Consider the following 55,595-nt stretch of genomic DNA (forward strand, 5'->3'; position numbering starts at 1 on the left):
TTCGCCGTGGCCTCACTGGCGCGAAGCCCGAAGCGGTCTGCCATTGGGCGTTCGAGATGGTCGCCGCGCGCCCCGAAGACACGCTCGACGACCTGTTTCCCGGCAGCGGCGCGGTCGCGGAAGCATGGCGCACATGGCGTCTCAAATTCGCATTGCCGGACGAGCCAGCAGCGCGGGTCGCGGCATCCATCGGTGTTCGGAATCAGGCAGCGGATGGAGCAGAACCGTGAAGGCAGGAAGCGGAGAAAGGGCCGAAGGAGCGGAGGGCAAGATTAAAGAAGCCGGCACCATGTCGGGCCGCTTCTGGAAATTGTTGTTGTCTGCACACTGTTTAGGGGAGCCGCGAGCGGCACCGTGTTTTTGGACCCCGCGAGCCGTGATCTTGTGCAAAGCCTTGGCTTTGCTGGGTTTCGACCGGCACCATGACCGCCGAACGCCCGATTTTCTTGGGTTTAGGCCGGAGGCGCTGGCATGAGCGCCGACGACGAAAACCGCTTCCGGCCGAAGCCCGGTCGCATCCGATCCGATGCGCCACGCGCGGGCAAGACAAGGAGCTTCTTCACCCAGGCGAAGAAGATCGCCCGGCAGCAGCGAGCGGCCGTTTCCCATGCGCCCGCCGCGCCATCGTCTTCCCGGTCAACAGCGTCGCGCGGCTCCCGCGCCATCATCGCCAGCGGTAAGGGCGTGAAGCGCGGCCGGGGCGCGAGCTTCGTCCGCGCCCGCAACATATCCGGCAACTGGCATCACCGGCAGCCCGGCAGCCGGCGCGTCATGGTCAAGCAACGCAGCGTTCGGGCCGCGTGGAAGGACGGTCGCGCCCGCGCGCATCTTCGCTACATCCAGCGCGACGGCACATCGCGCGATGGCGAGCGCGGCCAGCTCTATTCGGCGCGTGAGGACCGCGCCGATGGCGACGCCTTCCTTGATCGCGGCAAGGAGGATCGCCACCAATTCAGATTCATCGTCTCGCCGGAGGATGGCGCGGACCTGTCCGACCTTACGACCTATACCCGCGACTTCATGCGCCAGGTGGAGGCCGACCTTGGCACGAAACTCGATTGGGTTGCGGTCAATCACTACAACACCGGGCATCCCCATGTGCATATCGTCGTCAACGGCCGCGATGACACAGGCGCGGATTTGGTCATCAACGGCGATTATCTCTCTGCCGGGCTGCGCGAGCGGGCGAGCGAGCTTGCGAGCCTCGAACTTGGCCCCGTCACCGAGATCGAGCAGGCTCACAAACTGTCGGCCGAGATCGACCAGGACCGTTTCACCCGCATCGACCGGGCTATGGTCGAGGAAGCCGACGACAGGTTCCTCGACCTTCGCCAAGAGCCGGCCGCGCCGCGCCGCCAGTTCAATCGCGCGCTGCGCCTGCGCCGTCTTGCCAAGCTGGACAAGATGGGGCTGGCGACCGAGCACGCGCCGGGCGTTTGGGAGTTGAGCGAGCGCATGGAGCCGACCTTGCGCGAGATGGGCGAGCGCGGCGACATCATCCGCAACATGCACAAGGCGCTAAGGGCCGATGGCTTGGAGCGCGACCCGCTCACCTTCCAAATCCATGACGGGCCGCCCGAAAAGCCCCTCGTCGGCCGCGTCGTCGATAAGTATCTATCCGACGAGTTGGGCGAGAACCTGACCGTTGTGGTGGACGGGATCGACGGCCGGACCCACCATGTAGCCGGCATCGACCCGGCGCGCGTTGAAGATGCGCGGATCGGCAGCATCGTCGAGATCGGCCCGGCCGACACCGCGCAGCGGCCATCCGACCGAAGCATTGCCGCCATCGCCGAGGATGGCGTCTATCGACCGAGCCGCCATCTGGAGCGGGCGAAGTTCGAGGGCCGCGTTCCGGGCGGCGATTATGAGGGCTATGTCGATGCTCATGTGCGCCGGCTGGAGGCGTTGCGCCGCGCCGGGATCGTCGAGCGGATCGACGCCGACCAATGGCGCATCCCCGAGGACTTCGAGAGTCGCGCCGCCGCCTACGATGCCGGCCGCAACCGGCAGGCCAGCGTTCGCGTCCTGTCGGTGCTCGATCTTGAAAAGCAGATCGGCGCGGACGGCGCGACGTGGCTCGACCGCCGATTGGTAGTGCCTGACGCATCCGACCTTGCTTCGGCCGGCTTCGGCCAGCAGGTGCGCGAGGCGATGGACCAGCGCCGCGAGCATCACATCGAACAGGGCGACGCTACACGTCGGCAGGACGGCCGCGTGTTCTATCGGCGCAATCTTCTCGCGACATTACGCGAGCGCGAGGTCGCCAGCGTCGGAGCGGAGATCGCCGCGAACAAGGCGCTGCCGTTCCGCGCCGCCGCCGATGGCGAAACCGTCAGCGGCAAGTTCACCGGGACCGTGCAGCTAACTAGCGGCAAGTTCGCCATCGTGGAACAGGCGCACGAGTTCACTCTCGTCCCATGGCGGCCAGTCATCGACCGGCAGCTTGGCCGCGAGGTCGTAGGCGTCATGCAAGATGGGTCGGTGTCGTGGCATCTCGGAAGAGCGCGTGAGATGGGGCTCTAAATGTCGGTGTGCAATTTCTCGCTGACGCTGAACAGATCGCAAAACGTCTAAAGAGGTTGCGGCGTTTGCCGGCTTGGTTAATCACCCGCAATCTCATTCAGCCAATCGTCGCTCCGCAATGGAATGTGATGCTTTTAGGTGAGAATGCCTGCACCTGATCTATCGGCAATGGTGGCGCTAACCTTGTGAGCATATCGCTTTAAGTGCGGACAACGTGTGTCTGAGACCCGTATCCACACGCTTGTCACGACGAACCACGACAGCAAGCTGACGAGAGAGCTGTGGAGAGAGGGAGCGAATGGCCAAACTCTGCCGGGCTTGTTCATTGCGTAGAGCCATGCTCGGAAGAATGGCGCAGCCAAGTCCCACACGAACAATCTCCTTGATAGCTTCCACGCTCCCAAGTGACATAGCAGGTTTTAATGATACCCCACCACGCAGGAACCAATTATCCGCAATGCGCCGTGTATTGCTATTTGGCTCGTAGAGGATGACTGCCTTCGCCGAAAGAACGCTAGGCGTAATGCGGAGCGGAAGCACCATGTCTGTCGGTGCAATCAGCACGAACTCGTCTTCGATGACAGGCATGATCTCGAACATTCGCCCTGACAGCGGCAAAGTAACGAGCGCAACGTCGATCGTATTCTCTTCCAACGATTTGGCGATATCCGCTGTGTTGCCTGTGACAACGGTGATTTCAAGCGCGGGATATTTTTTTCGCAGTTTTCCGAGAATCGACGGCAACAGGAAGATACAGGCGGTTGCGCCGGTGCCGATACGCACACGACCTGCAACGCCCTTGGTTCGGCTGCCGACCGCCTCCAGGGCGGCGGCGACGGCATCCTGAATCTGACCGGCATGGCTGAGCAACTCGACGCCGGCGGCTGTCGGCCTCGCCTTCCGCCCGACGCGTTCGATGAGCCCCGCTCCGAGCGTTCTTTCAAGTTGGCGAATCTGCAGGCTGACGGCGGGCTGCGTAAGCTGCAGGCGCTCCGCCGCCGCCGAGAAGCTGCCGTGCTCGACGACGATGACGAAGGTTTGCAGGTAGTCGAGGTTGAGACTTCTCATCAAAGCATCTCTTATGCTTCGTATAATTCCTAAAATCTTCTTTTATATAGCCCGATCTGGCATGGTCAAGCAACGGCGGCCATAGGGGCCGCCGCTTAAGGTCGGCGACAGACGTTGTGGCGAGTCAAAACGTTTTGCGGTTTCTGGATCGAGCTGGGGCGATATCTCGCCTGCTCGTCACGGTCGCGAATCCGGCAGTTGCAGCAGTTGCGAGAGCTCGACGACCACCTGCTTGCGGACATCGGCCTCTCGCGACGGGAAGCGCGGCGGGGACGCCGCGATCCAGACGACTAAAGCCCGCGGCCTGCGCAGAACGACGTGAAAAGGAAACTCAGATGAGTCGTTGGGGGCGAGGAAAGTGCCGATGAATAATGCTGTGATCGTCCGGGATGCAAACGAGGCCGATATGACAGCGATCCAGGCCATCTATCAGCATTATGTGCTGAATGGCCTGGCGACCTTTGAGGAGATTCCGCCCTCGGCTGAAGAGATGGTGTCGCGGCGTGCCTCGGTGGTTGACGCCGGTCTGCCGTATCTGGTCGCGGAAGCCGACGGACGGATTGTCGGCTATTCCTACGCAACCTCCTACCGGCCGCGTCCGGCCTACCGCCACACGATCGAGGATTCGGTCTACGTCGCGGATGGGCTGGGCGGCCGTGGCATTGGCGCGGCCCTGCTTCAGGCGCTGATCGTGCGCTGCGAGGCTGGTCCATGGCGGCAGATGCTGGCCGTGATCGGCAACAGCGGGAATGCCGGATCGATCGCGCTTCATCAAAGACTGGGCTTCCAGCATGTCGGCACGCTTCGCTCGGTCGGCTTCAAGCTCGGCCAGTGGGTCGATACGGTCCTGATGCAGCGCGCGCTTGGGCCGGGAGATACGGCGCTTCCCTTGACGGTCCGGCAAGAGCGAACGAGGTGATCGCGCGCCGGACCGTCGTTGCGCTCGGGTTCAGCCAGCTCATCTCGTGGGGCATCACCTATTATCTGATCGGCGGTTTCGGCGAAGAGATCGCGTCGGACCTCGGCTGGACCCGTGATATCGTCTATGGCGGGTTCTCCGCCGCATTGCTGGTGATGGGGCTGACGTCGCCCGTCGCTGGCCGTTGGGTGGATCGCCATGGCGGCCGCAGAATCATGAACGTCGGCGCGGTCATGAACGCCGTGGGCTGCTTTGGGCTTGCGTGCTCGCACACCGTCGCGATGTATTTTGCTTCCTGGATCGTTCTCGGACTCGGCATGCGTCTGACACTCTACGACGCGGCCTTCGCCGCCCTGGCGCGTATCGGCGGGCCGGAGGCGCGCGGCCCGATATCTCAGATCACGCTGCTGGGCGGATTGGCGTCTTCTGTCTTCTGGCCCTTCGGGCATCTGCTATCCACGCAGTTCGGCTGGCGCGGCGCACTGGTCGGATACGCCGTGCTGGCGATCGCGACGATCCCGCTGCATCTTCTCATTCCGAACGCGAGCTATGACCACTCGCCGGATCGCGTGTCAGCCGCAGCGAGCGTCCCCCTCGCGGTAGCGCGTCGCGATATCTTCGTCGCCGGCACTCTCTATGCGGTGATCACGACGGGGGCGAACTGCCTCAACGCGGGCATGTCCGCACACATGATCCCTGTGTTGATCGGTTTAGGAATCGGCGCGCCGGTGGCCGTGTGGATCGCGACGTTGCGCGGCATCGGACAATCAGCGGCGCGGCTTTGCGAAATATTGTTCGGACGTCGGGTCGATCCGGTCGCTCTTAATCTGCTGGCGTGTGTCATCATGCCAATTTCCTTTGTTCTTGGCTTGTTTAGCGGAAGCTCTGTGGCGATTGGCCTCGGATTCGCGTTTCTATATGGGGCCTGTAACGGCATCCTGACGATCACGCGAGGCACACTTCCACTCGTGTTGTTTGATCATCGCAGCTACGGGCGGCTCGTTGGCGTTCTCATTATCCCGAGTTTCATCCTGTCGGCGGCAGCCCCGCTCATCTACGCCATGTTCATGAGTTGGTTTGGTGATGTCGGTGCGCTTTACGTATCAACAGGCATTGCGCTGATCGCGCTCTTCGCGGCATTGCTCTTGAAATGTCTGTTTCCACCTTCATCCTCGAACGGTTCTGCCGATATGAAAGGCAATTAAATCGAGATACCGTCGGGGTGCTAAGCGTTTCGTTGCATCGCCTGATGACCTGTGTGTGCGTTCTAACGAAAGCATCGCTTATTGAGGTCATAAGACTGAGTCCCTTTCAGTATTTCTATATGATCTTATAGTGGGTTCATTATCGTGTATGTCATGGCGAATGTAGAGATGTCTCAAGATAGACAACCATATGCGACAATTGCGATCCAAATTAAACGGCACATTTGAAAGAAGAATTCCTCCTTTATTAGGAAGCAGAATTCCACTGGCAGCACTGATTCAGACTCTCGCCGTTGCTGAGCACTTGAATTTTCGCCACGCCGCCAATGCGCTCGGCGTCAGCCTGTCGAGCGTCAGCGCCCGCGTGAAGACGCTGGAGGAAGACCTTGGCATCCTCCTGTTCGAGCGTCATGCGCGGGGCGTCCGACTGACAGAGGCCGGTCGCCGCTTCGTCGAGCATGTCGCGGCAGGCGTCGATGAACTCGACCACGCCGTAAAAACGGCGGGCATGGCGGCAGCAGGGGAATGCGGCCGTTTGCGTATCGGCGTCCACGCCCTCATTCCTGGCAGCTTCCTGGCAGAGTTGATCGAGCGATACCGTAACGAGCATCAAAGTATCGAAATCGAGATCACGGAGGGCACGGCCCGAGAGGCGGTCATGCAACTGCGCGCAAACCGGCTCGACATTGTATTCGTAGCCGGAACACCCGAATTGCCCGATTGTCACACGCGGCGAATCTGGACAGAATCGCTTGCCGTCGCGCTTCCGGAGCGGCATCCGCTCGCCGAACAGTCCTCTGTGACCTGGGCTAATTTAACCGAGGAAACATTCCTTGTCCGCTATGGCGGCACCGGGCCGCAGGTGCAGGACCATATTGTGCTGCGTCTCGCCGGGCGATGGTCTGCACCGTCGATCCTGCGTTTCAATGTCGAGCGCGGCACGCTGCTTTCGATGGTCGGTCAAGGCTTCGGCATCACCATCGTCGGGGCGGCCACGTCGCTGCTTCAAACGTCCGGCGTGGTTTTCTTACCCATCGCGGATGAACCCGAGCCGGCGTCGTTTTCTGCCGTGTGGTCGCCATTCAATCAAGGCGCGGCTCTCCGAAACCTGCTCACTCTCGCCAGTGAAATAGGCCGGGCCAATCCGACCGGATTGAGCCGTCGCGATTCGATTCAGCCCGTTGCGCAGCAGTAACAACGCGGGCGATAACTAAAGCGCAACCCATCCTATTCGCCGCCGATAGTATCCGGCAGCCCTCCCGCATCCTCTTTCCTGTTGCCTGTCCCATAATTGCCTACTCTCTGATCGGCTCCGTCCCTTTTCTCGACTGGAGCCTTTATGCGCGGAGGCCGAATCCTTTGGGGTCAGATCGCCGTGGTCTTCACCATCGTTCTGGTGATGACCTGGGCGGCGACGCAATGGACCGCATGGCGTCTCGGCTTTCAGGCACAGCTTGGCAATCCGTGGTTCGAGCTGGCCGGCTGGCCGATCTACTACCCGCCTGCGCTGTTCTGGTGGTGGTATGCGTTCGACGCCTACGCGCCTTCGATCTTCGTCGAGGGCGGCGCTATCGCGGCATCGGGCGGCATCATGTCCATCGCCGCCGCCATCACCATGTCCATCATCCGGGCGCGGGAGGCGCGCAACGTCGCGACCTATGGTTCAGCACGATGGGCGGAAGACAAGGAAATCCGCGCCGCCGGATTACTCGGTCCCGATGGCGTCCTGCTCGGCAAGCAGGATCGGGAATATCTGCGCCACGATGGGCCGGAGCATGTCCTATGCTTCGCGCCGACCCGCAGCGGCAAGGGCGTTGGCCTTGTGGTGCCGACGCTGCTGACCTGGCCCGGAAGCTGCATCGTCCACGACATCAAAGGGGAGAACTGGACGCTGACGGCGGGCTTTCGCGCGAAGCACGGTCGCGTCCTGCTGTTCGATCCGACCAACGCCAAATCGTCGGCCTACAATCCGCTGCTGGAGGTCCGGCAAGGCGAATGGGAAGTCCGCGACGTGCAGAACATCGCGGATATTCTGGTCGATCCCGAAGGCAGCCTCGACAAGCGCAACCATTGGGAAAAGACCAGCCACAGCCTGCTTGTCGGCGCGATCCTCCATGTCCTCTATGCCGAGGCCGACAAGACACTGGCTGGCGTCGCCAACTTCCTGTCCGACCCGCGCCGTCCCATCGAGGCGACGTTACGGGCAATGATGGACACGCCGCACCTAGGCGAAGCCGGCGTTCATCCCGTCATCGCATCGTCAGCGCGCGAGCTGTTGAACAAGAGCGAGAACGAGCGGTCGGGCGTGTTGAGCACCGCCATGTCGTTCCTGGGACTGTATCGCGATCCGGTGGTGGCGCGCGTCACGGCGCGCTGCGACTGGCGCATTGCCGATCTCGTCGGAAGCAAGGAGCCGGTCAGTCTCTATCTCGTCGTCCCACCGTCCGACATCAACCGCACCAAGCCGCTCATTCGCCTGATCCTCAATCAGATCGGCAGGCGGTTGACCGAGGAATTGAACACCACCAGCAAGCGCCATCGGTTGCTGTTGATGCTCGACGAGTTTCCCGCGCTCGGCCGCCTCGACTTTTTCGAAAGCGCCTTAGCCTTCATGGCGGGCTACGGCATCAAGAGTTTTCTGATCGCGCAGAGCCTCAATCAAGTTGAACGCTCCTACGGCCCGAACAATTCCATCCTCGACAACTGCCACGTCAGAGTCGCCTTCGCCACGAACGATGAAAGGACGGCCAAAAGAGTTAGCGACGCGCTCGGCACCGCGACCGAAATGCGCGACTCCACCAATTACGCCGGCCACCGCCTCGCGCCGTGGTTAGGACATTTGATGGTGTCGCGGCAGGAGACGGCCCGGCCGCTGCTCACGCCGGGCGAGATCATGCAGCTTCCGCCATCCGACGAAATCGTGATGGTCGCGGGAACGCCGCCGATCCGGGCCGCAAAGGCGCGCTATTTCGAAGACGCGCGGTTGATGGAACGCATCCTGACCCCGCCCGATCCGGCAGCCAATCCCACCGCCGCGCCGTCATCCGACGATTGGTCGAGCCGCGTGGTGTCGGCAGCGAAGCCCACAGTCGCGCCCGCGCCCGGAGCGACCGAGAGCGATCCGGCCAATGCCGGCATCCGCCGCGAGCCGGAATTGCCGGAGCATGAGGAAATCGTCGCGCCGCCACGTCCGCCCGAACAGGAGTTCGACTTGCCGGACGACGAGCCGGACGTTGACGCCGCCAAGGCCCGCGCGCTGCGCCAGCGGATGCGGGTGGTCGCGCGGCAAGCGTTGCTCGACCCCGGCGACGGTATCGAGCTTTGAAGGACACGCCCATGACCACCAAAACCCGGATGAACGTCTATTTCGAGTTTGAGCTATTGAAACAGGTCGAGGCGCTGGCGCTGCGCCGGCAAGTGTCGAAATCCGCGATCATCGAGGCGGCCGTCGCGTCCTTCCTATCCGGCGACACTTCGGATCGGCTGGAGGCGGCGATGTCGCGACGCCTCGACAAGCTCGGCCGCGAGATCCACGCGCTCGACGAGGATCTGGCCGTGCTCGGCGAAACCGTTTCGCTGTTCGTCAACATCTGGCTTGCCTCCACGCCGCCGCTGCCGGAGAGCGCGCAAGCATCCGCGCGCGCGAAAGGAGCCGAACGGTTCGAGGGCTTCATGCAGACGCTCGGCCGGCGTCTTGCGACCGGCGACAGGTTCCTCAAAGAGTTGTCGCGCGATGTCGATTCGCTTCGTGACAGTCCTACGCAAGATCAATCCGAGGCGACGGGCGATCCATCCTGAATATTCAACCCGTCCTATTCGCCGCCGATAGCCGCCGATCACCGCATCCGTTTCGATAGTTGTTGAATCGGTCCGACTTCCGCCTTTCTTAATCAGCCCCGTTGCGGGGACCGTCAATTGCGCCCCGTCAGGAAATGGGGCCGAGATTGACCACCACACATCATAAGCCGGAAGCGGTCCAGCGCGGCGCGCGCATGTTGCGCACCGCGCTCGGTGCAGCCATCGCCAGCTTTCTGGAAGACCCGGCCGTGGTCGAGGTCATGCTGAATCCAGATGGTCGCATCTGGATCGACCGACTTTCCGAAGGGCTGGTCGATACGGACGAAACCATGTCTCCGGCGGATGGCGAACGCATCGTCCGTCTTGTTGCTCACCATGTAGGCGCGGAGGTTCATGCCCGCGCGCCGCGCGTGTCGGCGGAATTGCCGGAAACCGGCGAACGATTCGAGGGGCTTTTGCCGCCTGTTGTCGCCGCGCCGGCCTTCGCCATCCGCAAGCCCGCCGTCGCGGTGTTCAGCCTCGACGACTATGTGGCGGCCGGCATCATGTCCGCCGACCAGGCCGCGACGCTGCGCGCGGCCGTCGCGTCGCGTGCAAACATCCTCGTCGCAGGCGGCACGTCCACCGGCAAGACGACGCTGACCAATGCGCTGCTCGCCGAGGTGGCGAAGGGCGCGGATCGCGTCGTCATCATCGAAGACACGCGCGAGCTGCAATGCACCGCGCCCAACCTCGTCGCCATGCGGACGAAGGACGGCGTGGCGACGCTCTCCGACCTTGTGCGCTCGTCGCTGCGCCTGCGCCCCGACCGCATTCCCATCGGCGAGGTGCGCGGCGCGGAAGCCCTCGACCTGCTCAAAGCCTGGGGCACCGGCCATCCAGGCGGCATCGGCACCATCCATGCCGGCACAGGCATGGGCGCGCTGCGCCGCCTTGAACAGCTCATTCAAGAGGCTGTCGTCACCGTCCCCCGCGCCCTGATCGCGGAAACCATCGACCTCGTTGCCGTCCTCGCCGGTCGCGGTTCCGCGCGCCGGCTCGCCGAACTCGCCCGCGTCGAAGGGCTGGGGCCGGACGGCGATTACCGCATCACCCCCGCCAGCACAGGAGAACCCGAATGATTCAATCCGTCTCGCACATCCGTCGCCGCTTCGCGACGGCCACAGCTTTCGTGACCGTCACGCTGCTCACGGCCCCGGCCGCCCATGCGTCCGGCTCGTCGATGCCGTGGGAGCAGCCCTTGCAGCAAATCCTGCAATCCATCGAAGGGCCGGTTTCCAAGGTCATCGCCGTTATCATCATCATCGTGACCGGCCTCACGCTCGCCTTCGGCGACACCAGCGGAGGCTTCCGCCGCCTCATCCAGATCGTGTTCGGCCTGTCGATAGCCTTCGCCGCGTCGAGTTTCTTCCTGTCGTTCTTCTCGTTCGGCGGCGGGGCGCTCGTTTGATGGCGGCCGTCCTCGAACAACTCGACGCGGTGCCGGGATTTTCCATTCCCGTCCATCGGGCGCTGACCGAGCACATCATGCTCGGCGGCGCACCGCGCTCCATCGCTATCATGAACGGGACGCTGGCCGGGGCCGTGGGCCTTGGCCTGCGTCTTTGGCTTGTCGGGCTGGCGATATGGGCCATCGGCCATTTCGCAGCCGTATGGGCGGCGAAGCGCGACCCGCTCTTTGTCGAGGTCGGGCGGCGGCATCTGCGCATCCCCGCGAACCTCGCAGCGTGAGGGCGCGGCCATGATGAACCTTGCCGAATATCGCCGCACCGCCAGCCGGCTTGCCGACTTTCTGCCGTGGGTGGCGCTCGTCGCCGAAGGCGTCGTTCTCAACAAGGACGGCAGCTTTCAGCGCACGGCGAAGTTTCGCGGTCCCGACTTGGATTCCGCCGTCGCGGCCGAGCTGGTCGCGGTCGCCGGCCGCATCAACAACGCTTTCCGCCGTCTCGGATCGGGTTGGAGCATTTTCGTCGAGGCGCAGCGCAGCGAAGCCGCGACCTATCCCGACAGCACGTTTCCCGATCCCGCATCGGCCTTGCTCGACGCCGAGCGCAAAGCCGGTTTCGAGGAAGCCGGCACGCATTTCGTGTCAGGCTATTTCCTGACCTTCCTCCATCTGCCGCCCGCCGAGGAAGCCGCTCGCGCCGAGACATGGCTTTACGAGGGCCGCGAGCAATCGGGCGTCGATCCCCATGAAGTCATGCGCGCCTTCATCGACCGCACCGACCGCGTGCTCGCATTGCTCGACGGCTTCATGCCGGAATGTGCATGGCTCGACGATAGCGAGACGCTGACCTTTCTTCATTCCTGCGTCTCGACGAAACGCCATCGTGTCCGCGTGCCGGAAACGCCGGTCTATCTCGACGCGCTGCTCACAGACGAGCCGTTGACCGGCGGACTGGAGCCGCGCCTTGGCGGCCAGCATCTCCGCGTTCTCACCATCGTGGGATTCCCCACCGCGACGACACCGGGCCTGTTCGACGATTTGAACCGGCTGGCGTTCCCGTATCGTTGGAGCACGCGCGCGATCCTGCTCGACAAGACCGACGCTACCAAACTGCTCACGAAGATCAGGCGGCAATGGTTCGCCAAGCGCAAGAGCATCGCCGCGATTCTGAAAGAGGTGATGACGAACGAGGCGTCCGTTCTCGTCGATACGGACGCGGCGAACAAGGCCGCCGACGCCGACATGGCCTTGCAGGAGCTTGGGGCCGATGTCGCCGGTATGGCCTATGTCACGGCCACCATCACCGTATGGGACGCCGATCCCCGGATAGCCGACGAGAAATTGCGCCTCGCCGAAAAGGTCATCCAGGGCCGCGATTTCACGGCGATGGTCGAGACGGTCAACGCGGTTGACGCATGGCTCGGCAGTTTGCCTGGCCACGCCTACGCGAACGTCCGGCAGCCGCCTATCAGCACTTTGAATCTCGCCCACATGATCCCGCTTTCAGCGGTGTGGGCGGGGCCGGAACGGGACGAGCATTTCGGTGCGCCCCCTCTGCTTTATGCAAAGACCGAAGGCTCGACCCCGTTCCGGTTATCCCTCCATGTCGGCGACGTGGGCCATACGCTTGTCGTCGGCCCGACCGGAGCGGGCAAGTCGGTGCTGCTCGCGCTCATGGCCTTGCAGTTCCGGCGCTATCCCCGTTCCCAAGTCTTCGCGTTCGACTTCGGCGGCAGCATCCGGGCCGCGTCGCTCGCGATGGGCGGCGACTGGCACGACCTGGGCGGCGGCCTGACAGAAGGTTCCGACACTTCCGTTTCGCTCCAGCCGCTCGCGCGCATTCACGACACCTATGAACGCGCCTGGGCGGCCGACTGGATCGTGGCGATCCTCATGCGCGAAGGCATCGCGATCACGCCGGAGGTGAAGGAGCATCTTTGGACCGCGTTGACCTCGCTAGCTTCCGCGCCCGTCGAGGAACGCACCATCACCGGCCTTGCGGTGCTGTTGCAGTCCAACGACCTGAAACAAGCCCTTCGGCCGTATTGCGTCGGCGGTGCTTATGGCCGGTTGCTCGATGCCGAGGCCGAGCAGCTTGGCAGCTCGGACGTGCAGGCGTTCGAGATCGAGGGGCTTGTTGGCACCGGCGCGGCCGGTCCGGTCCTGGCCTATCTCTTTCACCGCATCGGCGACCGGCTCGACGGCCGCCCGACGCTGCTCATCATAGATGAAGGCTGGCTTGCGCTGGACGACGAGGGTTTCGCCGGCCAGCTCCGCGAATGGTTGAAGACGCTCAGGAAGAAAAACGCTTCCGTCATCTTCGCCACGCAAAGCCTGTCCGACATCGACGGCAGCAACATCGCGCCCGCGATCATCGAGAGCTGCCCGACGCGGCTGCTCCTGCCGAATGAACGCGCCATCGAGCCGCAAATCACCGCCATCTATCGGCGGTTCGGCTTGAACGACCGGCAGATAGAAATCCTCGCGAGGGCGACGCCCAAGCAGGATTATTACTGCCAGTCGCGGCGCGGCAATCGCCTGTTCGAGCTGGGCCTGTCCGAAGTCGGCCTCGCGCTCTGCGCCGCATCTTCCAAATCCGACCAGACGCTCATTGCGCAGATCGTCGCCGATCACGGCCGCGACGGCTTTCTCGCCGCGTGGCTCGCCGCCCGCGATGTCGGCTGGGCCGTCGATCTTCTTCCCGGCTTCCCGACGCTCATCCCCCAAACCGAAAAGGAGTTCCGCTCATGACCATTCGTCGTTTCCGTTCGCGCGCTTTCTGCATAGCCGCGACCGTGTTCGCCGCGCCGCTCGCCATCTCGCCCATGCTGGCGACGCCGGCAGCCGCGCAATGGATTGTCTATGATCCGACCAATTACGCGCAAAACGTGCTGACTGCCGCGCGCGCCCTCCAACAAATCAACAACCAGATCACCAACCTGCAAAATCAGGCGCAGATGCTCATCAATCAGGCGCGCAATCTGGCGAGCCTGCCGTTCTCCGCGCTCCAGCAGATTCAGCAGAACGTCCAGCGCACGCAGCAGCTTTTGAGTCAGGCGCAGAACATCGCCTTCAACGTCCAGCAGATCGACCAGGCGTTCCAACGCCAATACGGCAACGTGTCGATGTCGGCAACCAACCAGCAGCTTGTCGCTGATGCACGCGCGCGCTGGCAGAACACCGTGGGCGGCTTGCAGGACGCGATGCGGGTTCAGGCTGGCGTCGTCGGCAACATCGACACCAACCGCACGCAGATGTCGGCGCTTGTCGGTCAGAGCCAGGGCGCGACCGGCGCGCTGCAAGCCACGCAGGCGGGCAACCAGATTCTCGCGCTCCAGTCGCAACAGCTTTCCGACCTAATCGCGTTGCTCGCCGCCAATGGCCGGTCAAGCGCGCTGACAGAGGCCGAGCGAGCGGCAGCCGCCGACCAGGGCCGCGAGCAACGCCGCCGCTTCCTCACGCCGGGCAGCGGCTACACGCCCGGCAATGCGCAGATGTTCAACAACGGCAATTGAGGGCGGGCGCATGGACGGCAAGTTGCTGGCGCGCATCGGCGCAATCGTGTTCGTCGCCATCGCCATCACGGCGACAGCCATTCAGATGACCCGAAAGGAAGACGTGCCGGCAGAGGCGCCGGCACGTCCTGTCCAGCCCGACAGCGACCCGCTGCGCGCAGGGCAGCGGCGGTGCCAGCAGCTTGGGCAGAAAGCGGCCGACGATGCGGAATGCCTGCGCGTATGGGCCGAAACCCGCGACCGCTTTCTCGGCCGGACCCACGCGCCGGCCGCGCCGGAAGGGCGGTGACGCATGGGCGGCGCTGGCGTCATCGACAATTTTCTCGGCACCTTCACCCGCTACATCGACAGCGGGTTCGGGCTGCTATCCGGCGAAGTCGCCTTCGTGGCGACAACGCTCATCGTCATCGACGTGACGCTCGCTGCGCTGTTCTGGAGCTGGAGCGCGGATGACGACATCATTGCCCGGCTGGTGAAGAAGACGCTGTTCGTCGGCGTCTTCGCCTATCTTATCGGCAACTGGAACAACCTTGCGAAGATCGTGTTCGACAGCTTCGCGGGCCTTGGCCTGAAGGCGAGCGGGACGGGATTTTCGGCCGCCGACCTGATGCGGCCCGGCAAGGTGGCGCAAACCGGCCTAGACGCCGCCCGGCCGCTTCTCGACTCCATTTCCGACCTCATGGGTTGGGTGTCGTTCTTCGAGAACTTCATCCAGATCGCTTGCCTGATGTTCGCCTGGGCGCTGGTCATCCTCGCGTTCTTCATCCTCGCCATCCAGCTTTTCGTGACGCTGATCGAGTTCAAGCTGTCCACCTTAGCCGGCTTCGTCCTCATCCCGTTCGGGCTGTTCGGCAAGACCGCGTTCATGGCCGAGCGCGTGCTTGGCAACGTGATTTCCAGCGGCATCAAGGTTCTGGTGCTCGCCGTCATCGTCGGCATCGGCTCGACGCTGTTCTCGCAATTCACGCAAGGCTTCGGCGGGCAGACGCCGAGCATCGACGACGCAATGGCTATCGTGCTCGCGGCGCTGTCGCTCGTCGGCCTTGGCATATTCGGTCCCGGCATCGCGTCCGGTCTTGTCAGTGGCGGGCCGCAGCTTGGCGCGGGCGCGGCAGTCGGCACCGGCCTTGCCGTTGGCGGCGCTGCCCTTGCCGCAGGCGGCGCGGTCGGCCTTGCCGCAAAGGGAGGCGCGGCGGCCGTGCGCGGTGGCGCGACCACAGCCGGCGCGGCATCCGCCGCTTATAGCCTTGGTTCGTTCGGGCAGTCCGGCGCGGCGGGCGTCGCTTCCGGCCTGGGCGGCGTGGCGCGCGCCGCAGGCAGCGCGGCCACATCGCCGCTGCGTCGCGCGGCCGCAAGCGTCAAATCCAGCTTTGCCGATGGCGTGAAGGCCGGGTTCGGCGCGACCGGCGGCACATCGACCGCTGGCACGGTTGGCGGCGCGTCCGCATCCGCGCCGGCCGCTGGCGCATCGCCCGGCTGGGCGCAGCGGATGCGGCAGGGCGGACACACCGCCCATGCCGTTCAGACAGCCGCGCACGCCGTCCGCTCCGGCGACGGCCATGCCTCCAGTTCTTCCGTCAACCTCTCTGAAAGCGACCGCACATGAGCATCTTCAAGCGACCCGCCGTGCATTACGGCAAGACCCCACAACCCGAAACGCCATATCAGCGCGCCGCGCAGGTTTGGGACGAGCGGATAGGTTCTGCTCGCGTCCAGGCTCGCAACTGGCGCTATATGGCGTTCGGCAGCCTGATCCTATCGGCCGGCTTCGCGTCCGCCCTTGTCTGGCAGACCGCACGCGGGACTGTCGTGCCCTGGGTGGTTCAAGTGGACAAGCTCGGCCAGGCGCAAACCGTCGCGCCGGCCACCGCCGACTATCGGCCGACAGACCCGCAAGTGGCGTGGCATCTGGCGCGCTTCATCGAGCAGGTCAGGAGCATCCCCGCCGATCCCATCATTGTCCGGCAGAACTGGCTTCGCGCCTACGAATGGACGACCGACCAGGGCGCGGCGGCGCTCAACGATTATGCGCGCGCCAACGACCCGTTTGCAAAAGTCGGCAAGCAACAGGTTTCGGTCGATGTGTCGAGCGTCATTCGCGCCTCGCCCAATAGCTTCCGCGTGGCCTGGACCGAGCAGCACTATGAAGACGGCAAGCTCGCCACCACGGAACGATGGACCGCGATCCTGACCATCGTGATTCAGCCGCCGCGCGACGCCGACCGGCTGAAAGCCAATCCGCTCGGCATCTACGTCAACGCAATTTCGTGGTCGCGGGAGATGAGCCAATGAGAGCATCCATCCACACGCCCGCTGTCGCGGCCGTCCTGCTCTCCGCGACTATGTTGGCCGGCTGCGCGACCTACAAGCCGCCGCAAATCAGCTACGACGCCAACGTGCCGCCATTGCCGGCCGTGCCCGCCGCCGTCATCGACACGACGCCGAAGCCGTTGCATATCCCGCCAGCCTGGACCCCCGCCAGGGGAGGCACGGCAGCCGGCACGCCGCTTGGCCGCGTCGAGAACGCCAACGCCGCCGCCCGCGTGCAGCCGCGCCGCGAAGGCTATTACAACGCCATCCAGATTTATCCCTGGAGCGAAGGCGCGCTCTATCAGGTCTATGCCGCGCCCGGCCAGATCACCGACATTGCGCTTGAGCCGGGCGAGAGCCTGACCGGCGCGGGACCGATTGCAGCCGGCGACACGGCGCGCTGGATCATCGGCGACACGGAATCCGGCTCCGGCGTCACCCGCCGCGTGCATATCCTTGTGAAGCCGTCCCGGCCGGACCTCACGACGAACCTTGTCGTGACCACCGACCGGCGCGTTTACATGCTCGAGCTGCGCTCGGATCAGAAGCCCTATATGCCCGCCGTCGCCTGGGCCTATCCGCAGCCACCAGCCAACCAGCGGCAGGCGGTGCCGGCCACCCCCGTCATTCCGGCCGCCGCGGCGCGCAACTACCGCTATGGCCTGACCGGCGACAATCCGCCGTGGAAACCCGTCGCGGTCTATGACGATGGCCGCAGGGTCTATGTCGAGTTTCCGCGCGGCATCGTGCAGGGCGAAATGCCACCCATTTTCGTCATCGGCGCGGACGGCGAAGCGCAAATCGCCAACAGCCGCATCTATCAAAACATCCTGATCGTGGACCGCCTGTTCGGCGCGGCCGAGCTGCGCCTTGGCGGCGGCAAGAGCCAGCAGACCGTCAGGATTGTCCGCACGGACGGGAGGCCATCGTAATGACCGATACCGAAACCAACACCGCCGCTCCAATGCGGCTTCGTGCCGAACCGCCGCGCGTCACCCGCCTGTCGCGCAAGGTGCTCGCTAGCGCGGCGGCCGTCGCGCTTGTCGGGATCGGTGGAACGCTGATCTATGCGCTCCAGACCCGCGCGCCCGGCGACGGAGGCAAGGAGCTGTATTCGACTTCCAACCGCCAGCCTGCCGATGGCCTCGCCGGGTTGCCGAAGGATTATACCGGCCCGGTCCTGGGGCCGCCGCTGCCAGGCGATCTTGGCCGCCCGATCCTCGACGCGCAGAACAGGGGGCAGCCGGTTGTTCCGCCGACGATCACCGCGCCGGCCGTAGATCGCGCCGAGGAACGCCGGCTCGCCGAGGCAGAATCCGCGCGCACCAGCCGCGTGTTCTTCCAGACCGAGGCGCGCACCGCGAGTCCGCCCGGCACGTCCACGCCGGGGCTTGCCGGCCTCGACCTTGCCAACCTCACAGGGCAGCCCGGCCAGCAGACCGCGCAGGACAAGCAGCTTGCTTTCCTCAATGCGCCGGTCGATCGCCGCACCACATCGGCGGATCGCGTCACGGCTCCCGCATCGCCCTTCGTGCTTCAGGCCGGGGCCGTGATCCCGGCCGCGCTCATCACCGGCATCCGCTCCGACTTGCCCGGCCAGATCACCGCCCAGGTGACGGAGCCGGTCTATGACAGCCCGACCGGGCGCATCCTGCTCGTGCCGCAGGGGACGCGGATCATCGGCCAGTATGACAACAACGTGCAGTTCGGCCAGCGGCGCGTGCTGCTCATCTGGAATCGCCTCATTTTCCCGAATGGCCGCTCTATCGTGTTGGAGCGGCAGCCGGGCGCGGACAGCCAGGGCTATGCCGGGCTTGAGGATGGCGTCGATTATCATTGGGGCGAATTGTTCAAGGCCGCGCTGCTCTCGACCGTTCTTAGCGTCGGCTCGGAAGCCGGCTATTCGGGCAACGAGAGCGACATTGCCCGCGCTCTGCAACAGGGCGCGTCGAACAGCACCAGTCAGATCGGCCAGCAGATCGTCGGACGCCAGCTCAACATCGCGCCGACGCTGACCATCCGGCCGGGCTTCCCGGTCAGGATCGTGGTCACGCACGACCTTGTGCTCGAACCCTACAGGAGTTGACCATGACCAAGCTGAAACTCGGCGCGCTCCCCGACGACAAGCCGGTCAAGGTGTCGCGCGAATTGCCCGCGACGCTCTTTCGGGACTTGCAGCTTTACGGGCGCTTGCTGGCCGGCGCAGGACAGCCGCCAATCGAGCCGGAAAAACTCATCGTGCCGATGCTGGAACGCTTCCTCGCCACGGATCGAGAGTTTCAGAAAGCCCGGCGCGCGGCCGGCTGATCTACCGGCGGCACCCGACAGCAGGGGTGCCGCCAGCACAGCAGCGCAAATGCGGCACGCTACGCGCCGCCGATCCCCCTCCATGCTTCGCCTAATTCCGGGGCTTCCAGCTGCCCGGAATCCAGCAGCGAACCACGGAGGACTCCATGTGCGCACAACGCCGTCGCACCAGAAAGGGCCGCCCCCGGCAGCCGGCCCCGAAGACACTCCCCGACGACCTATACAGCTATGACGACGAGCCAGCGCCGACGCGCCAGCGCCGTAACTCTTTGCTTGACGCCATAGACGGGGAGAACTTTTCCGTCACCGACGATTGGCCCGATGATGTGCCCGTCACCGAGGCTGAGATAGAGGTATTCGAGCGATGGTTCGGCGATGTTTTCGATGAGCTGCTAAGCCCGAAAAAACTGAAAGACGGCTTGCCATTCCTATCACAAACTGATAGGAAAAAGGCATGAGCGAGGATCGCGATCCGAACCTCGACACGCTTCTGGACCTCGACGGCCAAGTGCTCGTTGTCGATCCCGAAGGCGGCCATTGGGTGAAGTTCATCGTCACCCGCGTTCCGGCGTCGCCGGAAAAGCCGCATGGCCTCGATTACTCGCTCACGCTTCATGGGCCTTCGGGCGAACGGCTGGTCGGCTTCGACAACGCCCATCCGGTCGGCCGAGGCAGGCGCGGCGAGCCGATGGACCATCGGCATCGCCTCCAAACCGTGAAGCCTTACGCCTACGAGGATGCGGCCACGCTGCTGGCCGACTTCTGGCAGGCGGTGGACGCGGTGTTGAAGGAGCGAGGCGTGATATGACCACATTGAAAGTCGGGATTGCCGACTACGAGGAAATGAAAGCCCGCACCATGCGGATTGCGCGCGGCGAGGAAAAGTCGGCGGCAGGCGATCCGAAGGTGTGGTTCACTTCGACCGAATCTTTCGCCAAGGTGCTGTCGGCCGGCAATCGCGAATTGCTGCGCATCATCGCCGAGAAAGCGCCTGCATCGCTTGAGGAGCTGGCGGAGATCACCGGGCGGGCGGCTTCCAATCTCTCGCGCACCCTGAAAACGATGGAAACCTACGGCCTCGTCCGTTTCGAGCGCGGCCACGGCCGCAAGCTCGCGCCCAGGGTCGTTCATGACCGTGTGGAACTGGCGTTGCCGTTGATCGGTCGCGTCGAAACGCGGAAAGCTGCGGGAGGAAGCCGATGAACTTCCACAATCCCAACGTCGCCACCCGCGCCGCGCTCTATCTGCGCGTCTCGACAGCGCGGCAGGCCGAGCATGACGTGTCGATTCCCGACCAGCGCAAGCAGGGCGAAACCTGGTGCGCCTCGCGCGGCTACCAGCTTGTCGAAACCTTCGTGGAAGCCGGCGCTTCCGCCACCAACGACAAGCGCCCGGAATTCCAGCGCATGATCGAGGCGGCAACGACCAAGCCCGCGCCGTTCGATATCGTCGTGGTGCATTCGTTCAGCCGTTTCTTCCGCGATCACTTTGAGCTGGAGTTCTACGTCAGGAAGCTCGCAAAGAACGGCATCAAGCTCGTCTCCATCACGCAGGAGATGGGCGACGATCCGATGCACCAGATGATGCGGCAGATCATGGCGCTGTTCGACGAATACCAGTCGAAGGAGAACGCCAAGCACGTCCTGCGCACCATGAACGAGAACGCCCGGCAAGGCTTCTGGAACGGCGCACGGCCACCTATCGGCTATCGCATCCTCGCGGCCGAGCAGCGGGGATCGAAGATCAAGAAGAAGCTGGAGATCGACCCGCTGCACGCCGACACCGTGCGGCTGATCTATCGCCTGTTCCTTGAAGGTGATGGCACGTCCGGCGCAATGGGCGTCAAGGCCATCGCGACCTACCTCAACGAGCGCCGCATCTTCACCCGCGACGGCGGCCGATGGGGCTTGGCGCAAGTCCATGCCATCCTGACCCGCACCACCTATATCGGCGAGCACAGGTTCAACACGCGGTCGCACAAGGACCGCCAGAAGAAGCCGGAGAGCGAGGTCGCTATCATGGCGGTGCCGCCCTTGATAGAGCGGGAGCTTTTCGACGCGGTGCAAGCCCGTCTCAAATCCCGTCAGCCGATGGTGACGCCGGCGCGCGTTTCGAGCGGCCCCACGCTTCTGACCGGCATTTGCTTCTGCGCCAAGTGCGGAGGCGCAATGACGCTGCGCACCGGCCGAGGCAGCGCGGGTGGCACATATCGCTATTACACCTGCTCGACCAAGGCGCGGCAGGGTAAGACCGGCTGCGAGGGGCGCACGATCCAGATGGACAGGCTTAACCATCTTGTCGTCGATCACATCGAGGGCCGCTTGCTCCGGCCGACACGGCTGGAAACCATCCTTTCCAGCATCATCGACCGTCGCCAGGAGCGAACCGAGCGCCGTCGCGAGCATCTTGCCGAACTGCATCGGCGAATCACGGAAGCAGACCAGCGGCTCGGCCGTCTCTTTGACGCCATCGAATCCGGCTTGGTCGATAAGGACGATTCGGTGGCGAGAGATCGCATTGCCGGCCTCAAGGCGGTCAGGGATCAAGCTCAGGCCGACGCTGACCGCATAGAGGCCGCGCTAGAAAGCGAGGGCGGCGAAGCCGTCACCGCCGACATGCTCAAATCCTTCGCCCGCAAGGCGCGCGAGCGGATACGGCTGGAAGATGGCGGCTATCGCCGTGACCATCTGCGCGCACTCGCACAGCGCGTCGAAGTTGACGACGCCGAGGCTCGCATCATGGGATCGAAGTCGGAATTGCTGCGAACGCTCGTCGCCGCCGCTTCGGGAGGGAAATCGGCGGCGTTCGGCGTTCATAGTTCTGTACTGAAATGGCGCACCCGACACGATTCGAACGTGTAACCTTTGCCTTCGGAGAGCAAACAGGCCGTCTCATGTGACGTTGTTGACGTCAAATTCTGTCTGTAATTCAATGATGCGTCGTCAGTGACGTCAGGTGCGTCTCACACATCAGTGTGAGACGCCAGTGTGAGACGAACATGAGACCCATCTCGAAGCGCAGCACGAACCCCGTCGACAGCGTCGCCAAGCGCAGAGTGCTCAAGCCCAACAAGAACCCCCTTTGGACACGCGTCGGTCGCGTGCGGGGCGGCCTGTCGCTTGGCTACCGCAAGCCGGTTCGAGGGCCGGGCTCGTGGTGCGCCAAGCTGGTTTTCAATAAGGCGCGCTTCGAAGCCCGACTCGCTCAGGCAGATGACGACGGCCATGAGCCCGGCGCCCTCGACTATGAGGGCGCCTTGGCCGCAGCCATCGAGTGGTCGCGTCGGATGCAGGCGGAGGCGGCGGCGCGAGCAGTCGCCAAGGGGCAGGCGGCAGCCCTGACTGTGCGAAGCGCCGTCGAGACACACACGGACGCGCTGGTGGCCGAGCGGGGCCAGCACGGGCGCATCGCGAAGGGCCGGCTCGCCTTGCATGTCCTGAGCGACGACGACTTCGCCGCCTTGCCGCTGGCGGAACTGGACGTCGCGGCGTTCGAAGGGTGGCGCAATCGCCGCCTGTCGGGCCAGCCTGCGGCGACGGCCAACCGCATCCTGAACGATCTCCGCGCCGCTCTGAATCGAGCGGCACGTCGGCACGCCAAGCGCCTGCCGGCGGACCTGCCAGCCGTCATCAGGGAAGGCGCTATCCGACTGCCGGTGGCGAAGGTCGAAGCGGCCCGGACCCAGGTCATGACGGAGGCCGACCTGCGAGCCGTGCTGAAAGCCGCCCTGGAGATCGACCCGGATTTCGGCGCGATGGTGGCTGTACTGGCGGCGACGGGCGCCCGCTGGAGCCAAGCGGCGAAGCTGCGGGTCCGAGACCTGATGGTCGACAAACTGCGCATTCTCATGCCGCGCTCGTCCAAGGGGCGCGCCGGTGGGGAAAAGGCAGGCGCAATCCCGTGGCCGTTGGGGAAGGATGTCGTGGACGTTATTCGGCCGCTGACGACTGGGCGGCGGGGGCATGAGTCGCTTCTGACCCGGTGGAGCTACCGGCGCGGCGAACGACTTTCGTGGATCAAGGACAAGCGGGTGCCGTGGGGCGCAGCGTCGGACGCGCGCGACTTGTGGGCGCAAGTGCTGGCGAAGGCCGGCGTGGACCAGACCCTGACTATGTACGCCCTTCGGCATACGCGTGCCGTCGAACTGATCCGAGCGGGCGTCCCTATTCGTGTCGTCGCGGACGCTCTCGATACGTCGGTCGAGATGATCGAGGCGCACTACTCTTTCGCCATAGTGAACAAGTCGGAGGACCTGCTCAGGGCCGTGCTCACCCCCCTCGCCCCGACTGTGCCGGCACCCCTCAAGGCAGTATCGTGACCGACTCATCCCCGGCGAAGGGCCGGCTGCTCACGGTGCCTGCGAGTGACTTCGACAAGCTTCGGGGCAAGAAACTCGAGGCGTCAGAAACGCCCGGCCTTGACCTGTACGTCACCGTCCCTGACGCCTTCGACATGAACGCCACAGCGGACCCGCCTCTGCAGGGGCCGTGGCGGCGGGTCGTGATGCGGTGGACAATAGACTGGTTCGCGCCCGGCTGGCAGGACGGCACGGCCCCAACGCTACGCATCGACAGACCCGGTCGCTCGTCCAACCGCACGGGGCGGCCACGTCACAGGCCGGCCGCATCTCGTCTCGTGATCGGCGAGCGCCTCAGCGACGCGGGACTCGCGGTGATCGCCGAGGGGCTCTCGCGCGACGGTCGGTCTCTGCTCGACGCCTGCAAATTCGTCGTTGTGACCTACTGCCCGAAGGTCGAACAGACGAGCAAGCGGGTGGAGCAAATTCGGCAACGCGTCATTGAGTTGCGACGCGCTTCCGCCGGAAGCCAAGACGGCTGAGATTTCTACAACAGTCTTCCTCGACGTAATTGACGTCGCTGCGGCAGGGTCGCTCCCAACACGGAGGACGACCGATGACTACTGCCGCCGCCTCAACCTGCAACAGCCCGTTCGTGACTGTGGACGCCGCCGCGCAAGCGCTGTGCGCTTCGCGAGCCACCGTCTATGCGCTTGCCCAACGCGGCGTCTTGCGGCTTGCGAAGCTGCACGGGCGGACGGTCGTAGATCGTGGCACGTTGATGGCTGCCATTGCCGCGGCCGCGCCATACAGCCCGTCGACCAAGACCCGGAAGGCAAACGAGGCACGCGCGGCGAACTCTCGCCGCGCCCTTCACCGGGCAGGCTCCGGTGCCATGATCGACCCCGTCTGACGCACGACGGCCCGCCGCGCAGAAGCGCCGGCGGGCCGTCTGAACCGCGCCGCGCCGTGCCACCGGCGCGCTCGTGAACCTCGATGACGCGAGGCCCCAAATGCCTATCACCTCTCGCTCGTCAGCCCAAGCTGGCGCTGCTGACGACGGCGAAGCCGCGGCCCGCCGGGATGCGGCTCGTATAGCAGCCGAGCTCCGGTCCGAGATTGGCGATGTCAGCCGCGACGAAGTCGCGGACCTCGTCGACGAGCTCACCGCTGCGGGCCTGCTCGACGCCAGTCTGGCGAGCCGCGCCCGGCAGTTTGACCAGAAGGGTTCGCCTGACAGCGACGCGCCGTTGCTCCGGCTCTTTGCTCTCATCAATGAGATCCGCGACGACTTGGCGGAAAAGGCCATCGTCGAGTTGGAGCGCGTGCACGGTCTCGAGGAAGTCGTCGAGATCGTCGCACTAGGCCACCACAAGCGACCGCACGGGCAGGCCGCCGGCAGGCTCGGCGACAATGACAAGCGAGCCGAAATCCGCGCGTTCATCCGGTCCCGGCTTGGCCGCGCGAACCTCTACGTCGGGACGCAGCCCCGACTTCCGACCTTCAGCGGCATCCGCCGCTCGACCGACAGCGACATTCCGGAGCACCGCCGGGTGCTGGTGGACGTTGACCGCAAGAAGGCGGGCGAAGATGACGCGGCTTGGGCGACCCGCCGGACGGAGTTGCTCGACAAGCTCTCTAGTCTCGGGCCGGTCGATCTCGTGGACACCGGCGGCGGTGTCCAGGCGGTTTTCGATGTCGAACCGACGTCCGACAGCGCCGAGATGCGGCGTCGGGCGGCCTTGGTCAACAAGATCGCGAAGGCGGTCGGCGGAGACCGCATGGGCGACTTGGTGCGCATCCGGCGGTTGCCGTGGTCAATCAACGTCCTCTCCCCGGACAAACGCGAGCGCGGGCGGCGGATTGCGCTGGCCGTGCCGGTGGAACGCGTGCGGCCGCCGCAGACGTGGGCCGTGGACGACCTTGCGGCTACGCTGCAGGGCAGCCGCGTGGATGCAGACGGGCCTTCAACTGCGCCCCGCGATGCGGCACCGCGGGCAACGGCGTCACCCTCTCGTGGCAAGCGCGGCCGGCCGGCGCCTACTGCTGACGTGCTCCGCCGCCTGATGGAGGCCCTCCCGAACGACGGCCCGTTCGACGACCGCTCCGACTTCGTGCGTGTGCTTCACGCGATCAGGGGCGCGGCGGGTGACGACCTTTCGCTCGCCGTCGAGGTGGCAGAGGAATGGGCCGGGCGGTGGCACCGCGGTGGCGACGCCGGTGAGGCGCGCCGCGTGATCGAAACGATGACCGACGAACCCGCAACGGGTTGGGACGAACTGGTGGCCATCGCACCTGCCGCCATCCGGCATGAACTCGCCGCGTCGATCTTCAGCTCCGAGCCGTTGGATGACGCGGAGATAGCCGCGGCTGCAGCGGCGGCCTGTGCGGAGGCTGCGGCTCGTGCCCCGGCGTGGATCACGGCCATGAATGCCCGCTTCGCCCTCGTCGCCGGCATCGCGGGGGTTGTCGATCTCGACGAGGGCGGCGACCAACTCTTCCGCGTCCGGAGCGTGCAGGAGTTCAAGACGTACAACGACGGCGTGAAGGTTGAGGTGCCGGGCCGGAAGGCCCCGCTGGGGCGCGGCTCAGCGTGGCTGGATAGCGCCTTTGCCCGACGGGCCGAGAGGATCGGCCTGTGGCTGCCGGGGCAGGCTCCTGCGGAGAGCATCAATCTGTTTCGCGGCCTTCCGGTAGCGCCGAAGGCTGGCGGGTGGGACCAGACCCGCGCGTTCCTGCACGACGTGATCGCGGCCGGCGATCTCAAGACGTTCGAGTTCGTGTTGAACTGGCTCGCGGCCGGGCTCCAGCAGCCGCTAGAGCGGGGCGAGACCGCCCTTGCTCTGGTCGGCGACCGGGGGACCGGCAAGGGCACGCTCCTTGGGATGTTGGGCGAGCTCTACGGCCCTGCGCACACGTTCACGGCGAGTTCCCCTGAGCACCTTCTCCACCGCTTCAACGCGCATCTGGAGGGTCGCCTCCTGCTCGTGGCGGAGGAAGCACTGTTCGGTCGGGATCGCGAACGGCTCGGCGTGTTCAAGGCCCTGGTCACGGAACCCACCCTGACCATCGAACCGAAGCACCAGCAGGTGCGGACGGTCCCGAACCGGCTCAAGGTGATTATCGCAACGAACGATCTCGCGGGCGTCCCCGTCGAAGTCGGGGACCGCCGCGTCTCCGTCCTGCAGGTCAGTCCGGCGCGACGGCAGGACAGCGCTTACTTCGCTGGCCTCCGCGCTGCCTGGGCCGGCGGCGAACGCGAGGCCTTCCTTCACGCCATGCTCACCCGCGATCTCTCGGCGTTCGACCGCCGACAGCCTCTCCGGACTTCGGCGCGGCGGGCGGTGGCCGAGGCGACGGCCAAGCCACTCACCTCATGGTGGATCGATGTCCTCGACTCGGGGGTGCTGCCGGGAGCCGCTGAGCTTGCCGTCGATCGCGGACTTGCCCCGCTGGCGGCTGACGCGTGGTCGACCGGTCCTGTCATGACGCGCTTCAACGACCTGCTCGAAGACGCGCGCACGTGGGCGCGGCGGGAGCGGGCGCGACACACGCCCTCGCGGGCCGAGCTCTCAGAGGCTCTGGAGTCCATGTGCCCCGGGCGTACGCGTCGGCAGCCGCGGGTGGCCGGACGGCAGATCGAGGCGCTGGAGTTCCCAAGCCTGTTGGAGTGCCAGGGCGCCCTCAACACAGCGCTCGGGGGCGAAGGGTAGGTGAAGGACGAGATGCGCTTTTCGGCCGTCCTTCACCCGTTTCGGCACGCGCGCGGGGAAGGACGAGACGAGGTGAAGGACGCGCCGCCGCGGCCTCATCCTTCACCTAATCCTTTATGCTGACAGGCTCCAAATCGTTGTTCTCTATTGTCTTTCTTCCTCTGAAGGATGAGAAGGACAAGAAATACAAAGAATATGACGGGAACAAATAAAGACATGACAGACAGGTCATCCACATCATCAGAGTTCACTTCTATGGAAAAATTCGACGGGCCCGTCCTTCACCCCGCCATGCCGCCCCGCCTACGCGAGACAGGCCCCTACACGGGTCTCTTGCCCCGTCCCGAGGTCTCTGACGAGGCGTGGTTTCGGCGTGAGTCGTTCCGGGTCTATCGCGCCCGGACCGCCACACTCGGGGAGATCAACCGGCTCCCTTACCCCTACCCAGTCTACCTCGATCTCGATTGGGATATCCCTATGGTGCTGACCGTCATCGTTCGGTGCACTGGCGAGCGGGTGCTCACGCGCTGGTCGCTTTGCAGCTGGGACGAACTGGTGTCCAGCGACGCCCTTTGCCGGTCCCTGTTCTGCGACGCGTGCCGTGAGTTGGACCAGCACGGGCTGCCGCTACCGGACCGCGGCCCGCTCTGATCCGCCAGCCGCCCCCGGCCAGCGTAGCGGGCGACGCGCCACTATCATTCGCGAAGAAGAACCCCGCCATGATCGACTTCCCGAACCTGCGTCCCTCTCACCGAAAGCTGAGCCGCCACGTGCGGCGCTTTCTGGATCACCTGGAGAGTACGGGCGGCGCCCAATACGTGCACGCTCGTGACATCCCGCCCCGGTTGAGGGTGGTCTGTGAAACCAACGGTATCCACGTGGGGCGGAAACGGCCGCGCGCCGGCAAGCCGTAGAGCCCGCGCCGGTGAGGGCCCCAGACGGGCCGCTGCGACTGCAGCATCAGCGACGGATCGGTGCGCCCGCGACGGGGACTGCGGCGGCGGCGGCCGGTGCCGGCGCAAGGCCGCTGTCAAGCGCTCCGCGGCACCGCCCGTCAGCCCGCCTGGAGTTCGCGCAGGAACGCCACCCAATCCTGCCACGCCTTCCCTTCGCCCCGCTCCAGCGTGGCCCGATGCGCGTTGGCGATCCGCAGGAGGGTCATCTCGTCGTCGCCGTATGGCGCGGCGATCTCGCGCAGGTCCTTCCAGTGGGCCGCGAGGTGGTCGAGAAGCGCCTCGCGCCCGTCGGCGCTCAACTTCAGGGGGTGCGGGGCCTGAGGGTTCCTCGTCTGCGGCGCCCGAGGCCTGTCGATATGGCTCCTCTTGCTGTAGGCCGTCGGGCGGCCCGCCACGAGGAAGGCCGCCGGTGACGCATCGCTGAGGCCTGGGTCATGTCCGGCCGGCGCGGGGCCGTCCGCCTCAACGCGGGGCCGTAGGACGTCGCGGCACCACGTCTCCCAGCGCTCCAGCTGCCGCCGGTCGATCATGAATCGCCGGAACTTCCACCGGGCAGTGTCCAGCGTGGCCGGCGCCATGTCCATCGTGTCCACGGACACGGCCGTGGACAAGGCTGAGGAGAACGACGGCTCGTGCTCGCCGAGGTCAAGGGTGCGCCCCGGCGTCCAGCGGTCGCGCTTCCAACGGTCGCGAAGTCGGTTAGCGGCACGCCGCGCCTCGTGACGGGCGAAATCATTTGGCGAGAGGCGGCCAGCAGCAAGGTCACGTATCTGCTCCGCTCGATAACTGCGTGCCGCGGTGGGCCCCGCGTGCCGGAGGCACCGCGCAGAGCGCCCAACGGGAGGATGCCGGCACACACCGCCCTGTCGGGTTCTCGCGCCGCATATGGCTCGCCCCGTTTGTCCAAAACGTGTTTCAGCAGAAGCCGCGTCGAGGTTTTCACGATGCCTTTCGGAGTAGATCGCACCCGGCAAGAATGACATCTCAACAGGCCCCCATCCCCGCCGTACATGGGATCAAAAACTAATATTAAACTTGTTCTTAAGATATTGCAGCACCTTTACATCGGGACTTTTTGCGACTTGAACGACACCGTGTGGATTTGTTGAAGTTCAGGAAGTTAATGGCGCATCTGACGTCACTCGCTAGCGGCGCTCTCGCGACTTGGCGGATTTGAAGTGTCTTTTGCGAGGGGAGTTCCTATCTTTCTGGGCAGGTCACGGATATCCGTGTTTCAAAATGCTGTTGGTTGAGTCGGACGGGGGGAGGTTGATGCGAGTTGTGGACAATCTCGAAAATTCGCCAATCGCCGAGGCCTTGGTGGAGTTTCGATTTTCCTCAGCCGATCTCCCCGAGGTCACCATCGGCAAGTTGGCTTCTTGCCCATTGTGGTCGGACTTTGAGCCAGTGCGTCTGCCTCTTGCTGAAATGCCGGCGCAACTTCGCGAGTCTGATCCCAATCTCAGGATTCAACCGCTCCTCGAGCTTCACGCTCAGGATCGCAAGAAAATAATAAAGGTCGGTCCTTCAGTGTTTTCTATTCATCTGCTGGCGCCTTATCCTGGCTGGACACGATTTTCGGAGTTCATAGATCCAGCTCTATCATACGCATTTGACAGTATAAGGGCCTTCTCTGTGTCGCGCGTTGGATTTCGATATATAAACGCCTTCATTGATGGAGTTCACAATGTGAATGGAGTAGATGATCTAAATCTAGAGATAAAGGTTGCGGGAGAACATTTGAGCATTCCTATGAATCTGAACTATTCAGGTAAGATTGAGGGCCACACTTATCTCGTTCGCATTGCCTCTCCTGAATTTGTTTCCGGGGCCAATATTGGCAAAATGAAAGCACTTATTGATCTCGATATCTATACAAACGAGGTCGAGCCACCCTCAACGCGGCTCGAGATTATTTCATGGATATCAAAGGCTCATGAGATGCTTAAGAGCCAGTTCTTTAGATTGATACCTGAGGGTCGACTGTCGTAGGCGGGGGAGCGGCTATGGACGCGAGTGCAATTGCAACTGTATGGCAGATTTTGACACATCCAATGGAGCCGTTGGCTTCGCGGGATAGGGCGGTTGCGGCGCAACTTGAACCGCAACTAACTCGAATTTGGTTGCCACAAGAGGTGCGGATTTCTGCTCCCGCTCCGACTGTTCTTTCGGTGAAGGAACAGCGATACCTAAGGCAAGCTTTGAAGCGTTCAGTTCGTGTTGTGCGCCCGGTGTCCAGAACCGCTTAGAAATTATGCCTGTCGACGCCCGTCAGATCGCTATTGAAGCGCACTTCTCTCGCACAATAGGAGCGTACTACGGCTCCGCGGAGGAGATTTCTTTCGGGACGGGGCTTATCTGCGCGGACATAGAGTACATACAATACGATGCAGAAGGCGATCAGTATGATATTGTTATTGGACGGGCTTTAATACTTACGCATGAATGTGATATTGATCAATCAAATGTGCGGAACTTTAACGAGTATCTTCTTATATGTCCGTTAATTGATCTTCAAGAGTATGCTGAAGTAATTGTGGAATCTGAAGGAGAGGCGGCTGCGGTCGATCGAATAAAGACATTCTGCAAAAATATAGTCCAAAGAATTTTTGTCCTCCCTCCCGATGTAACAGGGAAATTCCCGGCTCTCTCAAACGGGGCCATCCTATACTTGAACTATATAACGAGCATCCATTATTCAAAGCTCCAGAATGTAACAAAGATTTGCGCACTATCTTGGGATGCTCTGATAGCATTCGACAAAAAAGTTGAGAATCATCTTCTCAGAGAGAAATCCGATAATCTGCCGCGACTGAGTTGAATTATTATGATCAACTACAATCATCATCGAACGGGCCAAACTTAAAATCGGCGCTATTTCACACGGGCGCTCGATAACATTAATACGAGCTCTCTGGGGCGACAGGGAGGGGGTGGGGCTGGCGCTGGCGGCACGCGGGAGCCTTGCCATTCATCGGCGGCAAGTTGTCAGACTTTCCACTTGTCCAGCGCGACCCTGACCTGAGACACGAGAGCGGTTGCCCAGTCCGCACCTTTTCCGTGGCCACGCCGGCCGCGTTCGTCCTGCTCCGTCGCGCCCTGATGGCCAGCGAAAATTCGGGTGACCGACACCGGCACACTTGTCGGGCTCGTGCACATCGCAGCCAGACCGGAGTGAACACCCGATGTCCGTCGTGCCCTTCTCGACTGCAAGAGCTCTCCTGCCCGACCCCGCCGACGCGATCTTTCGCGACTGGGGCGCCGAAGAGGGCCGAGCCCTCCGCTTCCTCCACCAGCAAGGCTTCGACCTCGACGGAGACCTCAGGCCCTTGGTAGGCGATCTGCTGGTGCTTCTGGTGCGACATCCGCCCACGGTAGTCGCCGCCCGGATGGGCGTGACAGTCGAATTCGTCACGGGCCTCAACGATCCGGGTGCAGTTGGAATGTTGGACGCCTTGCGCACCCTGGTGCCGCACGGGGCGTTTGCCCGGCCGCTGCGACTACGCAGAAACCCTTATTCGGCTTCACATTCATATATTATGCACAAGTAAAGGCTCAGCTTAGGCTTGTTCGTCTGGCGATCCCGCGGCCCATCGGTCCAACAATCCAGCGAGCGCTCTTGATCGGTCATGGCGCGCCACCGGTCCTGCCATACGACAGCCTCCGCCAACGACGCCGGAGGCTGTGCAGTCGGGCAGGGCGAAGGGCGGGTGTGGCTGCCGCGGCGTCCCGCTGGCCTTCGCCTAACCTCAGCGGCAACGGAACTGAGCGCCGGCCGCGCACGCACCGTCCTGGCTTCAATTGACCTCAATCGGCGGCGCTGTGTGAGACGCCACTGTGAGACGCAGTCGCGGTGAGTACTTAACACATTGAAATTGTTGGCGCACCCGACACGATTCGAACGTGTGACCTTTGCCTTCGGAGGGCAACGCTCTATCCAGCTGAGCTACGGGTGCATGCTGCGAGGCAGGCCACGCCTGTCTAGCCGATTGCGGCGGAGGGCTCAAGGGCGGGGTGCGGGAAAGCGGGCCGCTCGGGAGGCGGGGGATGTGCGGCGTCGACGCGTCGGGCCCGGGGCCCGAGCGCGAACCAGAGGCAGGGTGTCCTAGCGCGCCTTCCTTGGCGTGAGCAGCATCCGGAACAGCACGCCGTCGCCGAGTTCGCTGTTGATCTCGCGCAGCGCGAAGTAGGGCGTCAGCACGAGCACCATCAGCAGGCTGGTCACGGCGGCCTCCATCAGGCTCCCGTCGGCGAGTTCGGACATGATCATGCCGACCGACTTGCCGTGGATCGTCCCGACGACGAGTTCCTCGATCACCGTGAGCAGGACGAGGAGCGTGGCGAACAGCAAGGCCTGCCGGGCGATGGCCACGATGGGGCGGCTCCCGCGTCCCATGCGCTCGCCGACCCGGGCGCTGTGCAGGAGCAGAAGGAACTTGCCGAGCACCAGGGCCTTGATGGCGGCGATCCCGAGGGGCACGAAGGAAACGCCCGCGTGGGAGAGCACGGCGGACTTGTAGAGAAGAAGGGCGCCGAAGCAGACGTAGAGGTAGGCGACGATCACCGCATAGGCGGCGAGTTCGTGCCGTGCGCGGTCGGCGAGGCTTTCGTGGTGCTCGCCCGCCGCGTGTGCGCCGCTGCCCGGCGCGCCGATCGTGCGCAGGGCGGGAACGTCGGCGGGCCTGCACCAGGCGCTGAAGCCGTCCGCCCAGACGAGCAGGTCCCCGTCGGGGTCGGCCTCCACCATGGCTGCGACCTCGCCCAGCGCCATCGGCCCGACGACGTCGCCGTGCCGCGCCACGAACCAATGCGACTCCATTGTCCCGCCCTCTGCCCCTCGGACGCCAACTCTCGGGCTCGGGCGTCGCCGTGACAAGGCCGGATCGCGTGGGACCGGACGTTGCGTCGCCGGCCTCGCGGGCCATGCACCGGAAGGCGATTCCGGCAGCGCGGGCGCCGCAACCGTCGCGGGAGTGGCTTGAGCTAGGCAACGCCGGATCCCTGTGCCAACGTTCCTTCAACCGATCAGCGTCACGGGAGGGAACGCATGAAGCACGGGTTGTCACGACGCCAGGTCTTGCTGATGTCGGCGTCGACGGTCGCGTCGGCGACGTTGTGGTCCGGCCACGGCCTTGCCCAGGCGCAGCAACCCGCGGACCGGATCTGGACCGGCGGCCCCATCTACACGATGAACGACGCCGCGATGAAGGCGGAGGCCGTCGCCGAGCGCGCCGGGCGGATCGTCGCCGTCGGTGCGGTGGCGGAGGTCATGCGCCTGCGCGGGCCGCAGACCGAGGTGATCGACCTGGGGGGCCGGACCCTTCTGCCTGGCTTCATCGATCCTCACGGCCACATCGTGATGGGTGGCCTGCAGGCGCTGTCGGCCAACCTGCTGGCGCCGCCGGACGGCGAGGTGACGGACATCGCGTCGCTCCAGCGGGTGTTGCGCGAGTGGGCGGCGGCCAATGCCGAGGCCGTGCGGACCGCCAACCTGATCATCGGCTTCGGCTACGACAACTCCCAGCTGGCCGAACGACGGCATCCCACGCGGGACGATCTCGACCAGGTCTCCCGGGACGTGCCCATCGTGCTCGTCCACCAGTCGGCCCACCTCGGCGCGCTCAATTCGAAAGCGCTGGAGATCGCGGGCGTCACCGCCCAGACGCCCGATCCGTCGGGCGGCGTCATCCGCCGCAAGCCCGGCGGCCGGGAGCCGGACGGGGTGCTCGAGGAAACCGCGCTCGTCACCTATGCCCTCAAGGTCGTGGCCAGCGTCGGCGCGGCCGGCATCCGCACCTTCGCCCGCGCCGGCTCGGAGCTGTGGGCGCGCTTCGGCTACACCACGGCACAGGAGGGCAGGGCGTCGCCGCAGGTCGCCGAGATCGTCAAGGCGGTGGCGGCCGAAGGCGGCTTCCGCAACGATGTCGCCATCTACGTCGACGTCCAGTCCGACCTCGACTACATCCTCGCCAACCGCAGCTCCACCTATCGCAACCGCGTGCGCGTCGCCGGCGGAAAGCTGTCGCTCGACGGCTCGCCGCAGGGCTTCACGGCCTTCCGGGACAAGCCCTACTACGACCCCGTCGGCAACTACCCGCCCGGCTACCAGGGCTATGCGACGGTCAAGCCGGAGGACTCGCTCCGGCTGATCGACTGGGCCTACCGGAACAACGTCCACCTGCTCACGCACAGCAACGGCGAGGCGGCCTCCGACATGCTGATCACGGCGCTGCGGGCGGCCACGGCAAGGCATGGCCGTGCCGACCGCCGGCCCGTCCTCATCCACGGGCAGTTCCTGCGCGAGGACCAGGTCGACGCCTACCGCGACCTCGGCGTCGTCCCGTCCCTGTTCCCGATGCACACCTTCTACTGGGGGGACTGGCATCGGGACCATACGGTGGGGCCCCGCGCGGCAGACGACATCTCACCGACGGGCTGGGTCCGCCAGCGCGGCATGATCTTCACCACGCACCACGACGCGCCGGTCGCACTGCCGGACTCCATGCGCGTGCTGGACGCGACCGTCACGCGCCGCACCCGCTCGGGCGACATCCTGGGACCCACCCAGCGCGTCGACGTGCTGACGGCCCTGAAGGCGATGACGATCTGGGCGGCCTACCAGCAGTTCGAGGAGGCGGAGAAGGGCTCGCTCGAGGTCGGCAAGCTCGCGGACTTCGTCATCCTCTCGGCTGATCCCACCGCCGTCGAGCCGGACACGATCGACACGCTGAAGGTGACCGAGACGATCAAGGAGGGACGGACGATCTTCGCCCTCTCCGCCCAGCAGCAGCGCAAGGGCGACCTGATGCTGCCGGGGGGCGGCGGCGACGCCCCGTTCCAGCGTTTCATCAACAAGGCGAGTCTCTATCGCGATGTCATGCGGTCCAGGTCGCCCTTCGCCGCGCCCGGGCTGACGCGGGCGCTCGCGTCGGCGCCGCACGACCCGCTCTGCGTCAGCGACTTCATGAACGCGCTCATCGCCGACATGGCCTCCTGACCGCCACGCGACGGCGGGCAGGGCGGTCGGGCTGGCGGCTCAGGCGGCCGGGGAGCGGAGCCGTCCGTGCCCGCTCCCCCCCTGCCGCGGCGGAGGGAACGGTCAGGAGCCTCCACCGCCGTGCTTGCGGGGCCTGCTGGATCGCGCGGTTCGTGGTAGCATCATCGCGTCGGATAGGCTTCGGGTCCTCTTCATCGGTGATGATCGCCTCTGCCAAGACGTCCCCGGTGCCCAGGCCGATCTCGTCGGCGGGGGATGCCGGAGGGTGGTCCGGCCCGAAGCTGGAGCGCGTGGTACGGGGTAAGGCAGCCCATGTCCCGAAGGATTGATCGCCGGACGTGCGTCCTCGGACTGGCGGCGCTGGGCGCCGTGCGGCCTGTCCAGGCTGCCGGCCTGCCGGTCGTGGGGTTCCTGCGCACCACGCCGGCGGCGCCGTTCGCGCATCTGGAGGAGGCGTTCCGGAAAGGGCTGTCCGAGGGCGGCTACGTCGATGGCCAGTCCGTCGCCGTCGAGCGCCGTTATGCCGACAACGATCTGGGGAGGCTTCCCCGGCTGGCCACCGAGCTCATTGCCCTGGCACCGGGCGTCATCGTCGCCAACAGCCAGGCCGCCGAAGCCCTGCGCCAGCGCACGCGCTCCATCCCGGTCGTGTTCGTCACGAGCGACGATCCGGTCACGCGAGGGCTCGCGGAGAGCCTGGCGAGGCCGGGCGGCAACCTCACCGGCATCACCTTCTTCGGCGGCGGCCAGCTTGGCGGCAAGAGGGTGGACCTGCTGCGGGAGATGCTTCCGGCAAGCCGTCGCATCGGCCTCCTCCTCGATCCAGCGTGGCCCGCGTCCGCCCAGGACCGTTCCGAGGCCCAGGCCGCAGCAGGCCGGCACGGCGTCGATCTCGTCGTCGCCGAGGCGTCCGACGACGCCGGATTGACCGCCGCGATCGGGCGCTTGCGGACCTCGGCAGTCGAAGGCGTCGTCGTGGGTGGATGCCCGTTCTTCACCAGCCGGAGAACCGCGTTGTCGGCGGCCCTCAACGCGAGCCGCCTGCCGGCGATCTTCGACGTCCGCGATTTCGTGGAGGCCGGCGGGTTGATGAGCTACGGCGCCAGTCTCTCGGGGGCGTGGTTCGAGGCTGGCCTCTACGCGGCGCGCATTCTGCGGGGAGCAGACCCCGCCACCATGCCCGTCACGCGCCCCAGCCAGCTCGAGCTGGCCGTGAACCAGTCGACGGCCCGTGCCCTCGGCCTCGCGATCCCCGCGCCGCTCCTCGCGCGGGTCGACGAGATGATCGAATAGGAGACGCGGCGCGCACCTGCGCCCCGGCCCCCCGCGGCTTGGCAAGCCTGTCCCGGCTTTTCGTGCTAGGGTGCGAACGGTTCAGGCAGCGGCGAGGGGCGGGCATGTCCACGGCATCCCCATTGCTAGCGGTCCTTCGGCAGTCGACGGCGGAACCCGTGGTCGCCGCGCTCGAGGATCTCGTGCGCGACGGAAGCGACGCCGAGCTCAACCGCATCAACGCGCTCGCCTTCGCGACGAACCGGGGCCTGCCCGAGGAGGCGGTGATCGGCGGCTTCCTCCACGCCGCGCGGGCAGGCCTGTTCGATCTCTCGTGGAACATGCTCTGCCCCGGCTGCGGCGGCGTGCTCCACTCCGGAGAGACGCTCAGGACGCTGGACCACGGCTCCTACCATTGCGCGCTGTGTGCCGCAGGCTACGAGCCCACGCTCGACGAGATGGTGGAGGTGACCTTCACCGTGAACCCGCGCGTCCGCCGGATCGCGGCGCACGATCCCCACCGCCTGCCCATGTGGGACTACATGCGGCAGGTCTTCTGGAGCTCGGGCAACGACATCCCCTCCGACGGGTTCGACGACCTCGTCCAGGAGGTGGTGCTGGACGCCGTCGAACTGCCGGCGGGCGAGAAGGCCGTGCTCTCGCTCCAGCTGCCGGAGGCGTTCGTCATCGTCTTCGATCCGGTGTCCCACACCACGCAGTTCCTCGACACGCGCGGCCCGCCGACGCGCGAGCGGCAGGCCCTCGACGTGGTGTTCAACGAGGCGGGCGTGGCCAGGGGCACCGTGCCGATGCGGCCGGGGCCGCTCCGGCTCAGCCTCGACAACCGGACGGGCACGCGCGTCCTGCCCGGCCTGTGGGTGGCGGGCGACCCCCTGCACGACCTGCTCGGGCGCCGGCGGCCGTTCCTCACGGCGAAGCGGCTGCTCAGCAACCAGACGTTCCGCGACCTCTACCGCACCGACACGATCGCGGTGGACCAGCGCTTCAAGATCACCAGCATGACCTTCCTGTTCACCGACCTGAAGGGCTCGACGGCCCTCTACGACCAGGTCGGCGACCTCGTCGCCTTCGACCTCGTGAGGGCGCACTTCTCGGTGATCCTCGACATCGTGGCGTCCGAGCAGGGGGCCGTCGTGAAGACGATCGGCGATGCGGTGATGGCGACCTTCCCGACGCCGGACCGCGCCGTCGCCGCCGCCCTGCGGATGCGCGATGCCATGGCCGCGCTGAATGCTGAGCGCGGGCGCGAGGACCTTCTTCTGCACATCGGGCTCCACGAGGGGCCGTGCCTCGCCGTCGTGCTCAACGACCGGCAGGACTATTTCGGCCAGACCGTGAACGTCGCGTCGCGCGTCCAGCACCTCGCGCGATCCAGTTCCATCTTCACGACGGGGCAGGTGATGCGCGGTCCCGGCGTCGCCGAAGTGCTTTCGTCGGCCTCCATCGTCCCCGTGCGCCGGACGATGGAACTGCGCGGCGTGACCGACAGGATGGAACTCTTCGAGATCCCGTGAGCCGCCGCGGGAACAGGCCCGCGGCGACCCTCCTGGCAGGCGGGGCGGCGGGGACCTGTCAGGCCGTCGCGCCCGGGATCGAACGGCGCAGGCCGGTGGCCTGCAGCGCCGCCATCACGAAGACGAACGCGGCCTGCGCCACGATCAGGGCGAGGCCGGCGCCCGTCGGTGAGAGCCAGCCGAGGGCGGGGGCGAGCAGGCTCTCGATGCCCCAGATGGCGTTTCCGGCAGCGACGAGCGTCACCAGCGCCGCCGCCGGCCGCTGCCGTGTGCCGAGCCAGCAGACGAAGGCGGCGTAGCCGACGAAGAAAAGGCCGCAGCCGCGCAGCAGGACCTCCGGCAGGCCCGTAGGCGCCGCGAGAGGTCCGGCCGCTGCCGCCAGCAGAAGGCCGGCGGCGCCGCTGCCCGCGGCGTCGAGCCGGAGTGCGAGGCGCAGGAGCGGGCTGGGGACCAGCGTGCCGGAGAGCGTGGACGAAGCGGTGGTGGAGGGTGCGGTGGCCATGGGGATCTCCCGTGCTGTGGACGGGATCGATGATGGCGATCCACAGCGGCAGGTCGATTACCTCGCAGGTCATTGGATCGCATCCCCATCCGCGGCAGGATCGGCGCCATGAACCAGCCCCTCGCCCGTCCCGCCCGCAGCGTCGGCCAGCACATCCGTGACTGGCGCACGCGCCGGCGGCTCTCGCAGCTGCACTTCGCGCTTGATGCCGGCATCAGCCAGCGCCACCTCAGCTTCATCGAGAGCGGTCGCTCGCGCCCGAGCCGCGACTTGATCCTGCGCCTCGCCGACCGGCTGGGCGTGCCGCTGCGGGAGCGCAACGCCATGGTGATGGCGGCCGGCTACGCGCCGGTTTATCCGGAGCGCGGCCTCGACGAGCCCGCGATGGAGGCCGCCCGGCGCGCGGTCTCGACGATCCTCAGGGGCCACGAGCCCTGCCCCGCGCTGGCCGTCGACCGCCACTGGCACCTCGTGGAGGCGAATGCCGGGGTGCAACGCCTGCTCGGCCTCGTCGCGGACGCGGACCTGCTGCGCCCGCCGGTCAACGTCCTGCGGCTCGCGCTCCATCCGGGCGGGCTCGCCCCGGCCATCCTCAACCTGTCCGGCTGGCGAGCCCATGTCCTGGAGCGTCTGCGCGGCCAGGTCGAGCTGACGGGCGACGCGGACCTTGAGGCGCTTCGCGAGGACCTCGCGGCCCTGCCCGGGCCGGCGTCGCCGGACGCCGAACCGGCGCCGCATTACGGAGACGTGGCGGCCACGCTGCGCCTGCGCACGCCCGCGGGCGACCTCGCGTTCATCACCACCACGACGGTGTTCGGCACCCCGGTCGACGTGACGCTGTCGGAGCTGGCGCTGGAGCTGTTCTTCCCCGCCGACGCCGTGACGGCCGCGCGGCTCGCCGCGCTCTGACCGCATTGCCGTCGCCGCGGAAAGCCTTTGGTGGGGCCGCCAATCGGTGCCATCGTGTCGAAGGGACAACGCCGGACGCCCCGGGAGGGCGCGATGCAGCCCGAGACCCGCTACGCCCGCAGCGGTGACGTGCGGATCGCCTACCAGGTCATGGGGACGGGCCCGTTCGACCTCGTCTTCGTGCCCGGCTTCATCTCCAATCTCGAGCACTCCTGGGACGAGCCGACCCTCGCCCACTTTCTCACGCGCCTCGCCTCGTTCAGCCGACTGATCCTGTTCGACAAGCGCGGCACGGGGCTGTCCGACCGGGTCGGCGGGGTCCAGACGCTGGAGGAGCGGATGGACGATGTCCGCGCCGTGCTCGATGCCGCCGGATCGACCCGGGCCGCGCTCTTCGGCATCTCCGAGGGCGGCGCCATGAGCATGCTCTTTGCCGCAACCCACCCGGAACGCTGCGCAGCGCTGGTGCTCTACGGCACTTATCCGCATTTCTCGTCCTACGTCCTTCCGCCGGATCGGTTCGAGGTCTTCATCGAGACCGTCGACGCCACGTGGGGCTCGGGGGCGAGCCTTCCCGTCTTCGCGCCAGGCAAGGTCGACGATGCGCGCTTCCGCGGCTGGTGGACGCGCTTCGAGCGGCTCGGCGCCAGCCCTTCCGCCGTCATCGCGCTCATGCGCATGAACACCGAGATCGACGTCCGCCACGTCCTTCCGGCGATCCGCATGCCGACCCTCGTCCTGCACCGCGTCGACGACACGCGCGTTGCCGTCGAGGGCGGCCGCACCATCGCGCGGGGCATCGCGGGGGCCAGGATGGTCGAGTTCCCGGGCCGGGACCACGTGCTGTGGGCCGGCGAAGTCGACGGGATCGCCGACGAGATCCAGCAGTTCCTCACGGGCACCCGGCGCCCGGTGGACATCGACAGGGTGCTTTCCACGGTGCTGTTCACCGACATCGTCGACTCCACCCGCCGGTCGGTGGAACTGGGGGACCATCGCTGGCGGGGGATGATGGACCGGCACGACCGGATCGTGCGGCAGGAGCTGGCCCGGCACCGGGGGGTGGAGGTGAAGACGCTGGGCGACGGCTTCGTCGCGACCTTCGACGGCCCGGCCCGCGCGGTCCGCTGCGCCGAGGCGGTGGTCGAGGGCCTGCGCCAACTCGGCCTCGGCATCCGCTGCGGCCTGCACACCGGCGAGATCGAGGTGGCGGGTTCCGACATCGCCGGCATCGCGGTGACGATCGCGGCCCGCGTCTCGGCCGTCGCGGGGGAGGGCGAGATCCTGGTGTCGGGCACGGTCCGCGACCTTGTCGCGGGATCGGGGATCCGCTTCGCCGAACTCGGGCCGCGGACCCTCAAGGGGCTCGACGAGGAGGTCCGGCTCTTCCGGGTCGCCTCGGCCTGACTCAGCGCCGCCCCGGCCTCAATCGGCGACCCAGAGCAGCAGCAGCCCCGCGAACGCGATGGCGCCGCCGAGGCCCTGCGCCCAAGCCGACCGGCGCTCGGACCGCCGGGACGCGGCAAGTCGCGCGGCACGCTCCCCGGCGCGCTCCGCCGCCCGCGCGGCGACGGTGCCCGCGAACAATCCTTCGGTCGTCTCGGCGCCGACGGGCGCATCGCGCTCGAGATCGACCCGCAGGGCCACGAAGGCGATGCCGATCCCGAGCACGGCGAGGCCGACGGGGCCGAAGAGGGCGTGACTGGCCAGCGCCGCACCGGCGGCGAGGCCGGTGCCGAGCGCGAGGATGGAAAGCTCCTGCGGGTCGAGCGGCATGGGCAGGTCCTCGATGTCCGTGGCAGGGACGGCGGCGGCGAGGCGGGGGAGCCACTGCACTTCCGGTGGCACTGTGATCCTTGCCCGCGCCGGAGTCGAGAACAGATAGGGCTTCGCGAATGCGAGATGTGGCCTGGCAGTGTCGCTTCAGCGAAGCGACGTCACGCCATGGCTCTGCAGGGCCTCGATGACGCCGTTGAAGATCAGCCCGACGCCCATCGCGGCAACGAAGAAGCCGACGATGCGCGTGGCCGCGTCGAGCCCGAGCGGCCCGAGCCACTTCGTCAGGCGGTCGGCGTAGGCGAGGCAGGCGTAGGTCACGAGCATCGTGGCGACGATCGCGGCGGCCACGGCCACCAGCGCCGCGAGTTCGGCGGACGTGTTGCGGATCGTCGACGTCATGCCGAGCACCGTCGCGATGGCGCCCGGTCCCACCATGAGCGGCATGGCGAGCGGAACGAAGGCGACGCCATCGGTCACGGCCGGCTGCTCGCCGTCCTGGTCCTTGGAGGCGGGCGGGGGCGCGAACAGGTCGAACCCGATCTTCATCAGGATGATGCCGCCGACGATGCGCACCATGCTGAGCGGCACGTCGAACAGGCGCATCAGGAGGTTGCCGAAGATCAGGAAGAAGAAGCAGAGAGCGAGCCCGTAGAGGCAGGCGCGCCGCGCCACGGCCCGGTGCGTCGCCTCGTCCTTGCCGGCGAGCAGCTTCAGGAACACCGGCAGCACCTCGAACGGATTGATGATGGCGAGGAGCGTCGAGAAGACCCCGACGAACAGCGACACCTCGCGCCCGATCAACCCTTCACCCACGGCCCGACCCTCCTGCTCACGGCACAGTAGGGGGCCGGGGCCGATTCCAGAAGGGCCGCCGTGCCGCAGGCGGGGCGTCAACCGCCGGTCAAGCATGACGCACGGATAGCGTGCAGGACTGACCCCGACGGCCAATTCTTTCACGCTGTGCGTGCAAGATGGCAGGCGGAGGGTTCCCGATGCTTTCGTTGAGCCGGCTTCGCGCCATGCCCCTGGACCTCGTCGCCGGCCTCGTCGGCGCGGCCGGGGTGCTCTGCCTCGTCGGCTGGCCGATCGCGGTCTTCGCCATGATCTCCTTCATCGGGCTGCCGCTGGCCCTCCTCATGGCGGCCGTGCCGACCCTCGCGCTGATCGTGGTGACGTGGCGGCTCGCCTGGCGGGGCCTCGCCGCGGCCGGACTGCGCAGCGTGGTGGCGAGCGCGATCGTCACGGCCCTGCTCCTGGCAGTGCCGCCGGTCGTTTACAACGCCCGTCTCCAGGCCCAGGTCACGGCCCTCACGGCGTACGACCGCGCGGAGGCCGCGCCGCTTCGGTCCGCGGCGGTGATCGCGCTGCGGGAGGGCTACCGGGGGCGCGGTGCCTCCTGCGGAGATCTCTGCCGCCGCCTGCTGCTCACCGGCGCGGCAGCCCGCGTGCTCGTCTCCGACACCGGGTTCGTCGCAGCGCCTCCTGCATCCGACACCCCGATGACGGGGTTCCGTCTCGCCCACCTCGACGGGACTTGCCCGGACGTGCCGCTGGAATCCGCCGGCGTCACGCTGCGTCTTCCCGGCGAGACGTCGTCGATGGATTCGGCGACGCTCATGCGGGCCTCCATCGTGTCGGGCCGCTGCCTCGTGCGCGAGCCTGCCCGGCTGGGCGATGCGGGGCTGGTCCTCTCCGAAGGCGCCGTCGCGTCCGGCACGAACAGCTTCGGCGCCGGCCTCAGGCCTTCGGCGGACACCGTGCGGGCCCGCCGCCTGTCCGTCCACGTCCCGGCGTCCGGCGGCTGGACGGAGACCTTCCGGCGCACGGCCGCGACCTGGGAACCGCTCGCCCCCATCCTCGCGCCGACCTACGCCTCTGGCTCGGGTCTCGAACTGCGCCCGGCGCTGCTGCGATTGACGGAGCACCGCAACACGTGGGGAAAGGCGCTCGAGCCGGACTGGCCGGCCTTCCTGCGCGACCGGCTCGGCCTCGACGTCGGTCTCGCCACCGTCGCCGCCACGATGACGCCCGCGGCGGCCGCCCGCACCGCGCTGGCCGCCGGGGGGCCTCTACCGGCCGCCGCCGCCGGGGGTGCGGCCGACATGTTCCAGCGCTTCGCCATGCAGCGTCGGATCGATCCCTCCGAGGCGGACCTCGCACTGGCGGTGCTGCGCGACCGCCGCATCCCCGTGAACGGCTATGCCTGGACGCTCGGGCGCTATGGCGGCGCGGTTCGGCCAGGCTACCTTCAGGAGGTCGCCGAGGTGCTGTTCGCCCGGCTCCGCGAGATCGCCGCCGAGCCGGTGCCGCAGGAGCGCAGGCGCTTCCCCTACCAGGCCGCCGGTCCCATCGCGGACGGCATCGCGGCCCTGCCGGACGAGGCACTGCGTCGGCACCAGGCCGATTTCGAATGGCTTGCGGCACAACCGGCGCTGCGGGTGCCTGCGGCGCGGGCCCTGCCGCGCCTCTCCATCTTCGGTGCCGCCGCGGTGCCCTCGCTGCTGCCGCTCGTCGAACTCGGCCGGCCCGCCAGCCGCAAGTCGGGCGACGACTGGCGCGGCCCCTACATGGCGGCCCTCACCGGGTTGTGCACGGCGGGCCCGTCCGCGTCCTCCGCCTTGCCGACCCTCGTCGCCCTCCTCGAGGGACGGGAGCTGATGGGCGCGGGAAGCGCGGGCCGCCTCCTGTTCCAGACCCTGCTGGCGCTCGGCGAGGATTCAGGCCGCGCCACGGTCCTGCTGGAGGGCGTGGGGCTCGAGCCCGGGGCGGCCAAGCGGGAGATCACGCGCGCGTCCCGGCCGGGTGCGTGCTCCGGCTGAGCGCGCGGGCTCGACAGCGCGCCGGTTCTGCGCCAGCTATGGCGGCGCACGAACCAGGAGCAGGGCATGGCGAACGGCGTGACGGAGGTTCCGGGCGATTCCGCCCATGCGGCGGGCGGGGCGCGTCCCGGCGACGGCTGGCCCGCTGACCTGCACCGCGTGCTGCGCCGCGCCGGCGTGCGGCACATGTCCTACGTGCCGGACGCGGGGCACGCGGCTCTGATCCGCCTCTTCTCCGCCGATCCGGACGTGACGACGACCGTGCTGACGACGGAGGAGGAGGGCATCGCGGTGGCTGCGGGCGCCTGGCTCGGCGGCGGGCGCTCCGTGCTCCTCATGCAGTCGAGCGGCGTCGGCAACTGCATCAACATGCTGTCGCTGCCGGTGATGGGCCGCTTCCCGCTCCTGATGCTGGTGACGATGCGCGGCGAATGGGCTGAGTTCAACCCATGGCAGGTGCCGATGAGCCGCGGCACGCAGCCTGCGCTGGAGGCCATGGGCATCACCGTGATGCGGGCCGAGACGGCGGCCGACCTCGTGGAGACCGTCGAGTCCGCCGCCGCGCTTGCCTTCGAGGCCGACCAGCAGGTCGCCGTCCTGATCGGCCAGCGGCTCCTCGGCCGCAAGGTGTGGTGACGCCCATGAAGACCCAACAGCACACCGCCTCCCATGCGCCGCTTGCCCGCCGCGAGGTCGTCGCCGCGCTGCTGCGCGACCGGGGCGACACGCTCGTCGTCACCGGCCTCGGATCGCCCGCCTACGACGTGCACGCGGCGGGCGACAACGACGCAAACTTCTACCTGTGGGGCGCGATGGGCGGCGCCGCCCTCGTCGGGCTCGGTCTCGCGCAGGCCCAGCCGGGCCGTCCCGTCCTCGTCGTCACCGGCGACGGCGAGCAGCTGATGGGCCTCGGCGGCCTCGCCACGATCGCCGCTGCGCGCCCGCGAAACCTTTCGGTCGTCGTCATCGACAACCAGCACTTCGGCGAGACCGGCATGCAGGCCAGCCACACGGGCCGCGGCGTCGACCTTGCCGGGGTGGCGGCGGCCTGCGGCTTCGCCTCGGCCGTCACGGTGACGGACGCGGCCGGTCTGCAGAGCCTCTGCGAGGACCTCGCGCGGCCGGCCGAGGGGCCGCGCCTGGCGGTGGTGAAGGTCGCGCCGCTCAACCCGCCGCGCTCGCTGCCCATGCGCGACGCGGTCGCCCTCAAGACCCGTTTCCGCGCGACGCTCGGCCTGCCGCCGAGCTGACGGAGGGGCGTCAGGGACTCCAGCGGCGCGGCGTCTCGCGCCCGTCCTCGTACTGCGCCTCGAAGATCGGCGCCGCGAGGATGGCCTGCACGCGCAGCGTCCCGGTGCCGACATTGGTGAAGCCATGGCGCTGGCCGGCCGGGATCAGCGCAGAATGGCCCGCGCCCACCCGACGCACGGCATCTCCGACGCGGATCTCCGCCTCGCCTTCCAGCACGGTCAGCACCTCCTCCACCGCATGGCGGTGAACGGGAGCCCCGCAGCCCGGCGCGCAGAACTGCTCGAACACCGTCAGCTGGGCGGATCCGGTCACGGCGGAGACGACCATGCGGGTCTCGACGCCCTCCCGCCAGGTCTCGATCGGCTGCGCCGCGTGGTCGATGAAGGGCATGGCGATCCTCCCGGGCGGCACTCTGGCTGGGCCGTCGCCGGGCGGCAAGGCCCCGTCCGCGCCGGGCCGAGGCGTCGTCGCCCTTGATTTTCGCCGCCCACAGCCTGATATCCCGGCCGTATCCCGCGTCGTCACCGTGAATTCGAGCACCATGACCGAGCAGAAGCCGCACGCCGAACCGTCCCCCGATACGGCCGCCCCGCAGACCGAAGGGCCTGCGACGGGAGCCGCCGCGGAGGCCGCGCCCGAGCGCGACGTCCACGCCGTCATCGAGGCCCTCGCCGCCGAGAACACGCAGCTCAAGGACAAGATGCTGCGCACCCTCGCCGACATGGAGAACCTGCGCCGCCGCACCGAGAAGGAGGTGGCTGACGCCCGCGTCTACGCGACGACCAACTTCGCCCGCGACATGCTGACCGTGGCCGACAACATGCGCCGCGCCATCGAGACGCTGGGCGCCGAGGCGCGCGACGCGGCCGAGGGGGCCTTCAAGGGGCTGCTGGAGGGCATCGAGCTCACCGAGCGCGACCTTCTGAAGACGCTGGAGCGCCACGGCATCCGCAAGATCGAGCCGAAGGGCGAGAAGTTCGACCCCAACCTGCACCAGGCCATGTTCGAGGTGCCGGACCCGTCCGTGCCCAACGGCACGGTGCGCGAGGTCATGCAGGCCGGCTTCGTCATCGGCGACCGCGTGCTGCGCCCCGCCTTGGTGGGGGTGGCCAAGGGCGGGCCGAAGCCCGCCCCCGCCGGAGAGGGCGTCGACAAGCAGGCCTGAGGGCCGGAACGGCGCCGCCGGGAGCATGCTGCGAAAAGGCGGGCTCCGGCTTTTCGCGCAGAGGATGCGACAAGGATTAAGCGGCGCCGACGCCCGTCCCGATGGGGCAGGAGACCCCCGTCCCGCCGAGGCCGCAATAGCCGCCCGGGTTCTTCGCCAGGTACTGCTGGTGGTAGTCCTCGGCGAAGTAGAACGGCCCCGCCTCGACGATCTCGGTCGTCACCGGCCCGTAACCCTTCGCTGCCAGCGCTGCCCCGTAGGCGCGCTTCGACGCTTCCGCCGCGGCGCGCTGCGCCGCCGAGGTCACGTAGATCCCCGAGCGGTACTGGGTGCCCACGTCGTTGCCCTGGCGCATGCCCTGCGTCGGGTCGTGGCTCTCCCAGAAGGTCTTCAGCACCGTGTCGAGCGACACCTGCGCCGGGTCGAACACGACGAGGACGACCTCGTTGTGGCCGGTGAGCCCCGAGCAGACCTCCTCGTAGGTGGGGTTCGGCGTCGTGCCGGCGGCGTAGCCGACCGCCGTCACGTGGACGCCGGGCAGCTGCCAGAACTTGCGCTCCGCGCCCCAGAAGCAGCCGAGCCCGACGACGATCGTCTCGAGCCCCTCCGGATACGGCCCCTTCAGCGGCCGCCCGTTGACGAAATGGCGCTCGGCGGTGGGGATCGCGGCGGCGCGGCCGGGCAGGGCCTCGGCGGCGGAGGGCAGGGTCAGGCGCTTGCGGAAGGAGAACATGGGACACCTCGTCGGATGCCTCCGATGTGGTGCGTCTCCGCCCGACCCGCGAGGCCCGTGGCGATCAGGATCGCGTGAGCGGCGCCGCAGGTCCAGCGGGATTCCCGCCCGGCGACGGCGTCTCAGCGGCGAGAGACGGTGCCGACCTCGGGTTCCCGCCCGCCGGCGGCAGCCAGCACGAGCGCGAGACCCAGCACGAACAGGACCACCACGAGCGGCCCGCGCAGCAGCGTCGTCGTCACCGGGTCCCACAGCATCGGGTGGAGCCCGGCGAGGCCCGAGCGAAGGGAGGCGAGGGCGGCGGGGGAAAGGCGCTCGACGAAGCCCTCGGCCGTCATCCAGGCGAGCCGCGAGGAGGCGATGGTGCGGGTCCCGTCCACGACGAGGGCGATGAAGGCCCCCGCGAGCAGGCAGTAGCCCAGGAAGCGGCTCAGCGACCTCAGCATTCGGGCCTCCCGATCGGTACGCGACAGCAGGGTCGCGCCGTCCGATTCGCCGCCGCCGGCGCGCCCACGGCCCAAGGGGTAGCCCCCACGCCGCCATGACGCAACGTGCCCGCGGCTCGTGCCGGGTGTGCGATATCGCACAGGGCGAACGCGGAGGCGGGTCTACCAGCGGGGCCATGCCGGCCGGCGGAGCGGGATTCGCCGGCACCGGCCCTGGGAGAGAGACGATCATGCATTCCGAAATGTCCCCCGCCGCCCTGCACGGCGCCGCCAAGGCCTGCACCGCGCTGGCCGTCACTGCCCTCGTCTGCGCCGGCCTGGCGCTCTTCGCGGCGCCCGTGCGCGCCGCCGAGAGCGCCTCGGTGGCGCGCGGCCGCTACCTCGTCGAGAACATCGGCATGTGCAGCGACTGCCATTCGGCCCGCGACGCCAAGGGCCAGATCGTCAAGGCGACGGCCCTGCAGGGCGCGCCCGTCGGCTTCAAGCCGCTGATGGAGATGCCGTGGGCCGACGTCGCGCCGCCCATCGCCGGCCTGCCCGCCGGCTGGACCAAGGCGCAGATGGCGACCTTCCTGCAGACCGGCAGGCGCCCGGACGGCTCCGAACCCCGGCCGCCGATGCCTCCCTACCGCCTGTCGAAGGCCGACGCCGCGGCCGCGGCCGACTACCTCGCCTCGCTGAAGTGAGTCCCGGGGGCGCCGCCCGCCCCTCATCTGCCTCCGCTTTCGCGGAGGCACCTTCTCCCCGCGAGCGGGGCGAAGGGACGCCCCGCCGCTGCGGCCGTTGTCTCGACCGTGTTCCGAGGCTGCCGCAGCGGGTCAGGACGTCCAGTTTCGAGCCGGAGCCGCCGGCCCTTCGCCCCGCCTGCGGGGAGAAGGTGGCCCGAAGGGCCGGATGAGGGGTCGTCGCCCCTCATCGTCCGGCGCTTCGCTCCGGGCGGCCCTGGCCGGAACCGGGGAGGGAGGAGCAGCGGCGCGACGGCGGCGCCTCACCGTCGTGGCCCGCCCCGGCATCCGCGCCGGCCAGACCTTGCAAACATGCGGACTCCCTCTTTGCGCCACATGCTCTAGAAGGGCTCCGCCGGATGCAGGAGCAGGGCATGGACGTGAACTGGGGTGACATCGTCGAGTGGATCGGCGTCGGCGTCTTCGCCCTGACGGGCGCGCTCGTCGCGGCGCGCAAGGGCATGGACCCGTTCGGCTTCGCGCTGCTCGCCACGGTCACGGGCATCGGCGGCGGGTCGATGCGCGACGTGCTGCTCGGCCAGCCCGTGTTCTGGATCGTCGACCCGACCGACCTCGTCATCTGCGCCGCCGTCGGCATCGGCACCTACGTGGCCGGCACCCGCGTCGTCGGCCTCATGGCCGCCCTGCGGCCGCGCCAGCTGCTGCTGTGGGCCGACGCGCTCGGGCTGGGCATCTTCGCCGTCACGGGGGCGCAGAAGGCGTTCTGGTTCGGCGCCCACCCCATCACGGCCGTGGTGCTCGGCACGCTGACCGCGAGCTTCGGCGGCATCATCCGCGACATCCTCGCCGGCGAGGTGCCTCTCGTCCTGCGCAAGGAGATCTACGTCACAGCAGCCTTCCTCGGCTCGTCGGCCTTCGCGATCTGCGTGGTGCTGGGCCTCGGCTACTCGATGGCCGGCATCGTCGGCTTCGTCGCCGGCTTCGGACTGCGCGCGCTGGCGATCCAGTTCGACTGGTCGCTGCCGCCCTTCGCCGCCCGCACCAGCTGAGGTCGGTGCACCCGAGAGAAAAAGCTCAGGCGAGGCAGTCGCTTGCCAGCATGACGAAGGCCCGGGCGCGGTGGCTGAGGCCGAGCCCGAGCGGGGGCAGGCCGTGCTTTTCGGTCGCCGTCATCTCGCCGAAGGTGCGGGCGTGCCCGTCGGGCAGGAACATGGGGTCGTAGCCGAAGCCGGCGTCGCCGCGCGGCGGCCAGACCAGCGTGCCGTCGACGCGCGCCTCGAACTCCTCGGTGTGCCCGTCCGGCCAGGCCACGCACAGCGCCGAGACGAACCACGCGCGCCGGTCGGCGGGCTCGAAGGCGTCGCGCTCGCGCAGCGCCGCCTCGACCTTCTCCATGGCCTGGGCGAAGTCCTTCGACGGCCCCGCCCAGCGGGCCGAGTAGATGCCCGGCGCGCCGTCGAGCGCGCCCACGCAAAGCCCGGAATCGTCAGAGATCGCAGGCAGTTTCGCCGCCAGCGCCGCCGACAGGGCCTTGATCTTGGCGTTGGCGATGAAGGTCGTGCCGGTCTCCTCCGGCTCCGGAAGGCCGAGCTCGCCCGCCGACACGGCGTCGACGCCGTGCGGCCCGAGGAGGTCGCGCATTTCGGCGAGCTTGCCCTTGTTGTGGGTGGCGATCACCACCCGGCCCGTCAGTCGCCGCGCCATGCCCTGCTCCGTGTCGTGTCGAGGTCCCGGGGCGGCTCCGTGGAGCCGTCCGCGCCTGGTGTCCGCCGGCTCAGCCGACCGCGAGCTTCTGCAGTTCGACGAGGCGGCCGATGCCCTTGCGGGCGAGCGCCATGAGGGCGAGGAACTGCTCCTCCGAGAAGGGCTTGCCCTCGGCCGTGCCCTGCACCTCGACGATGCCGCCGGTGCCGGTCATGACGAAGTTGGCGTCGGTCTCGGCGGCGGAATCCTCGGCGTAGTCGAGGTCCAGCACTGGCACGCCGCCGGCGATGCCGCAGGAGATCGCCGCCACGTGGTCCTTCATGGCCGTGCCCGACAGCATGTTGCGGCCGCGCATCCACTGCAGGCAGTCGTGCAGCGCCACCCAGCCGCCGGTGATGGCGGCGGTGCGGGTGCCGCCGTCGGCCTGCAGGACGTCGCAGTCGATGACGATCTGGCGCTCGCCGATGGCGGAGAGGTCCACCACGGCGCGCAGCGAGCGCCCGATGAGGCGCTGGATTTCCTGCGTGCGGCCGGAGGGCTTGCCGGCGGTCACTTCGCGGCGCGTCCGCTCGTGCGTGGCGCGCGGCAGCATGGCGTACTCGGCCGTCACCCAGCCCTTGCCGGTGCCACGCAGCCACGGCGGCCCGCGCTCCTCGAGGCTCGCCGTGCACAGGACGTGGGTTTCGCCGAACTTCACCAGGCAGGAGCCCTCGGCATAGCGCGCGATGCCGCGCTCGAGGCTGACCTTGCGCAGTTCGTCGGCAGCGCGCTTGGAGGGTCGCATCAGGGGATCCCCGTGTTCCGGCGCCCGCCGCGGGCGTCCGCGGCTCGCTTCTAGAGCAGGATGGCGCGGGGCGGAACCGCAAATGCGCGCGAGGTGCGGCAGGCTGGTCACGTTCGCCCGCAGAGGTGCCGCTCCCCTTTTCCCCGCAGGCGGGGAGAAGGGACGGACCGGCGGCGGCGCGCCGGTGTGGCGGGGATGCGACGACGAAGCGGAGGACGGGCTCGCCTCGCCGCCTTGATCGCAACGCCCGCCATCCCCACACTCTAGCGCACGGCAGCGTTAGGGCGCACGGTGGAGGGCATGAACAGGCCTGAGTCGAGCCAACCGGGACGCAGCGCGCTGGTCGACATCAACGAGCGGTCGCGCGAGATCTTCCGGCGCATCGTCGAGAGCTACCTCGCCACGGGCGAGCCGGTGGGCTCGCGCAACCTGTCGCGCATCCTGCCGATGACGCTGTCGCCCGCCTCGGTGCGCAACGTCATGGCCGACCTCGAGTCGGCGGGCCTCATCTACGCGCCGCACACGAGCGCCGGGCGCCTGCCGACCGAGGCGGGCCTGCGCTTCTTCGTCGACGCGCTGCTGCAGGTGGGCGACGTCTCCGCCGAGGACCGCTCGCGCATCGAGGCGGAGGTGCGCGCGGCGGGGCAGGGCAAGACCACCGAGGGCCTGCTGTCGGAGGCCGGCGCGCTGCTGTCCGGCCTGTCGCGCGGGGCCGGCGTGGTGGTGACGTCGAAGGCCGCCAAGCGCCTGCGCCACATCGAGTTCGTCCGCCTCGACCAGACCCGCGCGCTGGTCGTCCTGGTCGGCGACGACGGCTCGGTCGAGAACCGCCTCGTCGACCTGCCGGCGGGCCTGCCGGCCTCGGCGCTGGCCGAGGCCTCGAACTACCTGCTGGCGCGCATCCGCGGCAAGACCATCGCCGACATCGCCGCCGAGATCGAGACCGAGCGCAAGCGCGCCGAGCAGGAGCTCGACGTGCTCACGGCTCGGCTCGTCGAGAGCGGCCTCGCCAGCTGGGGCGGCCCCTCCGAGGGGCGCCAGCTCATCGTGCGCGGGCAGGCCAACCTGCTGGAGGACCTGCACGCCGCCGAGGACCTCGAGCGCATCCGCCTGCTGTTCGCCGACCTCGAGACGAAGAAGGAGGTGATCGACCTCCTGACCCGGGCCGAGAGCGCCGAGGGCGTGCGCATCTTCATAGGCTCGGAGAACAAGCTGTTCTCCCTGTCGGGCTCCTCGCTGATCGCCGCGCCCTTCCGCGACGCCAGCCACACCATCGTCGGCGTCGTCGGCGTCATCGGCCCCACGCGGCTGAACTACGCGCGCATCGTACCGATGGTCGACTACACCGCCCGCGTCGTCAGCCGCCTGCTGGAAGGCAACCGCTAGCGCGGCGGGGCGAGCCCTCCACCGCTGTCGTCCGACGCCCAAGGTTCCCGTCCGCTCCGGCCCTCCGACCATCCTCTGGCCCGCCGCCAGCATCCCGGCGTGCAGCCTCTCCCGCCGTCATCCCCGGCGCGCCGAAGGCGCGGGAAGGGGATCCAGGCCAAGCTGCGGCGGTCACGCGGGGTCCCCCGATCCCTTGGATCCCCTTCCCCTCCGCGGCTGCGCCGCTCCGGCCGGGGATGACGGGGAGGGGGCGGTGACGGGCCGAGGGTCCTGCAGGCGCCCCTCATCCGGCGCAGCGGGCGCGGGCTGTTACCCGCTCCCGCATTCCTTGAGGCACGAGCCGGGCAAGCCCGGCGCGTGCGCGTCCCCTTCTCCCCCCAGGCGGGGCGACGGGGATGCCCTTGACGCCCATGGCAGCTCATGATAGGAAAATAAACCGATAGTTCACGATCCCATTGTCGTCTGCCTGCCGTTTCCCGTCGTCAATTTTCCCCAGAGGCCGTTGCGATGTTCGTCGATTGCCACACTGTCCGCCCCTTCCCCGATCCCGTGATCCTGACGCCGGCGCAGGTCGCAGCCCTTCTGGCGGGCGATGCCCCGTCCGGCACGCCGACGGGGGAGGCGGCCGTCGACGCGGCGGGCGGGGCCATGGCGTCGGGGACGCCGGAAGGCGCCGGGCCGGCGGCGGTGGTCTCCGGCGCGCCGGCCCCCGCGCCCGAGTGTCGCTTGGAAAACCGCGGCGCGGCTGCTATTTGCCCCCGCATGACCGCGCACCCCATCGACAACATCCGCAACTTCTCGATCGTCGCCCACATCGACCACGGGAAGTCGACGCTCGCCGACCGGCTGATCCAGTTCACCGGCGGGCTGTCCGAACGCGAGATGGTCGACCAGGTGCTGGACTCGATGGACATCGAGCGCGAGCGCGGCATCACCATCAAGGCCAACACGGTGCGCCTCGACTACAAGGCGAAGGACGGCAAGTCCTACATCCTCAACCTGATGGACACGCCCGGCCACGTCGACTTCGCCTACGAGGTGTCGCGCTCGCTGGCCGCCTGCGAGGGCTCGCTGCTGGTTGTCGACGCCTCGCAGGGCGTGGAGGCCCAGACGCTCGCCAACGTCTACCACGCGCTCGACGCCAACCACGAGATCGTCCCGGTCCTCAACAAGATCGACCTGCCGGCGGCCGAGCCCGACCGCATCAAAGCGCAGATCGAGGAGGTCATCGGGCTGGACGCCTCCGACGCGGTGCCGATCTCGGCCAAGACCGGCCTCAACATCGAGGCGGTGCTGGAAGCGATCGTCACCCGCCTGCCGCCGCCCACCGGCGACGAGAAGGCGCCGCTGAAGGCCCTGCTGGTCGACAGCTGGTACGACGCCTATCTCGGCGTCGTCGTGATGGTGCGCGTCGTCGACGGAGTGCTGCGGAAGGGCTCCGACATCACGATGATGGGCACCGGCGCCCGCTACGAGGTCGACCGCATCGGCGTGTTCAAGCCGAAGATGACCGACGTCGAGCAGCTCGGCCCCGGTGAGGTCGGCTTCATCACCGCGCAGATCAAGCAGGTCGCCGACACCCGCGTCGGCGACACCATCACCGAGACGCGGCGCCAGACGGCCGCCGCGCTGCCGGGCTTCAAGCCGGCGCAGCCGGTGGTGTTCTGCGGCCTCTTCCCGGTGGACGCGGCGCAGTTCGAGGACCTGCGGGCGGCGATGGGCAAGCTGCGCCTCAACGACGCCAGCTTCAGCTACGAGATGGAGAGCTCGGCGGCGCTCGGCTTCGGCTTCCGCTGCGGCTTCCTCGGCCTGCTGCACCTCGAGATCATCCAGGAGCGGCTGGAGCGCGAGTTCAACCTCGACCTGATCGCGACCGCCCCGTCGGTGATCTACAAGATCGGCATGAAGACCGGCGAGGAGATCGAGCTCCACAACCCGGCCGACATGCCCGACGTGATGAAGATCGAGGAGATCCAGGAGCCGTGGATCCGCGCCACGATCCTCACGCCGGACGAGTATCTCGGCGGCATCCTCAAGCTGTGCCAGGACCGCCGCGGCTCGCAGGTCGACCTCAACTACGTCGGCAAGCGCGCCATGGTCGTCTACGACCTGCCGCTGAACGAGGTGGTGTTCGACTTCTACGACCGGCTGAAGTCGATCTCGAAGGGCTACGCCTCCTTCGACTACCACCTCACCGACTACAAGCCCGGCGACCTCGTGAAGATGTCGATCCTCGTCAACGCCGAGCCGGTCGACGCGCTGTCCATGCTGGTCCACCGCACCCGCGCCGAGGGGCGCGGCCGGGCGATGTGCGAGAAGCTGAAGGAACTCATCCCGCAGCATCTCTTCCAGATCCCGATCCAGGCGGCCATCGGCGGCAAGATCATCGCCCGCGAGACCATCTCCGCGCTCCGCAAGGACGTGACGGCGAAGTGCTACGGCGGCGACATCACCCGCAAGCGCAAGCTCCTCGACAAGCAGAAGGAGGGCAAGAAGCGCATGCGCCAGTTCGGTCGGGTGGAAATTCCCCAGGAAGCCTTCATCGCCGCCCTGAAGATGGACAGCTGAGGCGGCAACTGCCGGTTGGTGGCGTCACTCCAGCTGGGGGCAGTATCGTCACCGAATGCCGCCTGAGCTTCGCGACCCCCCACACGCGAATACGAACAGGACGTCCAATCCGGCCCCGGCACACCGAGGGACGGGGACCGCGGCGACTGGATCGTCGAGATGGCCCGCGCATTCCTCTGGAACGTCGTGGGGAACGCCGTGTCCTTCATTGTCCGTGTCCTTGCGCGCCTGACCTGATAGCCTTCTGGCGATGTTGCGGCGCTGCTGCCGACCTCCCGCCGTCATCCCCGGCGACCGGCGCAGCCGGTCGGGAAGGGGATCCAGACCACCGTGCCGCGACATCCCGTGGATCCCCTTCCCCTCCGCGGCTGCGCCGCTCCGGCCGGGGATGACGCGGGGAGACGCGGCGCCGCTGGCGAGCATGACGCCGGGGCGAACCGGGCCGGGGCGAACCGGGCCGTCGACGTCGACGGCCGACGCTCGCGGCCCTCGCACTCGCGACCGCCCTACTTCGCCGCCTTGGCCGGCTTCGTCTCGGCGGAGATCTTGTCGGTGAGCGCGAGGATGACGCCCGAGCCGACGAACACGAGGTGGACGATGACCAGCCACTGCAGGTCGCGGTCCGAGGTGTTCTTGATGTTCATGAAGGCCTTGAGCAGCTGGATCGCCGAGATCGCGACGATCGAGGAGAGCAGCTTCAGCTTGAGGCCGCTGAAGTCGATCTTGCCCATCCACTCGGGCCAGTCCTTGTGCTCGTTCTCGTCGATCTTGGAGACGAAGTTCTCGTAGCCCGAGAAGATGACGATGACGATCAGCGAGCCGGTGAAGGTGAGGTCGATGAGAGACAGCACCGCCAGGATGACGTCCGCCTCGCCCTGCTCGCCGACGTGCAGGATGAAGTGCCACACCTCCTGCATGGTCTTCACCAGCAGCAGGGCCAGCGCCACCACCAGCGACACGTAGAACGGCGCCAGCAGCCAGCGGCTGGCGAAGAGGAA

General features: G+C 67.2%; 55 protein-coding genes, 1 tRNA gene and 1 pseudogene (2 of these 57 running past the window's edge). 44 read left to right on the forward strand and 13 right to left on the reverse strand.

All coding sequences use genetic code 11. The features are described from left to right. The 3 genes and pseudogenes from ACX9GQ_RS06000 to ACX9GQ_RS06010 form a co-directional block, all read left to right on the forward strand. Positions 1-230, forward strand: partial view of a hypothetical protein gene (locus ACX9GQ_RS06000; protein ID WP_459628643.1) — the 3' portion only. The gene continues 349 nt to the left of window position 1, outside the view; the window shows 230 of its 579 coding nt (coding positions 350-579); its start codon lies beyond the left edge, outside the window; it ends in the stop codon at positions 228-230. Between the two features lie 541 nt (positions 231-771). Further along, positions 772-1,116, forward strand: a pseudogene (locus ACX9GQ_RS06005) (relaxase/mobilization nuclease domain-containing protein); the annotation flags it as partial. Between the two features lie 177 nt (positions 1,117-1,293). Next, on the forward strand, positions 1,294-2,526 hold the full coding sequence (locus ACX9GQ_RS06010; RefSeq protein ID WP_459628980.1) for a DUF3363 domain-containing protein: 1,233 nt from the start codon (positions 1,294-1,296) through the stop codon (positions 2,524-2,526). Between the two features lie 177 nt (positions 2,527-2,703). Here the strand turns inward: ACX9GQ_RS06010 and ACX9GQ_RS06015 are convergent, their stop codons facing one another. Further along, entirely contained in the window at positions 2,704-3,594 is an 891-nt protein-coding gene (locus ACX9GQ_RS06015) for a LysR family transcriptional regulator (RefSeq protein WP_459628644.1), read from the reverse strand. A gap of 153 nt (positions 3,595-3,747) precedes the next feature. Between ACX9GQ_RS06015 and ACX9GQ_RS06020 the strand changes: the two genes are divergently transcribed. From ACX9GQ_RS06020 to ACX9GQ_RS06145, 26 genes are all read left to right on the forward strand, one after another. Then, complete coding sequence (locus tag ACX9GQ_RS06020) at positions 3,748-3,888, forward strand: DUF1127 domain-containing protein (RefSeq protein WP_459628981.1); 141 nt, start codon at positions 3,748-3,750, stop codon at positions 3,886-3,888. A 70-nt stretch (positions 3,889-3,958) separates the two neighbouring features. Beyond that, on the forward strand, positions 3,959-4,513 hold the full coding sequence (locus ACX9GQ_RS06025) for an N-acetyltransferase family protein (protein ID WP_459628645.1): 555 nt from the start codon (positions 3,959-3,961) through the stop codon (positions 4,511-4,513). Continuing rightward, positions 4,510-5,718, forward strand: coding sequence for an MFS transporter (locus ACX9GQ_RS06030; protein WP_459628646.1), 1,209 nt, complete (start codon positions 4,510-4,512; stop codon positions 5,716-5,718). The genes ACX9GQ_RS06025 and ACX9GQ_RS06030 overlap by 4 nt, the downstream gene beginning before the upstream one ends. Before the next feature lie 265 nt (positions 5,719-5,983). After that, positions 5,984-6,913, forward strand: a complete 930-nt coding sequence (locus ACX9GQ_RS06035; RefSeq protein ID WP_459628982.1) for a LysR family transcriptional regulator — start codon at positions 5,984-5,986, stop codon at positions 6,911-6,913. A gap of 144 nt (positions 6,914-7,057) precedes the next feature. Next, positions 7,058-9,043: a conjugal transfer protein TraG gene (locus ACX9GQ_RS06040; RefSeq protein ID WP_459628647.1), complete on the forward strand. Its 1,986-nt coding sequence runs from the start codon at positions 7,058-7,060 to the stop codon at positions 9,041-9,043. Positions 9,044-9,054: 11 nt separating this feature from the next. Then, positions 9,055-9,516, forward strand: a complete 462-nt coding sequence (locus ACX9GQ_RS06045) for a ribbon-helix-helix domain-containing protein (protein WP_459628648.1) — start codon at positions 9,055-9,057, stop codon at positions 9,514-9,516. Between the two features lie 134 nt (positions 9,517-9,650). Beyond that, a complete protein-coding gene (gene trbB / locus ACX9GQ_RS06050) occupies positions 9,651-10,637 on the forward strand; it encodes a P-type conjugative transfer ATPase TrbB (protein ID WP_459628649.1) in 987 nt (328 codons plus the stop codon). Further along, positions 10,634-10,966 (forward strand): TrbC/VirB2 family type IV secretion system protein, encoded by a 333-nt coding sequence (locus tag ACX9GQ_RS06055; RefSeq protein WP_459628650.1) that lies wholly within the window; start codon positions 10,634-10,636, stop codon positions 10,964-10,966. The genes trbB and ACX9GQ_RS06055 overlap by 4 nt, the downstream gene beginning before the upstream one ends. Then, positions 10,966-11,247, forward strand: coding sequence for a VirB3 family type IV secretion system protein (locus ACX9GQ_RS06060; RefSeq protein ID WP_233023572.1), 282 nt, complete (start codon positions 10,966-10,968; stop codon positions 11,245-11,247). The genes ACX9GQ_RS06055 and ACX9GQ_RS06060 overlap by 1 nt, the downstream gene beginning before the upstream one ends. Before the next feature lie 10 nt (positions 11,248-11,257). Next, complete coding sequence (gene trbE, locus ACX9GQ_RS06065; RefSeq protein ID WP_459628651.1) at positions 11,258-13,714, forward strand: conjugal transfer protein TrbE; 2,457 nt, start codon at positions 11,258-11,260, stop codon at positions 13,712-13,714. After that, positions 13,711-14,478, forward strand: a complete 768-nt coding sequence (trbJ, locus tag ACX9GQ_RS06070) for a P-type conjugative transfer protein TrbJ (RefSeq protein ID WP_459628652.1) — start codon at positions 13,711-13,713, stop codon at positions 14,476-14,478. The genes trbE and trbJ overlap by 4 nt, the downstream gene beginning before the upstream one ends. Positions 14,479-14,488: 10 nt before the next feature. Then, on the forward strand, positions 14,489-14,767 hold the full coding sequence (trbK-alt, locus tag ACX9GQ_RS06075) for a putative entry exclusion protein TrbK-alt (RefSeq protein WP_459628653.1): 279 nt from the start codon (positions 14,489-14,491) through the stop codon (positions 14,765-14,767). Positions 14,768-14,770: 3 nt separating this feature from the next. Beyond that, positions 14,771-16,084 (forward strand): P-type conjugative transfer protein TrbL, encoded by a 1,314-nt coding sequence (gene trbL, locus ACX9GQ_RS06080; protein WP_459628654.1) that lies wholly within the window; start codon positions 14,771-14,773, stop codon positions 16,082-16,084. Next, positions 16,081-16,770, forward strand: a complete 690-nt coding sequence (gene trbF, locus ACX9GQ_RS06085) for a conjugal transfer protein TrbF (protein WP_459628655.1) — start codon at positions 16,081-16,083, stop codon at positions 16,768-16,770. The genes trbL and trbF overlap by 4 nt, the downstream gene beginning before the upstream one ends. Further along, positions 16,767-17,720, forward strand: a complete 954-nt coding sequence (gene trbG, locus ACX9GQ_RS06090; protein ID WP_459628656.1) for a P-type conjugative transfer protein TrbG — start codon at positions 16,767-16,769, stop codon at positions 17,718-17,720. Before trbF ends, trbG begins: the two co-directional genes overlap by 4 nt. Further along, entirely contained in the window at positions 17,720-18,874 is a 1,155-nt protein-coding gene (locus ACX9GQ_RS06095) for a TraB/TrbI/VirB10 family type IV secretion system protein (protein WP_459628657.1), read from the forward strand. The genes trbG and ACX9GQ_RS06095 overlap by 1 nt, the downstream gene beginning before the upstream one ends. A gap of 2 nt (positions 18,875-18,876) precedes the next feature. Continuing rightward, positions 18,877-19,095: a DUF2274 domain-containing protein gene (locus tag ACX9GQ_RS06100; protein ID WP_459628658.1), complete on the forward strand. Its 219-nt coding sequence runs from the start codon at positions 18,877-18,879 to the stop codon at positions 19,093-19,095. 146 nt (positions 19,096-19,241) lie between these two features. Continuing rightward, the gene (locus ACX9GQ_RS06105) at positions 19,242-19,553 is read left to right on the forward strand and encodes a hypothetical protein (RefSeq protein WP_459628659.1); all 312 of its coding nucleotides are present in this window, start codon (positions 19,242-19,244) and stop codon (positions 19,551-19,553) included. Then, positions 19,550-19,903 carry a toxin-antitoxin system TumE family protein gene (locus ACX9GQ_RS06110; protein ID WP_459628660.1) on the forward strand — a complete coding sequence of 118 codons (354 nt, stop codon included), beginning with the start codon at positions 19,550-19,552 and terminating at the stop codon, positions 19,901-19,903. The genes ACX9GQ_RS06105 and ACX9GQ_RS06110 overlap by 4 nt, the downstream gene beginning before the upstream one ends. Beyond that, positions 19,900-20,298, forward strand: a complete 399-nt coding sequence (locus ACX9GQ_RS06115) for an HVO_A0114 family putative DNA-binding protein (protein ID WP_459628661.1) — start codon at positions 19,900-19,902, stop codon at positions 20,296-20,298. The genes ACX9GQ_RS06110 and ACX9GQ_RS06115 overlap by 4 nt, the downstream gene beginning before the upstream one ends. Beyond that, a complete protein-coding gene (locus tag ACX9GQ_RS06120; protein WP_459628662.1) occupies positions 20,295-21,956 on the forward strand; it encodes a recombinase family protein in 1,662 nt (553 codons plus the stop codon). The genes ACX9GQ_RS06115 and ACX9GQ_RS06120 overlap by 4 nt, the downstream gene beginning before the upstream one ends. Positions 21,957-22,093: 137 nt before the next feature. Further along, positions 22,094-23,413, forward strand: a complete 1,320-nt coding sequence (locus tag ACX9GQ_RS06125; RefSeq protein WP_459628663.1) for a tyrosine-type recombinase/integrase — start codon at positions 22,094-22,096, stop codon at positions 23,411-23,413. Next, positions 23,410-23,934, forward strand: a complete 525-nt coding sequence (locus tag ACX9GQ_RS06130; RefSeq protein ID WP_459628664.1) for a hypothetical protein — start codon at positions 23,410-23,412, stop codon at positions 23,932-23,934. Before ACX9GQ_RS06125 ends, ACX9GQ_RS06130 begins: the two co-directional genes overlap by 4 nt. Before the next feature lie 74 nt (positions 23,935-24,008). After that, positions 24,009-24,305, forward strand: coding sequence for a hypothetical protein (locus tag ACX9GQ_RS06135; protein WP_459628665.1), 297 nt, complete (start codon positions 24,009-24,011; stop codon positions 24,303-24,305). 100 nt (positions 24,306-24,405) lie between these two features. Further along, on the forward strand, positions 24,406-27,105 hold the full coding sequence (locus tag ACX9GQ_RS06140) for a DUF5906 domain-containing protein (protein WP_459628666.1): 2,700 nt from the start codon (positions 24,406-24,408) through the stop codon (positions 27,103-27,105). 477 nt (positions 27,106-27,582) lie between these two features. Then, a complete protein-coding gene (locus ACX9GQ_RS06145; protein ID WP_459628667.1) occupies positions 27,583-27,756 on the forward strand; it encodes a hypothetical protein in 174 nt (57 codons plus the stop codon). 403 nt (positions 27,757-28,159) lie between these two features. Here ACX9GQ_RS06145 and ACX9GQ_RS06150 read toward each other — a convergent pair whose 3' ends face one another. Next, positions 28,160-28,639 (reverse strand): hypothetical protein, encoded by a 480-nt coding sequence (locus ACX9GQ_RS06150; RefSeq protein WP_459628668.1) that lies wholly within the window; start codon positions 28,637-28,639, stop codon positions 28,160-28,162. 703 nt (positions 28,640-29,342) lie between these two features. On the opposite strand from ACX9GQ_RS06150, the gene ACX9GQ_RS06155 reads away from it, so the two are divergent. Then, positions 29,343-30,053, forward strand: a complete 711-nt coding sequence (locus ACX9GQ_RS06155; RefSeq protein ID WP_459628669.1) for a TIGR04255 family protein — start codon at positions 29,343-29,345, stop codon at positions 30,051-30,053. 1,193 nt (positions 30,054-31,246) lie between these two features. Next, positions 31,247-31,612: a hypothetical protein gene (locus tag ACX9GQ_RS06160; protein WP_459628670.1), complete on the forward strand. Its 366-nt coding sequence runs from the start codon at positions 31,247-31,249 to the stop codon at positions 31,610-31,612. 328 nt (positions 31,613-31,940) lie between these two features. Here the strand turns inward: ACX9GQ_RS06160 and ACX9GQ_RS06165 are convergent. Both ACX9GQ_RS06165 and ACX9GQ_RS06170 read right to left on the reverse strand, forming a co-directional pair. After that, a tRNA-Arg gene (locus tag ACX9GQ_RS06165) sits at positions 31,941-32,017 on the reverse strand. A 149-nt stretch (positions 32,018-32,166) separates the two neighbouring features. Further along, complete coding sequence (locus ACX9GQ_RS06170; RefSeq protein ID WP_459628671.1) at positions 32,167-32,880, reverse strand: DUF4339 domain-containing protein; 714 nt, start codon at positions 32,878-32,880, stop codon at positions 32,167-32,169. 228 nt (positions 32,881-33,108) lie between these two features. Between ACX9GQ_RS06170 and ACX9GQ_RS06175 the strand changes: the two genes are divergently transcribed. From ACX9GQ_RS06175 to ACX9GQ_RS06185, 3 genes are all read left to right on the forward strand, one after another. Then, positions 33,109-35,058 carry an amidohydrolase gene (locus tag ACX9GQ_RS06175; protein WP_459628672.1) on the forward strand — a complete coding sequence of 650 codons (1,950 nt, stop codon included), beginning with the start codon at positions 33,109-33,111 and terminating at the stop codon, positions 35,056-35,058. A gap of 312 nt (positions 35,059-35,370) precedes the next feature. Then, the gene (locus ACX9GQ_RS06180) at positions 35,371-36,351 is read left to right on the forward strand and encodes an ABC transporter substrate-binding protein (protein WP_459628673.1); all 981 of its coding nucleotides are present in this window, start codon (positions 35,371-35,373) and stop codon (positions 36,349-36,351) included. A 104-nt stretch (positions 36,352-36,455) separates the two neighbouring features. Continuing rightward, on the forward strand, positions 36,456-37,865 hold the full coding sequence (locus ACX9GQ_RS06185; protein ID WP_459628674.1) for a DUF5939 domain-containing protein: 1,410 nt from the start codon (positions 36,456-36,458) through the stop codon (positions 37,863-37,865). Between the two features lie 58 nt (positions 37,866-37,923). Here ACX9GQ_RS06185 and ACX9GQ_RS06190 read toward each other — a convergent pair whose 3' ends face one another. After that, positions 37,924-38,367, reverse strand: coding sequence for a hypothetical protein (locus ACX9GQ_RS06190; RefSeq protein WP_459628675.1), 444 nt, complete (start codon positions 38,365-38,367; stop codon positions 37,924-37,926). A 108-nt stretch (positions 38,368-38,475) separates the two neighbouring features. Between ACX9GQ_RS06190 and ACX9GQ_RS06195 the strand changes: the two genes are divergently transcribed. Continuing rightward, positions 38,476-39,276: a helix-turn-helix domain-containing protein gene (locus tag ACX9GQ_RS06195; protein WP_459628676.1), complete on the forward strand. Its 801-nt coding sequence runs from the start codon at positions 38,476-38,478 to the stop codon at positions 39,274-39,276. Positions 39,277-39,369: 93 nt separating this feature from the next. Next, entirely contained in the window at positions 39,370-40,683 is a 1,314-nt protein-coding gene (locus tag ACX9GQ_RS06200) for an adenylate/guanylate cyclase domain-containing protein (protein ID WP_459628677.1), read from the forward strand. Positions 40,684-40,701: 18 nt separating this feature from the next. On the opposite strand, the gene ACX9GQ_RS06205 is transcribed toward ACX9GQ_RS06200, so the two are convergent. Both ACX9GQ_RS06205 and ACX9GQ_RS06210 read right to left on the reverse strand, forming a co-directional pair. Beyond that, entirely contained in the window at positions 40,702-41,124 is a 423-nt protein-coding gene (locus ACX9GQ_RS06205) for a hypothetical protein (RefSeq protein WP_459628678.1), read from the reverse strand. Between the two features lie 75 nt (positions 41,125-41,199). Further along, positions 41,200-41,868: a MarC family protein gene (locus ACX9GQ_RS06210; protein WP_459628679.1), complete on the reverse strand. Its 669-nt coding sequence runs from the start codon at positions 41,866-41,868 to the stop codon at positions 41,200-41,202. Between the two features lie 179 nt (positions 41,869-42,047). Between ACX9GQ_RS06210 and ACX9GQ_RS06215 the strand changes: the two genes are divergently transcribed. From ACX9GQ_RS06215 to ACX9GQ_RS06225, 3 genes are all read left to right on the forward strand, one after another. Continuing rightward, positions 42,048-43,874: a hypothetical protein gene (locus ACX9GQ_RS06215; protein WP_459628680.1), complete on the forward strand. Its 1,827-nt coding sequence runs from the start codon at positions 42,048-42,050 to the stop codon at positions 43,872-43,874. Positions 43,875-43,940: 66 nt separating this feature from the next. Continuing rightward, the gene (locus tag ACX9GQ_RS06220) at positions 43,941-44,510 is read left to right on the forward strand and encodes a phosphonopyruvate decarboxylase (RefSeq protein WP_459628681.1); all 570 of its coding nucleotides are present in this window, start codon (positions 43,941-43,943) and stop codon (positions 44,508-44,510) included. A 5-nt stretch (positions 44,511-44,515) separates the two neighbouring features. Continuing rightward, the gene (locus ACX9GQ_RS06225; RefSeq protein WP_459628682.1) at positions 44,516-45,124 is read left to right on the forward strand and encodes a thiamine pyrophosphate-dependent enzyme; all 609 of its coding nucleotides are present in this window, start codon (positions 44,516-44,518) and stop codon (positions 45,122-45,124) included. Positions 45,125-45,134: 10 nt separating this feature from the next. Here the strand turns inward: ACX9GQ_RS06225 and ACX9GQ_RS06230 are convergent, their stop codons facing one another. After that, positions 45,135-45,515: a cupin domain-containing protein gene (locus tag ACX9GQ_RS06230; protein ID WP_459628683.1), complete on the reverse strand. Its 381-nt coding sequence runs from the start codon at positions 45,513-45,515 to the stop codon at positions 45,135-45,137. A gap of 151 nt (positions 45,516-45,666) precedes the next feature. Here ACX9GQ_RS06230 and grpE point away from each other — a divergent pair, with 151 nt between their 5' ends. Beyond that, positions 45,667-46,290, forward strand: coding sequence for a nucleotide exchange factor GrpE (gene grpE / locus ACX9GQ_RS06235; protein WP_459628684.1), 624 nt, complete (start codon positions 45,667-45,669; stop codon positions 46,288-46,290). A 76-nt stretch (positions 46,291-46,366) separates the two neighbouring features. On the opposite strand, the gene msrA is transcribed toward grpE, so the two are convergent. Beyond that, entirely contained in the window at positions 46,367-47,023 is a 657-nt protein-coding gene (gene msrA, locus ACX9GQ_RS06240; RefSeq protein WP_459628685.1) for a peptide-methionine (S)-S-oxide reductase MsrA, read from the reverse strand. A gap of 122 nt (positions 47,024-47,145) precedes the next feature. Next, the gene (locus ACX9GQ_RS06245; RefSeq protein WP_459628686.1) at positions 47,146-47,469 is read right to left on the reverse strand and encodes a hypothetical protein; all 324 of its coding nucleotides are present in this window, start codon (positions 47,467-47,469) and stop codon (positions 47,146-47,148) included. A gap of 230 nt (positions 47,470-47,699) precedes the next feature. On the opposite strand from ACX9GQ_RS06245, the gene ACX9GQ_RS06250 reads away from it, so the two are divergent. Both ACX9GQ_RS06250 and ACX9GQ_RS06255 read left to right on the forward strand, forming a co-directional pair. Beyond that, positions 47,700-48,155 (forward strand): c-type cytochrome, encoded by a 456-nt coding sequence (locus ACX9GQ_RS06250; RefSeq protein WP_459628687.1) that lies wholly within the window; start codon positions 47,700-47,702, stop codon positions 48,153-48,155. Positions 48,156-48,568: 413 nt separating this feature from the next. Continuing rightward, the gene (locus ACX9GQ_RS06255) at positions 48,569-49,204 is read left to right on the forward strand and encodes a trimeric intracellular cation channel family protein (protein WP_459628688.1); all 636 of its coding nucleotides are present in this window, start codon (positions 48,569-48,571) and stop codon (positions 49,202-49,204) included. Between the two features lie 25 nt (positions 49,205-49,229). On the opposite strand, the gene rdgB is transcribed toward ACX9GQ_RS06255, so the two are convergent. Both rdgB and rph read right to left on the reverse strand, forming a co-directional pair. Further along, positions 49,230-49,859: an RdgB/HAM1 family non-canonical purine NTP pyrophosphatase gene (gene rdgB, locus ACX9GQ_RS06260; RefSeq protein WP_459628689.1), complete on the reverse strand. Its 630-nt coding sequence runs from the start codon at positions 49,857-49,859 to the stop codon at positions 49,230-49,232. Between the two features lie 70 nt (positions 49,860-49,929). After that, positions 49,930-50,643, reverse strand: a complete 714-nt coding sequence (gene rph / locus ACX9GQ_RS06265; protein WP_459628690.1) for a ribonuclease PH — start codon at positions 50,641-50,643, stop codon at positions 49,930-49,932. Positions 50,644-50,943: 300 nt separating this feature from the next. Between rph and hrcA the strand changes: the two genes are divergently transcribed. Beyond that, positions 50,944-52,029: a heat-inducible transcriptional repressor HrcA gene (gene hrcA, locus ACX9GQ_RS06270; RefSeq protein WP_459628691.1), complete on the forward strand. Its 1,086-nt coding sequence runs from the start codon at positions 50,944-50,946 to the stop codon at positions 52,027-52,029. Between the two features lie 762 nt (positions 52,030-52,791). Beyond that, entirely contained in the window at positions 52,792-54,597 is a 1,806-nt protein-coding gene (gene lepA / locus ACX9GQ_RS06275) for a translation elongation factor 4 (protein ID WP_459628983.1), read from the forward strand. A 506-nt stretch (positions 54,598-55,103) separates the two neighbouring features. On the opposite strand, the gene ACX9GQ_RS06280 is transcribed toward lepA, so the two are convergent. Beyond that, positions 55,104-55,595: the 3' portion of a TIGR00645 family protein gene (locus tag ACX9GQ_RS06280; RefSeq protein ID WP_459628692.1), read on the reverse strand. 24 nt of this gene lie beyond the right edge of the window; the window shows 492 of its 516 coding nt (coding positions 25-516); the start codon falls outside the window, past its right edge; the stop codon is at positions 55,104-55,106.

The organism is Alsobacter sp. R-9 (assembly GCF_054612375.1).

Coding starts and splice junctions, on each gene's coding strand:
- trbK-alt (WP_459628653.1), top strand. CDS start 14,489: ATGGACGGCAAGTTGCTGGCGCGCATCGGCGCAATCGTGTTCGTCGCC.
- ACX9GQ_RS06140 (WP_459628666.1), top strand. CDS start 24,406: ATGCCTATCACCTCTCGCTCGTCAGCCCAAGCTGGCGCTGCTGACGAC.
- ACX9GQ_RS06110 (WP_459628660.1), top strand. CDS start 19,550: ATGAGCGAGGATCGCGATCCGAACCTCGACACGCTTCTGGACCTCGAC.
- ACX9GQ_RS06095 (WP_459628657.1), top strand. CDS start 17,720: ATGACCGATACCGAAACCAACACCGCCGCTCCAATGCGGCTTCGTGCC.
- ACX9GQ_RS06100 (WP_459628658.1), top strand. CDS start 18,877: ATGACCAAGCTGAAACTCGGCGCGCTCCCCGACGACAAGCCGGTCAAG.
- ACX9GQ_RS06250 (WP_459628687.1), top strand. CDS start 47,700: ATGCATTCCGAAATGTCCCCCGCCGCCCTGCACGGCGCCGCCAAGGCC.
- ACX9GQ_RS06225 (WP_459628682.1), top strand. CDS start 44,516: ATGAAGACCCAACAGCACACCGCCTCCCATGCGCCGCTTGCCCGCCGC.
- ACX9GQ_RS06025 (WP_459628645.1), top strand. CDS start 3,959: ATGAATAATGCTGTGATCGTCCGGGATGCAAACGAGGCCGATATGACA.
- trbG (WP_459628656.1), top strand. CDS start 16,767: ATGAGAGCATCCATCCACACGCCCGCTGTCGCGGCCGTCCTGCTCTCC.
- ACX9GQ_RS06190 (WP_459628675.1), bottom strand. CDS start 38,367: ATGGCCACCGCACCCTCCACCACCGCTTCGTCCACGCTCTCCGGCACG.
- ACX9GQ_RS06060 (WP_233023572.1), top strand. CDS start 10,966: ATGGCGGCCGTCCTCGAACAACTCGACGCGGTGCCGGGATTTTCCATT.
- trbJ (WP_459628652.1), top strand. CDS start 13,711: ATGACCATTCGTCGTTTCCGTTCGCGCGCTTTCTGCATAGCCGCGACC.
- lepA (WP_459628983.1), top strand. CDS start 52,792: ATGACCGCGCACCCCATCGACAACATCCGCAACTTCTCGATCGTCGCC.
- hrcA (WP_459628691.1), top strand. CDS start 50,944: ATGAACAGGCCTGAGTCGAGCCAACCGGGACGCAGCGCGCTGGTCGAC.
- ACX9GQ_RS06185 (WP_459628674.1), top strand. CDS start 36,456: ATGTCCACGGCATCCCCATTGCTAGCGGTCCTTCGGCAGTCGACGGCG.
- ACX9GQ_RS06160 (WP_459628670.1), top strand. CDS start 31,247: ATGTCCGTCGTGCCCTTCTCGACTGCAAGAGCTCTCCTGCCCGACCCC.
- rdgB (WP_459628689.1), bottom strand. CDS start 49,859: ATGGCGCGGCGACTGACGGGCCGGGTGGTGATCGCCACCCACAACAAG.
- ACX9GQ_RS06045 (WP_459628648.1), top strand. CDS start 9,055: ATGACCACCAAAACCCGGATGAACGTCTATTTCGAGTTTGAGCTATTG.
- grpE (WP_459628684.1), top strand. CDS start 45,667: ATGACCGAGCAGAAGCCGCACGCCGAACCGTCCCCCGATACGGCCGCC.
- trbB (WP_459628649.1), top strand. CDS start 9,651: ATGGGGCCGAGATTGACCACCACACATCATAAGCCGGAAGCGGTCCAG.
- trbE (WP_459628651.1), top strand. CDS start 11,258: ATGATGAACCTTGCCGAATATCGCCGCACCGCCAGCCGGCTTGCCGAC.
- ACX9GQ_RS06125 (WP_459628663.1), top strand. CDS start 22,094: ATGAGACCCATCTCGAAGCGCAGCACGAACCCCGTCGACAGCGTCGCC.
- trbF (WP_459628655.1), top strand. CDS start 16,081: ATGAGCATCTTCAAGCGACCCGCCGTGCATTACGGCAAGACCCCACAA.
- ACX9GQ_RS06245 (WP_459628686.1), bottom strand. CDS start 47,469: ATGCTGAGGTCGCTGAGCCGCTTCCTGGGCTACTGCCTGCTCGCGGGG.
- ACX9GQ_RS06195 (WP_459628676.1), top strand. CDS start 38,476: ATGAACCAGCCCCTCGCCCGTCCCGCCCGCAGCGTCGGCCAGCACATC.
- ACX9GQ_RS06040 (WP_459628647.1), top strand. CDS start 7,058: ATGCGCGGAGGCCGAATCCTTTGGGGTCAGATCGCCGTGGTCTTCACC.
- ACX9GQ_RS06105 (WP_459628659.1), top strand. CDS start 19,242: ATGTGCGCACAACGCCGTCGCACCAGAAAGGGCCGCCCCCGGCAGCCG.
- ACX9GQ_RS06215 (WP_459628680.1), top strand. CDS start 42,048: ATGCTTTCGTTGAGCCGGCTTCGCGCCATGCCCCTGGACCTCGTCGCC.
- ACX9GQ_RS06175 (WP_459628672.1), top strand. CDS start 33,109: ATGAAGCACGGGTTGTCACGACGCCAGGTCTTGCTGATGTCGGCGTCG.
- ACX9GQ_RS06200 (WP_459628677.1), top strand. CDS start 39,370: ATGCAGCCCGAGACCCGCTACGCCCGCAGCGGTGACGTGCGGATCGCC.
- ACX9GQ_RS06145 (WP_459628667.1), top strand. CDS start 27,583: ATGGTGCTGACCGTCATCGTTCGGTGCACTGGCGAGCGGGTGCTCACG.
- ACX9GQ_RS06120 (WP_459628662.1), top strand. CDS start 20,295: ATGAACTTCCACAATCCCAACGTCGCCACCCGCGCCGCGCTCTATCTG.
- ACX9GQ_RS06150 (WP_459628668.1), bottom strand. CDS start 28,639: ATGGCGCCGGCCACGCTGGACACTGCCCGGTGGAAGTTCCGGCGATTC.
- ACX9GQ_RS06135 (WP_459628665.1), top strand. CDS start 24,009: ATGACTACTGCCGCCGCCTCAACCTGCAACAGCCCGTTCGTGACTGTG.
- ACX9GQ_RS06010 (WP_459628980.1), top strand. CDS start 1,294: ATGGTCGAGGAAGCCGACGACAGGTTCCTCGACCTTCGCCAAGAGCCG.
- ACX9GQ_RS06015 (WP_459628644.1), bottom strand. CDS start 3,594: ATGAGAAGTCTCAACCTCGACTACCTGCAAACCTTCGTCATCGTCGTC.
- ACX9GQ_RS06115 (WP_459628661.1), top strand. CDS start 19,900: ATGACCACATTGAAAGTCGGGATTGCCGACTACGAGGAAATGAAAGCC.
- ACX9GQ_RS06220 (WP_459628681.1), top strand. CDS start 43,941: ATGGCGAACGGCGTGACGGAGGTTCCGGGCGATTCCGCCCATGCGGCG.
- ACX9GQ_RS06180 (WP_459628673.1), top strand. CDS start 35,371: ATGTCCCGAAGGATTGATCGCCGGACGTGCGTCCTCGGACTGGCGGCG.
- ACX9GQ_RS06255 (WP_459628688.1), top strand. CDS start 48,569: ATGGACGTGAACTGGGGTGACATCGTCGAGTGGATCGGCGTCGGCGTC.
- ACX9GQ_RS06055 (WP_459628650.1), top strand. CDS start 10,634: ATGATTCAATCCGTCTCGCACATCCGTCGCCGCTTCGCGACGGCCACA.
- msrA (WP_459628685.1), bottom strand. CDS start 47,023: ATGTTCTCCTTCCGCAAGCGCCTGACCCTGCCCTCCGCCGCCGAGGCC.
- ACX9GQ_RS06170 (WP_459628671.1), bottom strand. CDS start 32,880: ATGGAGTCGCATTGGTTCGTGGCGCGGCACGGCGACGTCGTCGGGCCG.
- rph (WP_459628690.1), bottom strand. CDS start 50,643: ATGCGACCCTCCAAGCGCGCTGCCGACGAACTGCGCAAGGTCAGCCTC.
- trbL (WP_459628654.1), top strand. CDS start 14,771: ATGGGCGGCGCTGGCGTCATCGACAATTTTCTCGGCACCTTCACCCGC.
- ACX9GQ_RS06230 (WP_459628683.1), bottom strand. CDS start 45,515: ATGCCCTTCATCGACCACGCGGCGCAGCCGATCGAGACCTGGCGGGAG.